Raw genomic sequence first — 56,841 nt, forward strand, 5'->3', positions numbered from 1 at the left:
GACATACGTTGAGCAGACCGAGCACACATCCTCCCCCCCCCCCCCCCCGCCCCCCCCCCCCCCCCCCCCCCACCCCCCCCCCCCCCCCCCCCCCCCCCCCCCCGCCTCCGTACGCCGTTCGGGGCCGGTCAGCGGATGGGGCGGTGCACGTTCTCCCTGGCCGACGGGCCGGGGGTGGCGTCGGCGATCCAGGCGCCGTCGCCGCTGGGGTCGATGATGCCCTCCTCCAGCCAGGTGTACGTGCCGGACAGCACGCCCTTGACGACCGTGCGGTCGAGGTCGTCGGTGTTCGTCCAGAGCCGGCCGAACAGCTCCTCCACGCGGATGCGGGACTGGCGGCAGAAGGCGTCCGCCAGCTGGTACGCCTCGCGGCCGTGGTCGCCGGTGGAGCGCAGCAGCTCCGCGCGTACGCAGGCGGCGCTCATCGCGAACAGCTCCGCGCCGATGTCGACGATCCGGCCGAGGAAGCCCTGCTTGGTCTCCATGCGGCCCTGCCACCGGGACATGGCGTAGAAGGTGGACCGGGCCAGCTTCCGGGAGGTGCGTTCGACGTAGCGGAGGTGGGCGGACAGGTCGGTGTGACCGGCGGGGTGGAAGTCCCCGTACGCGCGCGGCAGCTGGCCCGGTCCGGCGACGAGCTTCGGCAGCCAGCGGGCGTAGAAGACGCCGGCCTGGGCGCCCGCCCTCGCCTTGTCGCCGAAGGTCTTGTCGGGGTCGATGATGTCGCCGGCGACCGCGAGGTGGGCGTCGACGGCCTCACGGGCGATCAGCAGGTGCATGATCTCGGTGGAGCCCTCGAAGATGCGGTTGATCCGCAGGTCGCGCAGGAGCTGTTCGGCGGGGACGGCGCGCTCGCCGCGGGCGGCGAGGGACTCGGCGGTCTCGTATCCGCGGCCGCCGCGGATCTGGACGAGTTCGTCGGCGATGAGCCAGGCCATCTCGGAGCCGTAGAGCTTGGCGAGGGCGGCTTCGATGCGGATGTCGTTGCGGTCCTCGTCGGCCATCTGACTGGAGAGGTCGACGACGGCTTCGAGGGCGAAGGTGGTGGCGGCGATGAAGGAGATCTTCGCGCCGACGGCCTCGTGGTGGGCGACGGGCTTGCCCCACTGTTCGCGGACGGAGGTCCATTCGCGGGCGATCTTCAGGCACCACTTGCCGGCGCCGACGCACATGGCGGGCAGGGACAGGCGTCCGGTGTTGAGCGTGGTGAGCGCGATCTTCAGGCCGGCGCCCTCGGGGCCGATGCGGTTGGCGGCGGGGACGCGTACCCGGTGGAAGCGGGTGACGCCGTTCTCCAGGCCGCGCAGGCCCATGAAGGAGTTGCGGTTCTCGACGGTGACGCCGTCCGAGCCGGCCTCGACGATGAACGCGGTGATGCCGCCCTTGTGGCCCTCGGACTTCGGTACGCGGGCCATGACGACCATCAGGTCGGCGACGACGCCGTTGGTGGTCCACAGCTTGACGCCGTCGATGACGTACGCGTCACCGTCCGGGACGGCGGTGGTGGCGAGGCGCGCGGGGTCGGACCCGACGTCGGGCTCGGTGAGGAGGAAGGCGGAGATGTCGGTGCGGGCGAGGCGCGGGAGGTAGGTCTCCTTCTGCTCGGGGGTGCCGAACTGCTTGAGCGGCTGCGGCAGGCCGATCGACTGGTGGGCGGAGAGCAGGGCGCCGACGGCCGGGCTGACGGAGCCGACCAGGGCGAGGGCCTTGTTGTAGTACACCTGGGTGAGGCCGAGGCCGCCGTACTTGGTGTCGATCTTCATCCCGAGCGCGCCGAGCTCCTTGAGGCCGTCGATGACGGCGTCGGGGATGCGCGCCTCGCGCTCGATCAGGGCGCCGTCGATCTTCGTCTCGCAGAAGTCCCGCAGTTTGGCCAGAAACTCCTCGCCCCGCTGGGCCTGTTCGGTGGCGGGCATCGGATGCGGGTGGATGAGGTCGAGCCGGAAGCGGCCGAGGAACAGTTCCTTGGCGAAACTGGGTTTGCGCCAGTCCTGTTCACGGGCGGCCTCGGCGACCTGACGGGCTTCGCGCTCGGAGACCTTGGGCTGGTGGTGGGGGCCGGACATGGTGGGCTCACCTCGCCGCGTTCGGGGGCGGCCGGCCGGTGGTCCCGCCGACCGGTGTCACTCGACCGTATTACCCGATGACGGCGAGTACGAAAAGGCGGCCGGGCCCCCGCACAGCGCGTTCCCGAAATTGGCCTCTGACCTGCGGTGTTGCCCTGACCTGCGGATCTGCCGGACGGATCTTCCCGCATCTTCACTCGTTCGACCGCATCCAACCGCGTACGCCGCCCCTCGTGTTCCCGTGGGAACAGACCTGGGAACAGGCCGCCGAAGCTGGCCGGGAACCAGCGCCCCGAGGGTGGGCGACAGAAAGGGCCCGGCGGCCGGCCACCGGGCCCTCGTACATCCCGTCATCTGCCTGCGGAGCAAGGAACGGGACGCTCCCGCCCAGACCTCTCCAGGTCGCCGGCGAGCACGGACACTTCTCGGACCTTGGCCGATTCGCGCGACAGACACCAGGTCGTGTCTCCCGCAACAGTCGCCGAATGTCAATCCTTCAACTTTTCACCCGTTCGAGCTAACCGCCACCGGTCTTGACCAGCGCCGCCGGCCGTCGGGGCAGTGGCCCCGGCCGGTCAGGCGGCGTGTACCCGGTCCACCAGGTGCCGGAGCCGGTCGTCCAGGAGCGCGGTCGCGTCGCCGCCGCTGATGCCGTCCAGCGCGCCCATGGCCGTCACGATGACGTCGCCGAGTTCCTGCTCCACGTCCTCCCACGTGTGCGCCGCGCCCGGCTCGTGGCCGCGCGGGTTCGCCCCGAGCGCGCCGAGGACCGTGATCGCGACCCGGCCCATGTCCTGGCTGATCTCCAGGACGCGCAGCAACCGGGCATCACCGGCCGGCGCCTCGGCGGCGTCCGCCTCCTCGCGGGCCCCGAACCGGGAGGCGAGCACCTTGCCGCCGTCCGCGCTGATGGTGTCCAGGGCGACCATCGCCGTAACGATGACGTCGGACAGCTCCTTCCGCACGTCCGCCCACGTGTGAGACGCCCCCTTCCGGGGGTTGGCGCCGAGTGCGCCATGTACCGCCTCCGCGACCTCCCCCAGCTCCTCGGAAATCTTGATCACGCGCAGCAGCCGGGCGTCATCCACCGTGGACGGGGCGGCCTCCGCGTCCAACCACACCCGCAGCCGCTCCACGTGGTGCCATGTCTCGCCGTTCAACTCGTCCTCCGCTCCCGCCCGCTACCCGGACGAACCGGCGTGGCCTCAACCCGGCCCCACCAGCGCATCTCTGTGCTGTTCAACTCTCTCCGCCGGCACGGGAGCGCGCGGGGGCTTGAACCTGTTCGGCGGATACGGACTCGCTGATCCGCTCCCTGCATCGCTCGGCGCCGTGAGAGTGCTCCGGTGTTCCCACCGTGTTCCCAAGGGTGCACAGGAACGGGGCGACATCCCCACCATCCCAGCAGGTCGGCGCCCGAATGAACAGAGACGGCCGGAGCCCCCGCACAGTGGGCTCCGGCCGCCGGTCTGGGCCGTACGAGTGGTGCGCCGTTACAGGGCGAGGCCCGTGAGGACCAGCACGCGCTCGTAGGTGTAGTCGTCCATCGCGTACCGGACGCCCTCGCGGCCGACGCCGGACTGCTTGGCGCCGCCGTACGGCATCTGGTCGGCGCGGTAGGACGGGACGTCGCCGATGATCACGCCGCCGACCTCGAGGGCACGGTGGGCGCGGAAGGCGGTCCGGAGGTCGTGGGTGAACACGCCCGCCTGGAGGCCGAACCTGGAGTCGTTGACCTTGGCGAAGGCTTCCTTCTCGCCGTCGACCTTGTGCAGGGTGAGGACCGGGCCGAAGACCTCCTCGCAGGCGAGGGTGGTGTCGGCGGGGAGGTCCTCCAGGACGGTGGGCGCGTAGGTGGCGCCGTCGCGCTTGCCGCCGGTGAGCAGCTTCGCGCCGGCCGCGACGGCCTCGTCGACCCATGCCTCGACGCGCTTGGCGGCGTCCTCGCTGACCAGGGGGCCGACGTCGGTGGTGTCGTCGGACGGGTCGCCGGTGCCCTGTGCCGCGACGGCGGCGGTCACCTTGGCGACCAGGCGGTCGTAGACGGAGGCGTCGGCGATGACCCGCTGCACCGAGATGCAGGACTGGCCGCCCTGGTAGTTGGAGAAGGTGGCGATGCGGGTCGCGGCCCAGTCCAGGTCCTCCTCGGAGGACCAGTCGCCGAGGACGACGGCGGCGGCGTTGCCGCCCAGCTCCAGGGTGCAGTGCTTGTGCGGTACGGACTCCTGGATGGCGTAGCCGACCTTGTCGGAGCCGGTGAAGGAGATGACCGGCAGGCGCTCGTCCTTGACCAGGGCCGGCATGCGGTCGTTGGTGACCGGCAGGATCGACCAGGAGCCGGCCGGCAGGTCGGTCTCGGCGAGCAGCTCGCCCAGGATGAGACCGGACAGCGGCGTGGCCGGGGCGGGCTTGAGGATGATCGGGGCGCCGACGGCGATGGCCGGGGCGACCTTGTGGGCGCACAGGTTCAGCGGGAAGTTGAACGGCGCGATGCCGAGGACGACGCCCTTGGGGAAGCGGCGGGTCAGGCCCAGTCGGCCGGTGCCGCCGGCGTCGGTGTCGAGGCGCTGGGCGTCACCGCCGTTGAAGCGGCGGGCCTCCTCGGCGGCGAAGCGGAAGACGGAGACGGCACGGCCGACCTCGCCGCGGGCCCACTTGATGGGCTTGCCGTTCTCGGCGGAGATCAGCTGGGCGATCTCCTCGGTGCGCTCGGCGAGCCGCTTCGACACGTGGTCGAGGGCGGCGGCGCGGACGTGGGCCGGGGTGGCCGCGAACTCGTCGGTCACCGCGTGGGCGGCGGCCACGGCCTCTTCGACCTGGGCCTCGGTGGGCACGCTCACCCGGCCGACGGTGCGGCCGTCCCAGGGGGAGGTGACGTCGAAGGTGGTCTCGCCGGTGGCCTGGCGGCCGGCCAGCCAGAAGGCGGTGGCAGTCATGAGTGGATCCGGCCCTTTCGAAGCTGTGCGGGGTGGGGGGTTCCTCTGCTCACACGTTAGGGCCGGGGAAGCGCGCGGTCGCTTGTCCGGGATGGAGTGGTGCCGGGTGTCAGTTTCGCCGTTCCGTACTGACGATGAGGCACACCCCGGCCACGACGACGGCACCGCCGAGGGCGATCGGCCAGGTCACGGCTTCGCCGAGGATCAGGGCACCGAGGGCGACGGCGACGACGGGGTTGACGTAGGCGTATGTGGCGACGAGGGAGAGCGGGGCGGTCTGCAGGAGCCAGGCGTAGGCGGTGAAGGCGAGCAGGGAGCCGAAGAGGACGAGGTAGCCGAAGGCGGTCCAGGACCGGGTGGAGAAGTCGGTGACGTCCAGGCCGTGGTGTTCGCCGCGGAGCAGCCCGGCCAGGAGGCAGCCGAGGCCGCCGGCGATCATCTCGTACGCGCTGGCCGTGAAGGGGTTGGCGGGCATGGGAATGCGGGACGCGGAGAAGGACCCGGACGACCACAGGAGCGAGGCTACGATGACGGTGACGACGCCGCCGATCCGCACCTCGCCGCTGAGGCCGGGGAGGGTGAGGACGGCGAGCCCGGCGAGGCCGAGGAGGACGCCGGTGTACGCGGCGGCGCCGGGGCGCTCGCCGAACGCCGTCCGCAGCAGGACGACCCAGGCGGGGACGACCGCGACGAGCAGGGCGGCGAGGCCGGAGGGGACGGAGGTCTCGGCGAGGACGACGAGTCCGTTGCCCCCGAGGAGCAGGAACAGTCCCACCAGGGCGGCGGAGGCGAGTTGCCGGCGGCCGACCCTGAGCACGCCGATGCCCTTCCGCCAGGCCAGCAGGGCGGCGAGGAGCACCCCGGCGAGGACGAACCTGCCACCGGCGGAGAGGAAGGGCGGCATGGTCTCGACGACGACGCGGATGCCGAGGTAGGTGGATCCCCACACCACGTACACGATGGCCAGCGCGGCCCAGACCGGGCCGGGGATGCGGCGTGCGGGCCTCCCGGTGAGACCGGTGAGGGGGGTGGTGGTGGGGGCCGGATCGGTGGCGCGTCTTGTCATGTACCGGAGACTATGGAGCCGCCGGGCGGTACGGCAAGATTCCTGCCCGGCATCGGGCAGGACCAGGGTGGTTGTCAGCGGTTTTGCGACATGGTGGTGGGGCCGGAGGTGTGGGGGTCCCCGGCCGGGCCCGCGTCGGCCCGCCCCGCCGGGCGGCAGCGGTCCGCGCCGGGCGCGGAGAGGCGGGTGTGGCCTGGGCCGGGGCCGGAGCACGCCCGGAGACGGGCGGGGCCCGCCGCCGGGCCGGGGCCGGCGCGTCAGGGTGTGGGGGCGCCGCCGGTGGCCTTGAGGGCGAGCCACAGCTCCATCCGGACGTCCGGGTCGTCCAGCGAGCGGCCCAGGATCTCCTCGACGCGGCGCATCCGGTACCGCAGCGTGTGCCGGTGGACGCCCAGGTCGGCCGCCGCCGCGTCCCACTGGCCGTGGCGGGACAGCCAGGCGCGCAGGGAGGCGACCAGGTCGCCGCGGCCGGTCGCGTCGTGTTCGTACAGGGCCCGGAGCATGCCGTCGGCGAAGGCGCGCACGGCGTCGTCCGCGAGGAGGGGCAGCACGGAGCCGGCCGCCAGGTCCTCGTGCTCGACCAGGGCGCGGCCACGCCGGCGGGCCACCGACAGGGCCTGCTCGGCCTGCTTGTACGCGGCGGCCACCGCTATCGGGCCGGTCGGGGCCGAGAGCCCGATCACGACCCCGGCCTCCTCCGCCTCCTTCTCGGCGTACGCCCCGCAGGCGCCGGCCACCGCGCCCCCGTCCCCGGCCAGCACCACCAGCCGCTCGTCGCCCTCCGGCACCGTGAGTACGGCCTCGGCGGTGCGGGCGGCCGCCGCTTCCAGCGACTCGGCGAGCGCGGACAGCGGCGCCTCGGCGGCCGGGTCGCGCTCGGCCGTGGCCGGCTCCGCGATCAGCAGCCGGAACGGGGCGTCGAGCAGGCCCCCGTACAGGTCGCCCGCCACCGTCCGGGCGTGGTCGGGCTGCCCGGCCAGCATCATGCGCAGCACCGCCACACCGAGCCGCTGCTCGGCCGCCTGGAGGGAGCGGGACCGCTCGGTGGTGAGCGTCAGCAGGGCGATGGCCGAGTGGACGGCGTAACGTTCCGCCGTCCCGAGGGGCGCGCCCGTGCCGACCGCCAGGGCGCCGCGCACCCGACGCCCGCTGCCCAGCGACTGGAGCTCGACCCGGTCGTCGGTGCCGCCGACCACGGCGCTCGCGGGCGCCGACCGCTCCCGCAGCCGCTGCACGTCGGGGGTGAGCCGCGCCGCGCGGCGGGCCGCCCACTCGGGCGCCGCGGCCAGCACGGCGCCGGACGCGTCGTACAGCGCGGCCCAGCCGTCGACGTGGCCGGCCAGCCGGGCGACCACCGCGGCCGGGCCCTCGGCGAGGGCCGCCCGCGTCATCTCCCGCTGGGCCTCGAACCCGGCCGTCACCGCCCGGTACTGGTCAGCCGCCAGGGCCGCCGACACCGCCTTGGAGATGGCGAGGAACGGGGTGCGGCGCGGTACCTCCAGCAGCGGCAGGCCCTCGTCCCGGGCGGCGTCCACGAGAGCCTGCGGGATCTCGTCGTAGTTGACGCCGACGGCGAAGCCCAGCCCGACGACACCGGCTCCGGACAGCCGCTTGACGTAGCGGCGCATGGCTTCCGGGTTCTCGGCGTCGAGCTTCATGGCGGTGACCATGAGCAGCTCGCCGCCCTCCATATAGGGGACGGGGTCGGCGAGCTCGCTGACGTGCGCCCAGCGCACGGGTGTGTCGAGACGGTCCTCCCCGGCGCGGACGGTGAGCTTCAGCGCCGAGTGCTGGACGAGCGAGGCGAGCGTGAGCGGCATGGCGAGACCGTCGGACTTTCGGGAGGTGAGGCACGGAGGGTTTTTCGCCGTCCCGTATGAACGACACCCTTCAATTCTGCCAGGGTGGCATGTCGCTTCAGGTCCGCAGGTCGACCAGGAGCGGGGGAACGTGCTCCCCGCGTACCCCCGTCAGGGACAGTACGGCATGCCCGGGGGGCACGGCGTGCGCCAGGTCGGAGGCGGACCAGCGCTGCCGCTCGACCTCCCGCACGGTGACCGCCTCGGCCGTCGCCGCCTTGCCGGTGACCAGGCGGCGGAGGAAGTGGAGCGCCTTGGTGAGCGGCTCGTCGGAGATGATCTGCCGGTTGGTCACGTCCCGTGTCTGCACCCATTCGGTGCCCCAGGTCTCGGCGAACCGCCCGCCGTCCCAGGGCGCGATCCCCGCGAACGCCATCCTGCACCCCACCGCGCCCAGGAGCGGGCCGCGCAGCGCCTCGGGCACGTCCTCCAGGGTCCGCAGCGCCAGGACGACGCCCGCGTGGGCCGAACGCAGCCGCTGGACGGCGCGCACGGAGTCGGCGGTGACCGTGTACGTGGCGTCGTCCAGCACCAGGCAGGCGAACAGGGACCGGTCCGCCCGGCCCAGCGCCGCCTCGGTGAACTGGGCCAGCAGCAGCCGGGCGACGATCCGGGACGCCTCGGCGTGCCCGCGCTCAGGCAGGTCGACGCGGACGCGCAGCGGGTGCTCGATGGCGCGCAGCGAGAAGCGGCGCCCTTCGGTGTCGGTGCGGAAGAACCGCGCGAACGCGGGCCGGTCGAGGAACGCGATCCGCTCCGCCAGCAGCACCCCGATGTCGTCGCCGCGCTCGGCCTGCCGCTCCCGCGCGTCCAGCTCGCGCAGCTGCGCCGGGTCGCCGGCCACCGCGGCGCGCAGCTCGGCCAGCGCCCCCGGCGCCCCGCCGAGCAGCTCGCGCAGCTCCGGTACGGCGGGGAAGTGGCCGTGCGCGGCGCGGTAGGGGCCGATGAGCTGGGCCAGCGCGGTGGCGGCGCGGCGGCTGTCGGGGACGAGGTCGCCGACGAGCGCCTCGGCGAGCATCCGGGCGGCCTCGTCGGGGTCGTCGGCGCCGCCGTAGAGGTCGAGGTCGTGGGTGGAGTCGGGGCGGCCGACGGAGACGACGAGGTCGAACGCCTGGTCGGGGGCGAGGGCGGTGCCGTGGGCGGTCACCGCGACGACGGCGGCGCGGTTGGCGAGCGCCTGGAGGCACAGGGACTCCACGACCGGGCGGATCAGCCGGACCGTCTTCCCGGAGCCGGCGGGCCCGACGGCGAGGAGCGAGGTGCCGAGCACGGCGGGCTCCAAGGCGACGCCGGTCGTCCGGCGGCCGTAGGGGTTGCGGGGGTGGTCGGCCGCGGTGCCGATCCGTACCTGGGCGGTGGCCAGGTCGTGCGCGGCGGTCCGCACTGGCAGGTCGCGCACGCCCGAGGGGTGCGCGCAGGCGGCGGGTCCGTGGGCGCGCACGGCGTCGGTGAACGCGGCGAGCCGGTCGGGGTGGGTCCGTACGCCCTGCCAGGCCCGCCGGATGCGGGCGTAGTCCACGTCGCGCAGCGCCCCGGACCTGGTGGCCTCGGCCAGCCGGGCCGCCGCGTCGGTGAGCCCGGCGTCGCGCAGGTCGGGCCAGTCGACGGGGTCGGCGTCCGGGGGCGGCGGCGGGGGCGGGGCGTCCTTCTTCCTGGCGTAGCGGCGCCAGATCTCGGGGATGTGCCCGACCCGGGCGAAGAACACCAGCAGGCCGCCGCCGACGACGGCGTAGTAGACGTAGCTGGCGGTGGCCCAGGTGCCGGGTTCCGAGCGCCACTCGTCGGGGGTGAGCACGAGCAGCGGCCACAGCCAGTAGTAGCCCAGGTACCCGTTCCACAGCAGGGACCACAGGAGCCACCCGCTGAGCAGGGCGATCATCGCGCCGGCGAACAGCCGCCGGGCGGGCACCACCTCCGGCTCCTCCGCCGGGCGAGGCCGGTGCCCGAACCGCCACACGCCGGGCTCGGCGGGCGGGCGGGGGGTGCGCAGCCACTGGACGGTGCCGCCGCCGGCGGGCGCCGGGGCGTGCCGGGGCGGAGGCGGCACGGGCGGTTTCGCCACGTGGCCGCGCCGTGCCTCGTACGTACCGTCGGTGTCCATGAAGCCCTGCCCCCTGACCAGCCAGGTCCCGCGCGTCTGTGCCCCGTCAATCTAGCCGCCCGGGCCGGGCGGTTCACCGACCTGTGGACAACTGCGGGGCGGCGGGTGTCCGGGGCGTGCGGGGCCGCTATGTCCGTCCCGGACAAGGACACGGCCCCGACCACTCCCGAACGGAGCATGCCCGCGGCCCCCCACCCCGCCTAGCCTGCGGAAGAAAGAGAAGCAGCGTCCGAAAGACCCCACCCCAGGAGCCCCGCATGACCGAAATCCCGCAGGAGCGCCGCGTCGTCACCGCCATCCCCGGCCCGAAGTCGCAGGAGCTTCAGGCCCGCCGCCTGTCCGCGGTCGCGGGCGGCGTGGGCTCCGTGCTGCCGGTCTTCACGACCCGTGCCGGTGGCGGCGTGATCGAGGACGTCGACGGCAACCGCCTGATCGACTTCGGTTCCGGCATCGCCGTGACCTCCGTGGGCGCCTCCGCCGAGGCCGTCGTGCGCCGGGCGAGCGCCCAGCTGGAGCAGTTCACGCACACCTGTTTCATGGTCACGCCGTACGAGGGGTACGTCGAGGTCTGCGAGGCGCTCGCCGAGCTCACCCCGGGCGACCACGCCAAGAAGTCCGCGCTGTTCAACAGCGGTGCCGAGGCCGTCGAGAACGCGGTCAAGATCGCCCGCTCGTACACCAAGCGCCAGGCCGTCGTGGTCTTCGACCACGGCTACCACGGCCGTACGAACCTCACGATGGCGCTGACCGCCAAGAACATGCCGTACAAGCACGGCTTCGGCCCGTTCGCGCCCGAGGTCTACCGCGTTCCGGTCGCGTACGGCTACCGCTGGCCGACCGGCGCCGAGAACTGCGGCCCCGAGGCCGCCGCGCAGGCGATCGACCAGATCACCAAGCAGATCGGCGCCGAGAACGTCGCCGCGATCATCATCGAGCCGGTGCTGGGCGAGGGTGGCTTCATCGAGCCGGCCAAGGGCTTCCTGCCGGCCATCGTGAAGTTCGCCAACGACAACGGCATCGTCTTCGTCGCCGACGAGATCCAGTCCGGCTTCTGCCGGACCGGCCAGTGGTTCGCCTGTGAGGACGAGGGCGTCGTCCCGGACCTGATCACCACCGCCAAGGGCATCGCGGGCGGTCTGCCGCTCGCCGCCGTGACCGGCCGCGCCGAGATCATGGACTCCGTGCACGGCGGTGGCCTGGGCGGCACCTACGGCGGCAACCCGGTGGCCTGCGCCGGTGCGCTCGGCGCCATCGAGACGATGAAGGAGCTCGACCTCAACGGCAAGGCCAAGCGCATCGAGGAGGTCATGAAGGGCCGCCTCGCCGCCATGCAGGAGAAGTACGAGATCATCGGCGACATCCGCGGCCGCGGCGCCATGATCGCGATCGAGCTGGTGAAGGACCCGGCGACCAAGGAGCCGCACCCGGAGGCCGCCGGCGCGCTCGCCAAGGCCTGCCACGCCGAGGGCCTGCTGGTCCTGACCTGTGGCACCTACGGCAACGTGCTGCGCTTCCTGCCGCCGCTGGTGATCGGCGAGGACCTGCTGAACGAGGGCCTCGACATCATCGAGAGCGCGTTCGCCGGCGTGTGACGCCCGGCGACCGGTTGTGAAGAAGCCGTGGGGGGCCGATGGCGGGATGGAGATCCGCCTGTCGGCCCCCCGTTCTCTGCCGTACGGTTTCTGCAGATGAGAGAAACACCCCGTCCGCAGGGAACCGCGGACGGCTCCGGGACGGAGCCTCCCCAGCCTCGTCCTGGTCGTGCCTTCGCGCACACCACTGGAGCCTTCGGCTCCGGTTTTCCTCACCGATCGGACAGTCGCCCGCCCCACACCCCCCGGGGCGCGCGGCACACCGGTCCAGCCGGCCGCCCCGGAACCACCCCCCCTGTTCCGGGGCGGCCGGCTCTTCTCCTGGCCCTGACCGTGATGCTGCCGGTCGTCTTCGGGCTGATCACCTGGCAGGTCGTGGCCCACGGCCCGCTCGCCCGGCTGGACGAACGCGCGAGCCGCGCGCTGGCCGGCCGGGGCCCCGAGCCGCTGACCGAGCTCCTCGCCGATCTGGGCAACACGCAGGTCGCCCTCCCCGTCCTGGCCGCCGCGGCGGCGTACGCGGTGTGGCGCGGCCGCCGGGTCCAGGCGCTGTACGCGGCGCTCGCCATGGCGCTGGTACCGGCGGTGGTCGTGCCCCTGAAACTGCTCGTGGACCGGGTCGGTCCGCTCACCGCGGAGTCCGGTTACTACCCGTCGGGGCACACCGCGACCGCGCTGGTCGCGTACGGCGGCGCGGCGCTGCTGGTCCACCGGCGCCTGGTGCCCGTCGCCGTGCTGCTGACGGTGGCGACGGGCACCGGGCTGGTGCTGCGGGGCTACCACTGGCCGCTGGACGTGGTGGCCAGCGTGTGTCTGTTCACCCTCCTCCGGGTCGTCCCCCGCCGGTTCAGCCCCATCCGTAGGCGTCGAAGTTCCGGGAGAACTCCCCGCCGTTGAACCGGTCCCAGTTGACCGACCAGGTCATCAGACCGCGCAGCCCGGGCCAGGCGCCGTGCGTCCGGTACGTGCCGCAGTTCACCGTCCGCGTCAGGCAGTCGAGCGCCTTGTTCACCTCGGCCGGCGCGGTGTGGCCGTTGCCCGCCTGCGAGGAGGCCGGCAGGCCGATGGCGACCTGCTCGGGGCGCAGCGGCGGGAAGAACCGCGCCGCGTCGCCCGCCACCGGGAAGCCGGTGAGGAGCATGTCCGTCATGGCGATGTGGAAGTCGGCGGTGCCCATGGAGTGGTACTGGTTGTCCAGGCCCATGATCGGACCGGAGTTGTAGTCCTGGACGTGCAGCAGGGTGAGGTCGTCGCGCAGGGCGTGGATGACGGGCAGGTAGGCGCCGGCGCGCGGATCCTGGCCGCCCCAGGGGCCGGAGCCGTAGAACTGGTACCCCAGCTGGACGAAGAAGGTCTCGGGGGCCATGGTGAGCACGAATCCGGGGCCGTACCTGGCCTTCAGCGTCTTCAGTGCCGAGATCAGGTTGACGACGACCGGGCTGGTCGGGTTGCGGAAGTCCGTGTCACCGGTGTTCAGGGACAGCGAGTGGCCCTCGAAGTCGATGTCGAGGCCGTCGAGGCCGTACTCGTCGATGATCCGGGAGACCGACGAGACGAAGGTGTCGCGGGCCGCGGTGGTGGAGAGCTGCACCTGGCCGTTCTGGCCGCCTATGGAGATCAGCACCTTCTTGCCCGCCGCCTGCTTGGCCCTGATGGCGGCCTTGAAGTCGGTGACCGACTCGACGTTCGGGCACTCGGTCGCCGGGCAGAGGCGGAAGCGGATGTCGCCGGAGGTGCCGGAGGTCGGTTCGCCGAAGGCGAGGTTGATGACGTCCCAGGAGTCGGGGACGTCGGCCATCCGCGTGTAACCGGAGCCGTTGGCGAAGCTCGCGTGGAGGTAGCCCACGAGGGCGTGGGCGGGCAGGCCGCCGTCCGGCTGCCCGCCGCCGGGAGGCGTGGTCACGGTCACGGGTGCCGACTTGGCGGACTCACCGGCGGTGTTCACGGCGGTGACCTGGAAGGTGTACGAGGTGGCCGGCGCGAGACCGGTGACGGTCGCCGAGGGGCCGGTCGCCGTCAGGAGCCGGGTCCCGCCCCGGTAGACGTGGTAGGAGGTCGCGCCGGTGACGGGCGACCAGGTGAGCGGCACGGTGGTCGAGGTGGCCTGCCCGGCGGTCAGCCCGGCGGGAGCGGCCGGCACCTGGACGGGGTCGCCGCCCGGGCCCAGCAGGGAGATGTCGTCGGCGTGGTAGGCGCCGGTGCCGTACCAGCCGTGGGTGTGGAGGGTGACGGTCCGGGTGGCGGCACCGGTGCGGAAGGTGGTGGTCAGGCGCTGCCAGTCGGGGGCGGACTGGGCCCAGGTGGAGACGTCGGTGGTGCCGGTGCCGGTCGCGCCGAGGTGGACGTAACCGCCGCGCACCCAGCCGCTCAGGGTGTACGTGGAGTCCGGCCGCACCGCGACGGTCTGGGCGCACCTGGCGTTGTCGCTGCCCGCCGGGGTGGCCTGGAGGGCCTTGGTGCCGCCGTGCACGGGCGCGGTGACGACCGTCCCGCTGCCCGCCGAGCAACTCCAGCCGTCCAGGCCCGCCTCGAAGCCGCCGTTGCGCGCGAGGTCGGCGTCGGCGGCGTGCGCGGCGGAGGTGACGCCGCCGAGGGTGAGCAGGGCCGCGACGGCGACGGCGAGGGGTCTGAGGGAGGTGCGGTCCACAACTGCCTCCGGGAGTGGGGGAATCGGGGTGGAGCGCCGCACAACCTGGTCCAGACCAATCAGGTTGTCAAGACCTCTGACACCCCGCGCCCGCCGCACCCGGCCCGGCGGTCAGGGCTCCTGACGTTCCGCCAGGCGGGCAGCCGCCCGGGCCGGGCCGGTCGACGAGCCGGCACAGGACGTCGAGCGCGGGGCGGCCGAGCCGGGCCGGGACGATGAGCACGTCCCCGTGCCAGCGGGCAGGAGCGCGACCCCGAGGGGGTTGCGCTCCCACTCCCACCGGCAGGCCCCGGGATCCGGCGCCACCGCTGCCAGCCACTCCACCGCCGCCTTGGCCCCCGCACCCGTCATCGCCCGCTGCCTCCGTGTCCGTGTGTCACCGCCCCGGCGGGGCAGTGCGTGCACACGGGGAAGCGGGGGTCCGCCGGGATCATGACGCGGCACACGGCACCGGCCTGGTGGTGAAGGGGGCCGGTGGGGGCGCGCACCCGGCGCGAAAGGACAGTGGTCAGCTGTCGAAGCCGAGCCCGAGCCGGTCCATGGCCTTCAGCCACAGGTTCCGCCGCCCCCCGTTGGCGTCGGCCCGGGCCAGCGACCACTTGGTCAGCCCGATGCCCGCCCAGGCGATCGGCTCCGGCGGGAACGGCAGCGGCTTGGTGCGCACCATCTCCAGCTCCGTGCGCTCGGTCCGCTCCCCCGACAGCAGGTCGAGCATCACGTCCGCGCCGAACCGCGTCGCCCCCACGCCGAGGCCGGTGAAGCCCGCCGCGTAGGCGACGCGCCCCCCGTGCGCGGTGCCGAAGAACGCCGAGAACCGGGAGCAGGTGTCGATGGCGCCGCCCCAGGCGTGGCTGAACCGCAGGCCCTCCAACTGCGGGAAGCAGCGGAAGAAGTGCTCGGCGAGCTTGAGGTACGTCTCCGGACGGTCGTCGCGTTCGGCGCTGACCCGTCCGCCGAACGGGTAGACCGCGTCGTAACCGCCCCACAGGACGCGATTGTCGGCGGAGAGCCGGAAGTAGTGGAACTGGTTCGCGCTGTCCCCGAGGCCCTGCCGGTTCTTCCAGCCGATGGAGGCCCGTTGCGCGTCCGTGAGCGGCTCGGTCATCAGGGCGTAGTCGTACACGGGAACCGTGTAGGCGCGTACGCGCCTGACCAGCGACGGGAAGACGTTGGTGCCGAGGGCGACCTGCCGGGCGAAGACCCGCCCGTAGGGCGTGCGTACGGCCATGCCGGCCCCCGCGCGGGCGAGTTCCAGGCCCCGGGTGTTCTCGTACACGCGGACGCCGAGGCCGGCGCAGGCCCGCTTGAGGCCCCAGGCCAGCTTGGCCGGGTGCAGCATGGCGACGCCGTGCCGGTCCCACAGGCCGCCCAGGAAGGTGGGCGAGTCGACCTGGGCGCGTACCGCGTTCCGGTCCAGCAGCTCCAGGCCGCCGGCGAGGCCGAGGCGGTCGGCCTCCTCGTACATCCCGGCCAGTTCGGCCATCTGATGGGGCTCGGTGGCCACGTCGATCTCGCCGGTGCGCTCGAAGTCGCAGTCGATGCCGTACGCGGAGACGGCCGCCTCGATGGCGTCGAGGTTGGCGAGCCCCAGCTCTTCGAGGGTGGCGAGCTCACCCGGCCAGCGGGCGAGGCCGTTGCCGAAGCCGTGGGTGAGGGAGGCGGCGCAGAAGCCCCCGTTGCGGCCGGAGGCGGCCCAGCCCGCCTCCCGGCCCTCGATGAGGACGACGTCCCGCGCGGGGTCCCGCTCCTTGGCGAGGAGCGCGGTCCACAGGCCGCTGTAGCCGCCGCCCACGACCAGCAGGTCGCAGTGCTCGGTGCCGGTGAGGGCGGGCAGCGGGGCGGGCCTGCCGGGGTCTTCCAGCCAGAAGGGGACGGGCCGGGCGTCCGAGAGCGATCGTGCGGCACTACGCATGGCAACGGGGGCCATGGCTTCCAACTCCCTCAGGAACTCATGAGACGTCTGTGCGCTTGCGCCGGCCGGCCGCGACCTGGCCGGCCACCACCACCAGCACCGCGACGACGAACATCGCCGTACCGATGACGTTGATCTGTACGGGCGTGCCGCGCTGCGCCGAACCCCACACGAACATGGGGAAGGTCACGGTCGAGCCCGCGTTGAAGTTGGTGATGATGAAGTCGTCGAACGACAGGGCGAAGGCGAGCAGCGCGCCGGCCGCTATGCCCGGTGCGGCGATGGGCAGGGTGACCCGCAGGAAGGTCTGCGCGGGACTCGCGTACAGGTCCCTGGCGGCCTCCTCCAGGCGGGGGTCCATGGACATCACGCGCGCCTTGACCGCCGTCACCACGAAGCTCAGGCAGAACATGATGTGGGCGATGAGGACCGTCCAGAAGCCGAGCTGGACGCCCATGTTGAGGAACAGGGTGAGCAGCGACGCTGCCATGACGACCTCGGGCATCGCCATCGGCAGGAAGATCAGCGAGTTGATCGCGCCGCGTGCCCGGAAGCGGTAGCGGACGAGCGCGAAGGCGATCATCGTGCCGAGCGCGGTGGCGCCGAGCGTCGCCCAGGCGGCGATCTGGAGGGACAGCGCGAGCGAGCCGCACAGGTCGGCGACGCCGCAGGGGTCCCGCCAGGCGTCGGTGGAGAACTCGCGCCAGGAGTAGTTGAAGCGTCCCGCCGGCTTGTTGAACGAGAACACCATCACGACGACGTTCGGCAAAATCAGGTACGCGAGGGTCAGCAGACCCGCGACGACGACGAGGTTCTTGCGGAGCCGGCGCATCAGACCAGGTCCTCCGTTCCGGCCCGGCGGATGTAGACCGTGACCATGAGCAGCACGACGGCCATCAGGATGAAGGACAGCGCGGCCGCCGTCGGGTAGTCCAGCACCCGCAGGAACTGCGACTGGATGACGTTGCCGACCATCTTGGTGTCGGTCGAGCCGAGCAGTTCGGCGTTGACGTAGTCGCCGCTCGCCGGGATGAACGTCAGCAGCGTCCCCGACACGACGCCCGGCATGGACAGCGGGAAGGTCACCTTGCGGAAGGTGGTGGCGGGCGAGGCGTACAGGTCCTTCGCCGCCTCGTGCAGCCGCCCGTCGATCCGCTCCAGCGAGGTGTAGAGCGGCAGGATCATGAAGGGCAGGAAGTTGTACGTGAGGCCGCAGACCACCGCCATCGGCGTGGCCAGGACGCGGTCGCCCTGGGTCCAGCCGAGCCAGTCGGTGACGTCCAGGACGTGCAGGGCGTCCATGGCTCCGACGAGGGCGCCGCCGTCCGCGAGGATCGTCTTCCAGGCCAGCGTCCGGATGAGGAAGCTGGTGAAGAACGGGGCGACGACCAGGACCAGGAGGAGGTTGCGCCAGCGGCCCGCCCGGAAGGCGATGAGGTACGCGAGCGGGTAGCCGAGCAGCAGGCACAGGAAGGTGGCGGTCCCCGCGTACACCAGGGAGCGCACGAACTGGGGCCAGTACTCGGTGAAGGCCTCCCAGTACGTCGCGAAGTGCCAGGTGACTCGGAAGCCCTGCTCCAGGGTGCCGGTCTGCACGGAGGTGGAGGCCTGGTAGACCATCGGCAGCGCGAAGAAGACGAGCAGCCACAGGATGCCGGGCAGCAGCAGCCAGTACGGGACGAGCCGCCTGCGCGCGGCGGGCCTGCGCACCAGCGGTGGCGCTTCGGGTGCTTCCGTGATGGTCACGCTCCCTCCTCCACCTTTTCCACGCCCGCGTCGATGTCCTGGGCGGCGTCCAGGCCGAAGGTGTGTGCCGGGTTCCAGTGGAGGACGACCTCGGCGCCGGGGGCGAGCCGGGAGTCGCGTTCGATGTTCTGCTCGTAGACCTGGAGGGCGGCGCCGGCGGGGCTGTCGACGACGTACTGGGTGGAGACCCCGATGAAGGAGGTGTCGACGATCCGGCCGGTGACCCTGTTGCGCCCGTCGGCGATCGCGCCCGCGTCGTCGGCGTGGGCGAGCGTGATCTTCTCGGGGCGGACGCCGACCAGCAGCTTGCCGCCGGTCGTGGTGGGCGCGGAACACCGTTCGGCGGGCAGCCTCAGTCTGCCGCCGCCGGCCGTGACGGCGATGTCGGAGCCGGCTCCGACGACCTCGGCCTCGATGAGGTTGGACGTGCCGAGGAAGTTGGCGACGAAGGTGGTGCTGGGGTTCTCGTAGAGGTCGGCGGGCGCGCCGAGCTGCTCGACCCGGCCGCCGTTCATCACCGCGACCGTGTCGGCCATGGTCATGGCCTCCTCCTGGTCGTGGGTGACGTGCACGAAGGTGATGCCGACCTCGGTCTGGATGCGCTTGAGCTCCAGCTGCATCTGGCGGCGCAGCTTGAGGTCGAGGGCGCCGAGCGGCTCGTCGAGGAGGAGCACCCGGGGGTGGTTGATGAGCGCGCGGGCGACGGCGACGCGCTGCTGCTGGCCGCCGGAGAGCTGGTGCGGTTTGTGGCCGGCCTTGTCGCCGAGCTGGACGAGGTCGAGCATGTCGCCGACCTGCTTCTTCACCGACTTGACGCCGCGCCGGCGCAGGCCGAAGGCGACGTTCTCGTAGATGTTCAGGTGCGGGAACAGGGCGTACGACTGGAAGACGGTGTTGACCGGCCGCTTGTACGGGGGCAGGTCGGTGACGTCCTTGTCGCCGAGGAAGACGGTTCCCGTGGTGGGCTCCTCCAGGCCGGCGATCATGCGCAGGGTGGTGGTCTTGCCGCATCCGGAGGCGCCGAGGAGGGCGAAGAACGAGCCCTGCGGGACGGTCAGGTCGAGCGGGTGGACGGCGGTGAAGGAGCCGTACGTCTTGCTGATCCCGGAGAGGCGGACGTCGCCGCCGGTGTTCGTGCTGTCAGTCATGGGTTCGCGGTCCCAGGGGTTCGGAGGGGTGGACGGCGGCGTGCTCAGGCACCGATGAGCTTGGCGAACTTCTCCTCGTACGCCGTCTCTTCCTCGCTGGTGAGGGAGCGGAAGGCGCGGGACTTCGCGGCCATCGCCCGGTCCGGGAGGATCAGGGTGTTGGACGCCAGCGCGGGATCGATCCTGCTGAGTTCGTCGCGTACGCCGTCCACCGGGCAGACGTAGTTGATGTACGCGGCGAGCCGGGCGGCGTTGGGGAGCTCGTAGTAGTAGTCGATGAGCTTCTCGGCGTTGGTCTTGTGCCGGGCCTTGGCGGGGACCAGGAGGTTGTCGCTGGACGTGATGTAGCCGGCACCCGGGATCGCGAACCGGATGTCGGGGTTGTCGGCCTGGAGCTGGATGACGTCACCGGCCCAGGCCAGGCAGGCGGCGATGTCGCCCTTCGCGAGGTCGCCGGTGTAGTCGTTGCCGGTGAAGCGGCGGATCTGCTGGGTGTCGACGCCCTTCTGGAGGCGGCCGATCGCCGCGTCGAAGTCGGCGTCGGTGAACTTCCCGGGGTCCTTGCCCATGTCGATGAGGGTCATGCCGACCGAGTCGCGCATCTCGGAGAGGAACGCGACCCGTCCCTTGAGCCTGGGGTCGTCCAGGAGCTGGGTGACCGAGTCGACCTTGCGGCCGCCGGTGGCCTTGTTGTTGTACGCGATGACCGTGGAGATGCCGGTCCAGGGGTACGAGTAGGAGCGGCCCGGGTCCCAGTCGGGACGGCGGAACTGGGAGGACAGGTTCGCGTACGCGTGGGGAAGGTTGGCCGGGTCGAGCTTCTGCGCCCAGCCGAGGCGGATGATGCGGGCGGCCAGCCAGTCGGTGACGCAGATCAGGTCGCGGCCGGTGTCCTGGCCGGCGGCGAGCTGCGGTTTGATCTTGCCGAAGAACTCGACGTTGTCGTTGATGTCCTCGGTGTACGTGACCGCGATCCCGGTGCGCCTGGTGAACGCCTCCAGGGAGGGGCGGGACTTCTCGTCGTCGCCGATGTCGATGTACTGGGTCCAGTTGGAGAAACTGAGCCGCTTCTCCGAGGCCGAGAAGTCGGTGGAGGCGGGGCCGTCGCCCTCCCGCTCGGCGGGCGGGATTCCACAGGCGCCCAGACCGGCGACACCGCCGATCGTGAGCGCGCCGACGCCCGTGGCCCGCAGCATGGAACGGCGGGTGAGGGCTCCCCGGCCGTTCGTCAGGCTGCGCCGCATCGCGGCGACCTGGGCCGCGGACGGGCTGTCGGGCTCGTACTGCTCCATGCGCTGTGCCTTTCGGGTGTGGGGCGGCGGCCGCTGGTCGGGCGGACCGCTCTGGGCTATCGGTCCCCGAAGATCGTGCGGTGCCAGTCCTTGCGGGCGACCGCCGTGTTGTCGTACATCACATGCTTGACCTGCGTGTACTCCTCGAAGGAGTAGGTTGACATGTCCTTTCCGAACCCGGAGGCCTTGTAGCCGCCGTGCGGCATCTCGCTGATGATCGGGATGTGGTCGTTGACCCAGACGCAGCCGGCCTTGATCTCGCGGGTGGCGCGGCCGGCGCGGTACACGTCACGGGTCCACGCGGAGGCGGCGAGGCCGTAGGGCGTGTCGTTGGCCAGGGCCAGGCCCTCCTCGTCGCTGTCGAAGGGCAGGACGACGAGGACGGGGCCGAAGATCTCGGCCTGGACGATCTCGCTGTCCTGGGCGGCGCCGGTGATCAGGGTGGGCCGGTAGTAGGCGCCCTCGCCGCGCGGTGCCGCGCCACCGGTGACGACGGTGGCGTACCCGCGGGCGCGGTCGACGAAGGCGGCGACGCGGTCGCGCTGGGCGTGGCTGATGAGCGGGCCGAGGTCGGTGTCCTCGTCGAACGGGTCGCCGGTGCGGACGGTCGCCATCAGGTCGGCGACCTGCTCCACGAACGCCTCGTACAGCGGGCGCTGGACGTACGCGCGCGTGGCGGCGGTGCAGTCCTGGCCGGTGTTGATCAGCGCGCCGGCGACCGCGCCGTGCACCGCGGCCTCCAGGTCGGCGTCGTCGAAGACGACGAAGGGTGCCTTGCCGCCGAGTTCGAGGTGGAGACGCTTGACGGTGGAGGTGGCGATCTCGGCGACCCGCCGGCCTACGGCGGTGGAGCCGGTGAACGAGGTCATGGCGACGTCCGGGTGCCCCACGAGGTGCTCCCCCACGTCCCTGCCGGCGCCGGTGACGATGTTCACGACGCCGTCGGGGATGCCCGCGTCGGTGGCGGCCCGCGCGAACATCAGCGAGGTGAGCGGGGTGAGTTCGGCGGGCTTGAGCACGATGGTGTTGCCCGCGGCGATGGCCGGGAGGACCTTCCAGGCGGCCATCTGCAAGGGGTAGTTCCAGGGGGCGATGGACCCGATGACGCCGATCGGTTCGCGGCGGACGTACGAGGTGTGGTCACCGCTGTACTCGCCGGCCGACTGGCCCTGGAGGTGGCGCGCGGCCCCGGCGAAGAAGGCCGTGTTGTCGACGGTGCCGGGCACGTCGAACTCGCGCGTCAGTCTGATGGGCTTGCCGCACTGGAGGGACTCGGCGTGGGCGAAGTCCTCCGCGAGCTCGGCCAGCCGGGCGGCGAACCGGTGCATCGCGTCCGAGCGTTCGCCCGGTGTCGCGCCCGCCCAGCCGGGCAGCGCGTCGCGGGCGGCGGCGACGGCGTCGTCGACGTCGGCGGTGGAGGCGAGGAGGTAGTCGAGGACCTTCTCCCCGGTCGCGGGGTCGACGACGGTGTGCGCCCGGCCCGACGTGCCGGGCCGCGGTCGCCCGCCGATGTACTGCGCCCCGGCCGCGAAGCGGTCGAGTCCCTGGAAGGAGTTGCCCATGACGCTCTCCGTTGTCCCGGCTCGAATTGAGTGCCGATCCTGACAGAGGGGGTGCGGAGCAACAAGGGATTCCGTTGTTGCCTTTTGATTACGCGACGGAATCGGTCGACCATGTGTCGGGTGGCCGCCGTAATCTCCGTACGGTGTGTCCGTGGTGGCTGCCAGACTGGCGTGCATGGAACGGATCCACGAGCTGATCGAGCAGGTCAGCACGGGTAAGCGCGTCAGATTCCTGCACTTCTGGGGGCACACGCCGAAGCGGGACGGGACGCCGGGCGCGCACTGCCTGAGCCAGTGGTGGCCGTCGCCGTTCACCGTCGACGGCGTGGAGTACGCGACGGCGGAGCACTGGATGATGGCGTCCAAGGCCCGGCTCTTCGGCGACGCGGACGCCGAGCGGAAGGCCGTCGAGGCGCCGAACCCCGCGCTCGCGAAGAACGCGGGCCGGCTGGTGCGCGGCTTCGACGAGACGATTTGGAAGCGGGAGCGGTTCGCGATCGTCGTGAAGGGCAGCGAGCACAAGTTCGCCTCGGACCCCGGCCTGCGGGCGTTCCTGCTGTCGACGGGCGACCGGGTTCTGGTGGAGGCGAGCCCCGTGGACCGCGTCTGGGGCATCGGCCTGGCCGCCGATGACCCGAAGGCCGGGTCCCCCGCCCATTGGCGGGGATTGAACCTGCTGGGCTTCGCCCTGATGGACGCCCGCGCGGCGCTGGCGGCCACGGCCGCGCCCTGACGCCCGGGGGCCGGTCAGCGGTGGTGCGTGACCACCAGGGACGTGTCGAAGAGGTCGCCGCCGCGCTCGTCCCGCTGGCCGGACCGGTCGGCGGCGGTCGTGATCGTCCAGATCATGGCCGCCAGGAACGCGCCGCTGACCACGATGCCCACCGCGCCGAGGATGATCCCGGCGAGCGCCACGCCGTGGTTGTCGGCCTCGCCCCGCTGGGCCTTCTTGCGGCCCAGGATGCCGAAGACCAGCGCCAGGACGCCCAGGACGACGCCCAGGCCCCAGAGGCAGAAGAGGACCACGGAGGTGATGCCGAGGACCAGCGCGGTGACACCGAGGCCGTTGGACGGGGCCTGCTGCCAGCCGGGCCCTCCATAGGTGCCGTAGCCGGGGTAGCCGGGGTGCCCGTACGCCCCGGTGGGCTGCGTGGCGGGGTAGCCGTAGGCCCCGGCGGGCGGGGTGGCGGCGGGGTAGCCGTAGGCCACGGCGGGCTCCGGGGGGGCGGGGTAGCCGTACGGGGTCGGTGCGGGCCGGGCGGGGCCGCCCGGGGCTATCGGGGGCGGCGGCAGCTCACCGCCGGGCCCGGCGCCCGGTACCGACGTCACCGTGGGCTGGTCGTGCACCCCCGGCGGGCGCGACGGCGGCTGGTGGGCCGGCGGTTCGACACGGTCCTGGGGCGGCCTGCTCCCGGGCGGAGCCCACGGGTCGTTCGCGTCGCTCGTCTCTGGCACGGGCCCTCCCCCATCGTGTCCGGTCATGCTAACGGCCGCCCTACGATGATTCCTGACCAGCCCGGCGAGCGACCCGTACACGGAGGCCCCCCGATGACCGACCTGCACCCCTTCATCGCGGGGCTGCCCAAGGCCGAACTGCACGTCCACCACGTCGGATCCGCCTCGCCCCGGATCGTCGCCGAGCTGGCCGCCCGCCACCCCGACTCCCGGGTGCCCACCGACCCCGAGGCGCTGGTCGACTACTTCACCTTCACCGACTTCGCCCACTTCATCGAGGTGTACCTGTCGGTGGTGGACCTCATCCGCACGCCCGAGGACGTCCGGCTGCTGACGTACGAGGTGGCCCGCGACATGGCCCGGCAGAACATCCGGTACGCGGAGCTCACCATCACGCCCTTCAGCTCCACCCGGCGCGGCATCGACGAGAAGGCGTTCATGGCCGCCATCGAGGACGCCCGCCTCGCCGCCGAGACCGAGCTCGGCGTCATCCTGCGCTGGTGCTTCGACATCCCCGGCGAGGCCGGCCTGGAGGCGGCCGAGGAGACCGCGCGGCTCGCGGTGGACCTGCGGCCCGAGGGTTTGGTGTCGTTCGGGCTGGGCGGTCCGGAGATCGGCGTACCCCGCCCGCAGTTCAAGCCGTACTTCGACCGCGCCATCGCCGCCGGCCTGCACTCCGTCCCGCACGCCGGCGAGACGACCGGCCCGCAGACCGTGTGGGACGCGCTGACCGAGCTGCGCGCCGAGCGCATCGGCCACGGCACCAGCTCCACCCGCGACCCCCGGCTGCTGGCGCACCTCGCCGAGCACCGCGTCGCCCTGGAGGTCTGCCCGACGTCCAACATCGCCACCCGCGCCGTCGCGCACCTCGACGAGCACCCCCTCAAGGAGATGGTCGCCGCCGGCGTGCTGGTCACGATCAACTCCGACGACCCGCCGATGTTCGGCACCGACCTCAACAACGAGTACGCGGTAGCCGCCCGCCTCCTCGGCCTGGACGAGCGGGGCGTCGCCGCACTGGCCAGGAACGCGGTGGAGGCGTCGTTCCTCGATCCGGCCGGCAAGGCCAGGATCGCCGCCGAGATCGACAGCTACACCACCGAGTGGCTCCGCCGCTGATGCCCCCGTCGCCGATCTCCCGGCCCGTCACCGCCGTCGGTCACCGGGGCGACCCGTACCGCGTCCGCGAGAACACGCTCGCCTCGCTCCGCTCGGCCTTCGAGCGCGGCGCCGACGCGGTGGAGATCGACGTACGGCTCACCCGGGACGGCGTCCCGGTGCTGCTGCACGACGACTCGCTGAAGCGCCTGTGGGGTGCCGGTCTGCCGCTGGAGCGGGTCACGCTGGACCGGCTGCGCGCGCTGACCGGCCCGGCGGGCGTGCCGACCCTGGGCGAGGCGCTGGACGCGGTCGGCGACCGGCGGGTGATGATCGACCTGCCGGGCGCGACCGAGCGGTCGGTGCGCGCCGTCGTCGGCACCGTCCGCGAGCGCGGCGCGAACGACCGTGTGTACTACTGCTCCAGCGCCGCCGCCATGCTGCTGGTCCGGGCCGCCGATCCGGGCGCCGAGATCGCCCTGACCTGGACCACGCTCGCCCCGCCTCGCCCGGTGCTGCTCGACGCGGTGGCACCGCGCTGGCTCAACTACCGTTTCGGGCTGGTCGATCGGGCGCTGACGGACCGCGCCCACCGGGACGGGCTGCTGATCTCCGCCTGGACGGCCGACACCCGCAGGACCATGCGTAGGCTGATCGCCGACGGGGTGGACTCGATCACCACCAACCGCGTGGACGCGCTGAGCGCCGTACTGAAGGGAAACCGCACGTGACCCCGGACAGCACAGGCAGAATCCGCACCGACATCGCGCACAACGCCCGCGTCTGGAACTACTGGCTCGGCGGCAAGGACAACTACCCGGTCGACCGCGAGGTCGGCGACCAGGTCGTCGCGATGTTCCCGAGCATCGGCGAAGTCGCCCGCGCCGACCGGGCGTTCCTCGGCCGGGCCGTGACGTACCTGGCGGGTGAGGCGGGCGTACGGCAGTTCCTGGACATCGGCACCGGCCTGCCGACCGTCGACAACACGCACGAGGTCGCGCAGCGCATCGCGCCCGACGCCCGGGTCGTGTACGTCGACAACGACCCGATCGTGCTCACGCACGCCCGCGCCCTGCTCACCGGCTCGGCGCAGGGCGTGACCGAGTACATCGACGCGGACGCCCACCGCCCGGACCGGATCCTGGAGGCCGTCCGGCCGATCCTGGACCTCGACCGGCCGGTCGCCGTGATGATGCTCGGCATCCTCAACTTCGTGCTGGACACGGACGAGGCCCGTTCGATCGTGCGGACGCTGATGGCGGCGGTGCCGTCCGGCAGCCACCTGGTGCTGACCCACCCGACGCTGGAGCTGGGCGGCGAGGGCAACGCCGAGGCGATGGAGTTCTGGAACAAGAACGCCACGCCGCCCATCACCGCGCGCAGCCGGGCCGAGTTCGCCTCGTTCGTGGACGGCCTGGAGGTGCTGGAGCCGGGCATCGTGTCGTGCGCGACGTGGCGGTCCGCGGCGACGACGGAGGTGGCGCAGTTCGGCGTGGTCGCCCGCAAGCCGTGACCCGCGCGGCGGGCCGGCGGGCCCCGGCCCGCCGGTGGGCGGGGCGGACCGGGTGGCGCACCGGTGGTGCGTGGGCCGGGTGACGGACCGGCGGGCGGCGGGCGGCGGTGCGGACGCTGCGCCCGCAGCTCGTGGACCTGGGTCTGGCGCTGCGTACGAGGCCGGCGACGGCCGGGTGCTGTGGCTGCGGTCCGGCGGCCGCTGGGGCAACAACACGATGATCGCGGCGACCGAGGACCTGTCCCGGACCCCGGTGTACTCGGTGAACTCCACCGACGCGAAGGGCACGGGGACGAACCCGGTGCCCGAGCGGATCACACGGGCAGCGTTCGCACGCTGAGCACGGGCGCGGTGAGTGCCTCCAGTCGCTTGATCATGCGGTGTACGACGAGCAGCGGGATCACCCCGAAGACCCCGAAGGACATGTCGATCAGCGTCCAGTGGAAGGGGATGTCCCGGATGGGGCCGCAGATCAGGGCGAGCGGGATGATGCCGGCGCAGGCGATCATGCCGAACTCGATCACCCAGACGTTGCGCACGGGGTCGCGGTAGGGCCCGTAGAAGGCGACGGCGATGACGAGGTGCGCGAACGCGAGCCAGTCGGTCCCGTAGAGGAGGAAGGGGTACTGCCGGTCGGCGGTGTCGACGCCGGCGCGGACGCGGACGATCCACTCCTGGAGGGCGGGGAAGGCGTCCGCGACGGGGGAGGCCCAGCCGTTCAGGGCGTCTTCGAGGAGGTGCAGTTCGGTGACGAGCGGGAAGGCCGTCGCCCCGCTCAGCACCAGGCAGACGATGAAGAACACCAACCACACGCGTATGCGCCGCAGTAGGGCGCCGGTCTCGCTCATGTCCGCAGCGTACGCCGGGGTTTACACCGTTTTTACCGGGGGTCCCGGTACGGTCCGCCCGCCCTCCGCACCGGGCCGGCCCGCCGACTGTGCGAAGATCCGAACGTGCAACCGATCAGCGTGGAAGACCCTTCCTGGATAGGGCCGTACCGGCTCCTCGGCCGCCTGGGCGAGGGAGGAATGGGCCGCGTCTACCTCGCCCGCAGCGAGGGCGGCCGGACCGTCGCCGTGAAGCTGATCCTCGGTCAGCTCGCGCAGGACCAGGAGTTCCGGCGGCGCTTCACCCAGGAGGTCTCCGCGGCGCGGCGGGTCGGCGGCCGGTGGACGGCGCCGGTGCTGGACGCCGACACCGGGGCCACCGTGCCCTGGGTGGCGACCGGATACATCCCCGGACCGTCCCTGTCGGAGGTCGTCGGCGACGGCCACGGGCCGCTGCCCGAGACCTCGGTGCGCGCGCTGGCGAGCGGGCTGTCGCAGGCTCTGGAGTCCATCCACTCCGTGGGGCTGGTCCACCGGGACCTGAAGCCGTCCAACGTGCTGGTGACCGTGGACGGTCCGCGGGTGATCGACTTCGGGATCGCCCGGGCCCTGGACGCGCAGGGCGCCACGGGTGACGTCCGGACCCGCACCGGCGCGGTCGTCGGTTCGCCCGGTTTCATGTCGCCCGAGCAGGTGCGCGGCGAGAGCATCACCCCCGCGTCGGACGTGTTCTGCCTGGGCGCGGTCCTGGCGTACGCGGCGACGGGACGTACACCCTTCGGCGGCGCCGACAGCGGCGTGCACAGCCTGTTGTACCGGATCGTGCAGGAGGAACCGGACCTCACGGGGGTGCCGCAGAGGCTGGCCGGGCTGGTCCGCGCCTGCCTGGTCAAGGACCCGGCCGGCCGGCCCTCGGTCGCGGAGCTGATCGAGGCCACCCGGGACGCGGAACCCGCCGGTGCCTGGCTGCCGGGCGCGCTGCTCGCCCAGCTCGGGCAGCGGGCGGCCCGGCTGCTGGACGCCGAGGTGCCGTCGTCGGCGCGCGCCCCGGCGCCGCGGCAGCCGCACCCCGGGCCGCCGTACGCGCCGACGGCCTTCCAGACGCCCCCGCCGGCGTTCGGGACCCCGCCCCCGGCGTTCGGGACTCCGCCGCCGTCGCCCCAGCCCTACGCGTACGCGATGCCGCACTCCGTACCGACGGGCCTTCCGGACACCTCCGCCGGCCGGCCGGGCAACGGCGGGCGGGTGGCGCTGATCGTGCTGGGCATCGTGGTCGGGCTGCCGGTGGTGAGCGTCTTCCTGCTCTTCCTGATCGGTCTGCTCACCGAGGAGGAGGAGACGCCCGCGCTCCACGAGATCGAGGGCGCCGTGCCGGAGGCGTACCTCGGCGCCTGGGAGGGCGTGATGAAGGCGGGCGCGGAGGGTGAGTTCCAGGGGCGCTTCGACATCGTCCAGGGTGAGAAGGACCAGGTGGTCGCCACGGTGACGTACACCCTCCCGTACGCGCTGTGCCAGGACCGCGTCCCCCTGGTGTCCGCCGACGGCTCGAAGATCGTCCTGGGTGGGGGCACCCGGGCGAAGAGCGTACCGGCGGGGGCGAGGAACTGCGCGCCGCCGTCGACGCGGCAGACCCTCAAGGCGCAGCCGGACGGCTCGCTGCTGTGGGAGTCGACGGGCGCCTCCACGACGCTGCGGCCGGCCGAGACCAGCAAGGCGGCCGTCCACCCGAAGTTCCTGGGCACCTGGGACCTGCCGACCGAGCCCGCCGCCAACAGCCTCCGGCTGACGGTCGAGCAGGGGGCGGTCGGTGAGGACGTCGTCACGGCGATCGGCGCGGGCTCGTTCAAGGAGTGCAGATGGAAGGGGGCGCTCACGGGCGCCCACAGCGACCGGCTCGTCCTGGGTCCGCTCACGGCCGGCAGGAACACGTGCCCGGTGCGGAGCTCGATGGTGATCACCCCCGCCGGTGAGGGAAAGCTCTACGTGGACCGAGCGGACCGCCCGAAGGGCACCGGCCGGGAGGAGCTGACCCGCTTCACCCCCTGACGACGGGGTTCACTGCGGCACCGCGAACCGCCTGCCGGGCACCCCGGCAGGCGGTTCGCGGTGCCGGTAGCCCGGCGCCGGCCGGGTACGCGGCGGTGGCGGCGGCCTGCATTCACGGGTCCGGGGTGTCGTCCTCGTCGGCCTGGACCCCTTCGAGCGGTTCGCCGCCGCCCGTGCCCTCGCCGGGGCGGTAGCCCTCGGCGGCGCTCGCCGTGCCGGGGACGGTGCGGTGGCCTGCCTGGCGCTCGGCGCCCGAGTGGGCTCCGGGCTCTTCCTCCGCGCGCTCGCGGGCACGTTCCGGTGGTGTCTGGGGCGTCTTGTCGTTCATGGGCCTGCGGGTACCCGTGGCGCGGTGCCTCATACGCCCGGGACACGCCCGGAAAGGCGGGCGGGCGGGCCGGGATCGCCCGGCCCGCCCGCCCGTGGCGCGGGGGTCAGCCCAGCGAGGTCATCACGTGCTTGACGCGCGTGTAGTCCTCGAAGCCGTACGCCGAGAGGTCCTTGCCGTAACCGGACTTCTTGAAGCCGCCGTGGGGCATCTCCGCGACCAGCGGGATGTGGGTGTTGATCCAGACGCAGCCGAAGTCGAGCGCCTTGGACATGCGCATCGCGCGGGCGTGGTCCTTGGTCCAGACGGAGGAGGCCAGGGCGTACTCGACGCCGTTGGCGTACTCCAGGGCCTGCTCCTCGTCGCGGAACGACTGGACGGTGATGACGGGGCCGAAGACCTCGTTCTGGATGATCTCGTCGTCCTGCTTGAGGCCGGAGACGACGGTCGGGGCGTAGAAGTAGCCCTTGTCGCCGACCCGGTGGCCGCCCGCCTCGACCTTGGCGTGGGCGGGCAGGCGGTCGATGAAGCCGCTGACCTGGCTCAGCTGGTTGGCGTTGTTGAGGGGGCCGTACAGCACGTCCTCGTCGTCCGGCTGACCGGTCTTCGTCTCGGAGGCGGCCTTGGCGAGGGCGGCCACGAACTCGTCGTGGATGGACTCGTGCACCAGGACGCGGGTCGCGGCCGTACAGTCCTGCCCGGCGTTGAAGAAGCCCGCCACCGAGATGTCCTCGACCGCCTTGGCGATGTCGGTGTCCTCGAAGACGACGACCGGCGCCTTGCCGCCCAGTTCGAGGTGGACGCGCTTGACGTCCTTGGCGGCGGATTCGGCGACCTGCATGCCGGCGCGTACCGAGCCGGTGATGGAGGCCATCGCCGGGGTGGGGTGCTCGACCATGGCGCGACCGGTCTCGCGGTCGCCGCAGATGACGTTGAAGACGCCCTTGGGGACGATCGAGCCGATGATCTCGGCGATCAGCACGGTGGAGGCCGGGGTGGTGTCCGACGGCTTGAGCACGACCGTGTTGCCCGCGGCGAGCGCGGGGGCGAACTTCCACACGGCCATCATCATCGGGTAGTTCCACGGCGCGACCTGGGCGCAGACGCCCACCGGCTCGCGGCGGACGATCGAGGTCAGGCCCTCCATGTACTCGCCGGCGGACTTGCCCTCCAGCATCCGGGCGGCGCCCGCGAAGAACCGGATCTGGTCCACCATCGGCGGGACCTCTTCGGTGCGGGTCAGCTCGAGCGGCTTGCCGGTGTTCTCGGACTCGGCGGCGATGAGGTCCTCGGCGCGCTCCTCGAAGGCGTCGGCGATCTTCAGCAGCACCCTCTGGCGCTCGGCGGGCGTGGTGTCACGCCATCCCGGGAAGGCGGCCGCGGCGGCCTCCATGGCGGCGTCGACGTCGGCCTGGCCGGAGAGCGGAGAAGTGGCGTACACCTCGCCGGTGGCCGGGTTGACCACGTCGATGGTCCGTCCGTCGGCGGCGTCCCGGAACTCCCCGTTGATGTAGTTGCGCAGACGACGCAGCTCGGTGGTCACTTGCCACCCCTCCTGTCGGTGTCGTGGTGCTCGGTGACTCAGGTGTCCACGTGGTGGACAGGCCCACCCTAGTCGCTGAGGCGACGATTCCGACAGGGCCGACGTCCCACAACTTCGGATTCAGTGGGATTCGATCTCCGCAACAACGGATATCCTCGGTCTGGGGTTGCGCGACTGACGAGACTCGGTGCACAGTGAAGGCGTGGCCAGTCGAAGCGCAGACCCCAGGGCCGGGAACGGATCGTCACCGACGATCGACGCCGTATCCCTGGCGATCATCGAACAGCTCCAGGAGGACGGCCGCCGTCCGTACGCCGCCATCGGCAAGGCCGTGGGCCTGTCCGAAGCGGCCGTGCGACAGCGCGTCCAGAAGCTCCTCGATCAGGGCGTCATGCAGATCGTCGCCGTCACCGACCCCCTCACCGTCGGCTTCCGCCGTCAGGCGATGGTCGGCATCAACGTCGAGGGTGACGTGGAGCAGGTGGCGGACGCGGTGACGGCCATGGCCGAATGCGAGTACGTGGTGATGACCGCGGGCTCCTTCGACCTGATGGTGGAGATCGTCTGCGAGGACGACGACCACCTCCTGGATGTGATCAACAAGCGCATCCGCACCCTCCCCGGCGTGCGCTCCACCGAGAGCTTCGTCTACCTCAAGCTCAAGAAGCAGACCTATATGTGGGGAACCCGATAGCCGTGAGCAAGGACCTCTCCAAGACCGCCTACGACCACCTGTGGATGCACTTCACCCGCATGTCGTCGTACGAGAACAGCCCCGTCCCGACCATCGTCCGCGGCGAGGGCACCTACATCTACGACGACAAGGGCAAGCGCTACCTCGACGGCCTCGCCGGCCTGTTCGTGGTCCAGGCCGGCCACGGCCGCACGGAGCTCGCCGAGACCGCCTACAAGCAGGCCCAGGAACTCGCCTTCTTCCCGGTGTGGTCCTACGCCCACCCGAAGGCCGTCGAGCTGGCCGAGCGCATCGCGCACCACGCCCCCGGCGACCTGAACAAGGTCTTCTTCACCACCGGCGGCGGCGAGGCGGTCGAGACCGCCTGGAAGCTGGCCAAGCAGTACTTCAAGCTGGTGGGCAAGCCCACCAAGCACAAGGTCATCTCCCGCGCGGTCGCCTACCACGGCACTCCGCAGGGCGCCCTGTCCATCACCGGCCTGCCGGGCCTGAAGGCCCCCTTCGAGCCGCTGGTCCCCGGCGCGCACAAGGTGGTCAACACCAACATCTACCGCGCGCCGATCTTCGGCGACGACCCGGAGGCCTACGGCCGCTGGTGCGCCGACCAGATCGAGCAGCAGATCCTGATGGAGGGCCCCGACACCGTCGCCGCGGTCTTCCTGGAGCCGGTGCAGAACGCCGGTGGCTGCTTCCCGCCGCCGCCCGGATACTTCCAGCGCGTGCGCGAGATCTGCGACCAGTACGACGTACTGCTCGTCTCGGACGAGGTCATCTGCGCCTTCGGCCGCCTCGGCACGATGTTCGCGTGCGACAAGTTCGACTACGTGCCGGACATGATCACCTGCGCCAAGGGCATGACGTCGGGCTACTCCCCGATCGGCGCGTGCATCATCTCCGACCGCCTGGCGGAGCCGTTCTACAAGGGTGACAACACCTTCCTGCACGGCTACACCTTCGGTGGCCACCCGGTCTCCGCCGCGGTGGGCCTCGCCAACCTCGACATCTTCGAGCGCGAGAACCTCAACCAGCACGTCCTGGACAACGAGGGCGCCTTCCGCTCCACGCTGGAGAAGCTGCACGACCTGCCGATCGTCGGCGACGTCCGCGGCAACGGCTACTTCTACGGCATCGAGCTCGTCAAGGACAAGGTCACCAAGGAGTCGTTCAACGACGAGGAGACCGAGCGCGTCCTGTACGGGTACCTCAGCAAGGCGCTGTTCGACAACGGCCTGTACTGCCGTGCCGACGACCGCGGCGACCCGGTCGTGCAGCTGGCGCCGCCGCTGATCTCCGACCAGTCCACGTTCGACGAGATCGAGCAGATCCTCCGGGCCACCCTCACCGAGGCCTGGACGAAGCTGTGACCCTCGGCGTGATCGTCCGATCGTAGGCTGAACGCGGCCCGGGTCCTGCCCCATCCGAGTGAGATGGGCGGGCCCGGGCCGTGTGCTGTCCGGACAGCCGCCTCGCCAATACCTACGGTTCCTGTGACCGATCCGCCCTACCATCGTTCCGCCGTACGGGGGAACAACGTACGGGGAAACGACACATCAGAACCGATACCGAGGTGTACGCCATGGTGGCCCCGCCGGACAACGACGTGCTCTGGGCACGCGCCCTGCACCACTCCCACAACGGCTCCCCCGCGCTCCAAGGCGTCTCCCTCGGCGTGCGCGAGGGCGAGATCCTCGCGGTCAGCGGACCGCGGGGCAGCGGCAAAACGACACTGCTGCGCTGCCTGTCCGGCCGGCTCGTCCCTCGCGACGGCGAGGTCTGGTTCAACAGCGCCCCCGTGCACACCATGACCCCGCTCCAGCGCGAACGGCTGCGCCGCGACCGGTTCGGCTGGATCGGCCCCGAGCCCGGCCTCGTACCCGAGCTGACCGCCTGGGAGAACACCGCCCTGCCGCTGATGCTGCGCGGCACCTCCCGCCGCGCCGCCAAGTCCGCCGCCCTGGACTGGCTGGAGCGCCTCGACGCCGGCGACTGCGCGCGCCTGCGCCCGCACGCCCTCCTCCAGGCCCAGCGCCAGCGCGTCGCCATCGCCCGGGCCCTGGTGACCATGCCGTCGCTGCTCTTCGCCGACGAACCGACCGCGCCCCTCCACCGCGCCGACGGCGCCCAGGTGCTGCGCACCCTGACGGCCGCAGCCCGCTCGCACCGGATCACCGTCCTGCTCGCCACGCACGACCCGGAGGTCGCGGCGCTCGCCGACCGCACGGCCCACCTGCTCGACGGGCGGCGGGTCAACTCGGTGCGCCTCGACGGAGCGGAGGGCCGCGACGCGTGCTCGCTCTCCGTCTAGCCCGCGGCGCTCACCCCCTGGTGCTCCTGCGCCGGCTGCTCGTCGCGGCCGCGTCGGCCGGGGTCGGCTTCCTGCTGCTGTGCACCCTCGGGTACGCGGTCGGGCACCCCGGCGAGTCGCAGGCGGCCCTGACCCGCCTGGCCTGGTGCGTGCTGCCGCTCGCCGCCACCGTGCACTTCGCGGTCGCCGTCGCCCGTACCGACCCGGCCACCCGGCCGCGCCCCGGGCTGTCGGCGATCGGCCTGGGCCCCGCCCGGCTCGCCGCGGTCGCCGCCGCGTCCACCGCCCTGTCCTGCACCCTCGGCTCGATGGTCGCCCTGCTCGTCTTCCTCCACCTGCGCGGTGACCTCACCGGCCTGCCGTTCGACGGGGCGTCCGCCGAGCTGCTGGGCGCGGGCCGGCCGCTGCCGCTGGCGGCCGCGCTGACGCTGCTCGGCATCGTGCCGGTCGTCGCGTCCACGTCCGCCGCGCTGACGCTGCGGCCGCGCCGCAAGGCGGTCCTGGACGACGACCCCGACACCGCCGAGCCCGCCCCGGCGGCCCCGCCGAGCGGGCTGCCCTGGGGCGTGGCGCTGGTCGCGCTGGGCGTGGCGGTCGAGATGTACGCCTCCCGGGGCCGGGGCGGCGGCGCCGCTGCCCTGTCCCTGCCGGGCGGCCTCGGCGGCGGCCCGGTGGGCGTGCTGGCGGGCTGGGCGCTCACCGCGGTGGGCCTCGCCGTCGCGGGGCCCGGGCTCACGCACCTGACCGGGCGGCTGCTCCAGGCGTTCCGCCCCGGCGTGACCCGCCTGCTCGCGGGCCGCGCGCTGATGGACGAGGCGCGGCGCATCGGCCGCCCGCTGGGCGTGGCGTGCGCGGTGGCCTCGGCGACGATCGGGGCGACGACGCTGTACGGCCCGGGCGGCGCCCAGCCGTTCGGCCCGCTGACCGGGTTGGGCGCGGCGCTGGTCATGACGTGCACCACGGCGACGCTGCTGACCGCCGCGCTGGAGTCCCGGCAGACCCGCGTCTCCACGAAGGACGCGCTGCTGCGGCTGGGCGCCTCGGCGTCCACGCTCCGGCTGGCCGTGGGCATGCGGGCCCTGGCGCTACTGGCCGTGTTCGCGCCCCTGACCTGGGCGGTCGCGGAGCTGGCGGCGCTGCCGCTGCGTCGGTAGGACCCGGAGGCCACGACCCGGCCGCGCCCCGGAGAACCGTTACGCCCGGGCGCGCTCACCGGGCGGCCCGGTCCGCCGACGGGTCCGGACCCGGTGGCCGCACCGGGCCCGCGGCGGCCCCCAGGGGGGTGGCTATCGTGGCGGGCATGGCGCACACACCCCGGCACGGCCACGACCGAGAGATCGAGACGCTCCAGGAGTTCGACGAGGTGGCCGCGCGCGGCAGCCTCGTCGGGTACCGGCTCCAGGCCGTCGACCTGACGGAGCGCACGGACGCGCTGCTCGCCCTCCCCGCGACGGGTGCCGTGTTCCTCGGCTGCCGTATGGAGCCGGAGGCGGCGGCGAAGGCGCGGGCCGAGGGGGCGCTCGTCTTCCCGCCCGTACCGGACCTGCCGTTCGACCCGTACCGCGGACTGCTGTACTCCCCCGACGAGCTGTTCGCCGGCCTCGCCGAGCGGGGGTACGCGCGCACGCCGGACGCGCTCGCGTACGCCTGGTTCCAGCGGACGAAGGCGGACGGCGACATCTTCGCCTCCATGCTGCGGGCCGTGCACGACGACGCCGTCTCCGACGCGCTGGACGAACACCTCGCCGGGGCGCGCGTGGTCGGGGTGATGGGCGGCCACGCGATGGCCCGCGGCACGGACGCGTACACCGGCGCCGCCCGCCTCGGCCGCGGTCTCGCCCGCGCCGGGCTGACCGTCGCGACGGGCGGTGGGCCCGGCGCCATGGAGGCGGCCAACCTGGGCGCGTACGTCGCGCCGTTCGACGACGCCGTGCTGGAGGAGGCGCTGCTGCTGCTCGGCAAGGAGCCGTCGTTCGTCCCCTCCGTCGGCGACTGGGCGCGGGCGGCCTTCGACGTGCGGTCCCGCTGGCCCGGAGGCGGCGACTCGGTGGGCATCCCGACCTGGTTCTACGGCCACGAGCCACCGAACGCGTTCGCGTCCCACATCGCCAAGTACTTCGCCAACGCCACCCGCGAGGACGGCCTGCTGGCCCGCTGCAACGCGGGAGTCGTCTTCCTCCCGGGCGCGGCGGGCACCGTCCAGGAGATCTTCGACAACGCGACCCCCAACTACTACGAGTCGCGCGGCGAGCCGACCCCCATGGTCCTGGTCGACCGGCACCACTGGACCGAGCACCTGCCGGCCTGGCCGCTGCTGCGGTCCCTCGCGGCGGGCCGCTCCATGGAGAGCCGCATCGCCCTGGTCGACAGCGTGGCCGAGGCCCCGGAGGCGCTGCGGCGGCTGAGCGAGCGGTGACCCCGCACCCGGGCCGTCCCGTGTGAAGCCGAATGGCCCATCGGGCGGGCGCTGTTGCGGGGGGCGCCCGATGCTGGGGCCTGAGCGGCCCGGCAGGGCCGGTCGCCAGCGACTTCCAGGAGGTACGCCGACATGCGCGCAGCGCCCGTCCACCGCCCTCGCTCCCTCCGCGCCCGGCTCAGACCGACCGCCGCCCTGGTCGCGGCCGGGGCCTGTGCCGCCGGCCTGATCTCCGGACCGGCTCAGGCCGAGGCGCCGCGTCCGGACGGCCGCGACCGCGAGCTGCGCGCGGCACTGGAGGAGCTGGTGGGGCCCCCGGACGGACCGCCGGGGGCCATCGTTCTGCTCCGGCGGGGCCGGGACGTGAAGGTCTACCGGGCCGGTGTGGCCGACGCGGACTCCGGACGGCCGCCGCACCCCGGTGACCACATGCGCGTGGCCAGCATCGCCAAGGCGTACAGCGGGGCCGTCGCGCTGCGGCTGGTGGACCGTGGGAAGCTGCGGCTCGACGACACGATCGGCAAGCGGCTGCCGCGGCTGCCGAAGGCATGGCACAAGGTGACGCTCCGCCACCTGCTCCAGCACACCAGCGGCCTGCCGGACTTCACCGAGGACCCGGATTTCCAGCAGGCGGTGGCGGCGGACCCGCGCCGCGAAGTCGACCCGCACACGCTGCTGGACTTCGTCGCCGACAAGCCCCTCCTCTTCAAGCCGGGCTCCCGCTACCGGTACGACAACTCGGACAACACGGTGGTGGCCATGATGGCGGAGGCCGCGACGGGCCGTCCGTACGAGGAGTTGCTGCGTGAGCTGGTCCTCCGGCCGCTCGGCGTGCGCAACACCGGCCTGCCACGGGGGTACCTGCTTCCCCGCCCGTACATCCACGGCTACGAGTTCGAGCCGGACGGCCCACTGGAGGACGTCAGCACCGCCTTCAGCGCGTCGCTCTTCTGGGCCTCCGGCGGTGTCGTCTCCACCCCGAACGACCTGAACGTCTTCATGCGTGCCTACGCGGGCGGCCGGCTCCTGTCGAAGGAGACCCGCAAGGAGCAGACCAAGTGGATCGCCGGCTCCTCCGTGAACCCCGGCCCCGGCCGCAACGAGGCCGGTCTCGCGCTGTTCCGGTACACCACCCGCTGCGGTGTCGTCCACGGCCACACCGGCACCATCCCGGGCTACACCCAGCTCGCCGCCGCCACGCCCGACGGCAAACGCTCCCTGACGTTCACCCTCAACACCCAGGTCAGCCGACAGCGGACGCCGGAGCTCCTGGCCCGGATGCGCAAGGTCCAGGAGGACTTCGTCTGCGCTGCTCCGCCCCTGACACCACCGGCCGCCGGCCTCCCGGTGTGAGTGTGCGCGTGACCCACCGGGTCACGGCCGTCCGGCGCCCCTCCGCTTCCGTTCCTCACGGTCAGGCAACGTCCGGGGCCGTTCTCCCGTCTGGCAGTCGTACACAGCTGACCGACGAACGGAGCCGGACGTGCTCATAGGACTGTTGACGGCCGTCGCGGCCTCGATCTGCTACGGCACGGGCTCGGTCCTGCAAGCGGTCGGCTCCCGGAAGTCCGCCCGCCGTGAGGCCGCGGCCGGTTTGACGACCCAGCACGGCGGGCCCTCCCTGTCCTCGACCGCCAAGGCGGCGATGACGTGGGAGTTCGTCGTCGGTACGATCCTCGACCTCGTCGGCTTCGGGCTGGGCGCGCTGGCCGCGCGGATGCTGCCGCTCTTCCTGTCGCAGACGGTGATCAGCGCGAACCTGGTGATCACCGCCGTGCTGAGCGTGCGGATGCTCGGCATCCGGCTGACGCGGGCGGAGTGGACCTCGATCGGCGTCGTCTGCACGGCGCTGGTGCTGCTGGCCACGGCCGCCGGACCGGAGGGCGGCCGGCACACGCCGGTCGCCACGCACTGGTGGCTGCTGGCCGTGTCGCTGCTGCTCATCTTGGGCGGGACGGTCGTCGTGCGGCTGCTGGGCGCGCGGGCCGCGATCCTCGCGGGCCTGCTGTCCGGGCTGGGTTTCGGGGCCCTCGGGGTCGGTGTGCGGGTGCTGAACGGTGTCGACCCCTTCGACGCCGGCGCGCTGCTGGCGGACCCGGCGCTGTACGCCGTCCTCGTCGCCGGCGTGGGAGGGATGTACCTGCACACGGTCGCGCTCCAGATCGGCTCGGTGAACGGGGCGACGGCCGCGCTGGTGGTCGGCGAGACGGTGCTGCCGGGCATGATCGGCGTGCTGTGGCTGGGGGACGCGTCCCGGCCCGGGTTCGGGTGGCTCGCGATCGCGGGGTTCGTGCTGGCGGTGGCGGGCGCCGTCGCGGTCGCGTGGTTCGGGGCGCCGGAGTCCGGGCCGTCGCCCGCCGTGGAGGAGGAGCCCCGGGAACTCACCCGCGTCGGCACGGCGGCTCCCTCGTAGACTCCCGGCGGGGGAGATGAGAGATGGGGCTACGGCTCAGGACCGGTGCCACGATCACCGCGACCGCCGCGCTCGTGACGGGTGCGCAGGTGCCGCGCCTGCTGGAGGACCGGGACAGGGAGCGGCTCCTGTTCGCGGACCGGTCGTACGTGGAGGACGGCGAGGCCCGGTTCGGGCTGGAGGCCGACCCGCCGAACCCGCCGGACGAGCCGCGCCGCACGTCCTCGCGGGGGGCCGCGCCACCTATGTGCGGCCGTACGGTGAGCACCGCAGGATCTGGGCGGCCACCAGCGCCGGTGGCGACATCCTGGCGCTCAAGCGGTTCGAGGACCCGCTGTCGGCGGAGCTCCGGGCCGGCATGTTGCGGGCGGGCGTCGTGGGTACGGCGGTCGCGACGCTGACCGGTCAGCCGAGGACCACCACCTCGTCCGCCGCGAAGGTCGCCCCGACCACCGCCCCCTCCTCGGGCGCGTCCCGCAGCGCGCACGCGGCCTCCAGGGCGGGGCCGGACTCCGGGCGCAGCCGTACCGCCACGTGATGGCCCCGGAACGTCCGCGCCTCGACCGTGCACCGCAGCCCGTCGGCCGGGGCGCCGAGCCGGACGCCCGCGGGTCGCACGAGCACCCGGACCGCCCCCTGCGCGGACCCGGCCGGCACCGGGACCTTGCCCCACACGGTGTCGGCCGCCCCGCCGGTCACCGTCGCCGGCACCACGTTGTCGAAGCCCAGGAAGCGGGCGACGAACTCGGAGGCCGGGCGCCGCCAGACCTCCAGCGGCGTACCGCTCTGGGCGATGCGCCCGTCGCGCATGACGACGACCCGGTCGGCGAGGGCGAACGCCTCGCCCTGGTCGTGCGTGACGGCGAGCACGGTGGTGCCGAGCCGCCCGAACAGCTGCCGCAGCTCGACCACGAGCCGCTCGCGCAGCCCCCGGTCGAGCTGGCCGAGCGGTTCGTCGAGCATCAGCAGCCGGGGCCGGGGCGCCAGCGCCCGCGCGAGCGCGACGCGCTGCTGCTCGCCGCCGGACAGCGCGGCGACCGCCCGCCGTCCGGCGCCGGGCAGACCGACCAGGTCCAGCAGCTCCGCCACCCGGGCGGCCCGCTCGCCCCGCGACACGCCGCGCATACGCAGCCCGAAGGCGACGTTGCCGGCGACGTCGCGCTGCGGGAACAGCTGGTGGTCCTGGAACATCAGGCCGACGCCCCGCCGGTGCACGGGCACGCCGGTCTGGTCGGCGCCGTCCAGCAGCACCCGGCCCGCGTCCACCGGCTGGAGTCCGGCCACCACCCGCAGCAGGGTCGACTTGCCGCTGCCGCTCGGCCCGAGCACGCACACGATCTCGTGGTCGGCGACGTCCAGCGACACCGCGTCGACGGCGGCGCGCGCCCCGAAGCGTACGGTCACGTCCCGCAGAACGAGCATGGTCAGAACTCCCCGGCGCGGTCGGCACGGACACGTTCGAGCAGCAGCAGGGCCACCGCGCACACCACCATCAGGATCGTCGACAGGGCCATGGCCTGGCCGTAGTTGAGGTCGCCGGGCCGGCCCAGGAGGCGGGCGACGGCGACCGGGAGGGTGGGGTTGTCGGGGCGGGCGATGAACACGGTCGCCCCGAACTCGCCCAGCGACACGGCGAACGCGAACCCCGCCGCCACCGCAAGGGCCCGCCCCACCAGTGGCAGGTCCACCTCGCGCCACACCCGCCACGGCGAGGCGCCGAGCACCGCCGCCGCCTCCCGCAGCCGCACGTCCACGGCGCGCAGGACGGGCAGCATCGTCCGTACGACGAAGGGCACGCCGACCAGGGCCTGGGCGAGCGGCACCAGGATCCACGAGGAGCGCAGGTCCAGCGGCGGTTCGTCCAGCGCGATCAGGAACCCGAAGCCCACGGTCACCGCGGACACGCCGAGCGGCAGCATCAGCAGCGCGTCGAAGCCGCGGACGAGCCGCCCCGCGCGCCGGGTCAGCGCGGCGGCGGCGAGCCCGCCGACCAGCAGGGCGATCCCGGTCGCGACGACCGCGTACTCCAGGGAGTTGCCGACCGCCTCCAGGGGCGGCACCAGGAACGTCCCGCCGTCCGCGTCGACGGTCTGGAGCGCCCGGTAGTAGCCGAGTCCCCCGTCGAAGGAGCGCTCGGCGAGCACTCCGAGCGGCAGCAGGAGCAGCAGCACCACGGTGAGCAGCACTCCGCCGAGCAGCGTCCACTGTCCGGCGCCGCGCGGCCGCCGGGCGGTGGCGCCGGCGTCCACCAGCTTCAGCGCGGCCTCCCGGCTCCGTACCGTCCGGGCGTGGAGGACGAGGATCGCGCCGACGGCGGCGAACTGCACCAGCGTGAGCACGGCCGCCGTCGGCAGGTCGAGCAGCTGCGCGGTCTGCCGGTACACCTCCGCCTCCAGCGTGCGGTACGCCGGTCCACCGAGGATCTGCACGATGCCGAAGGAGGTGTACGTGAAGAGGAACACCATCAGTGCGGCGGCGGCCACGGCGGGTGCGAGCGCCGGCAGGGTCACCCGCCGCCAGGCGCCGAGCCGTGAGGCGCCGAGGACCCGGGCGGCCTCCTCCTGGCGCGGGTCGAGCTGGGCCCACAGGCCGCCGACCGTCCGGACGACGACGGCGTAGTTGAAGAAGACGTGCGCGAGGAGGATCGCCCACACGGTGGTGTCCAGCCGCACGCCCCACAGCTCGTCGAGGAGCCCGCCCCGGCCGAGGAGCGCGAGGAACGCGGTGCCGACGACGACCGTCGGCAGGACGAACGGCACGGTGACGACCGCCCGCAGCAGCGCCTTGCCGGGGAAGTCGAAGCGGGCGAAGACGTACGCGCCGGGCAGGGCGATCAGCAGGGTGAGCGCGGTGGAGGCGAGCGCCTGCCAGGTGGTGAACCACAGGACGTCGAGGATGTCGGCGCGGCCCAGCACGTCGCCGAGCCGCCCGAGCCGCCAGACGCCGTCGTCCGTCCTCAGCCCGCGCCCGACGATCGCCGCGACGGGGTAGGCGAAGAAGACGGCGAAGAACGCCACGGGCAGGACCATCAGTCCGGCCCGCAGCGTGCCTCTCCTGAGGGTGGTCACCGCAGGACGATCGCGGCCCACGACCTGATCCACCCGTCGCGCTTCTGGGCGATCTTCTCGGGTGCGACGGTGTGCGGGCTGTCCACCTTGGCGCCGTGCTTGGTGAACAGCTCGGGGAGCTTCGCGTCCTCCGCCACGGGGTTGACGAACATCTGGAGCGGCATGTCCTCCTGGAACTTCTTGCCGACCAGGAAGTCGATGAGGGCCTTGCCGCCGTCCGCGTTCCTGGCGCCGGTCAGCAGCCCGGCGAACTCCGTCTGCTGGAAGCACGTCCCGGTGGAGACGCCGGTGGGTGCCTCGGCGGGCTGCGGCTCGGAGTACAGCACCTCTACGGGCGGGCTGGAGGCGTACGAGACGACGAGCGGCCGGTCGCCCTTGGCCTTCTTGCCGCCGGCCGAGCCGGAGAACTCCTGGTTGTAGGCGAGCTCCCAGCTGTCGACCACCTTGACGCCGTTGGCCTTCAGCTTCTTCCAGTAGTCCTGCCAGCCGTCGTCGCCGTACCGGGCGGCCGTGCCGAGCAGGAAGCCGAGGCCGGGAGAGGACCGCTCGGGGTTCTCGACGACGAGGAGGTCCTTGTACGCGGGCCTGGCGAGGTCGTCGAAGGTCCGCGGCGGCGCGAGCTTCTTGTCCGCGAAGTACTTCTTGTCGTAGTTGACGCAGATCTCGCCGGTGTCGATCGGCGTGACGCGGTGCTTGTCCTTGTCGAGCTGTACGGCGTCGGGGACCCGGTCCAGGCCCTTTGCCTCGTACGGGTCGAAGAGCCCGTTGTCGAGGGCCCGCGACAGGAGGGTGTTGTCGACGCCGAAGAAGACGTCCCCCTGCGGGGCGCCCTTGGTGAGGATGGCCTTGTTGACGGCCTCGCCCGCGTCGCCGCTCTTGAGGACCTTCACGGTGTAGCCGGTCTGCCGGGTGAACTCCTTCAGGACGGCCGGGGAGGCGTTGAAGGAGTCGTGGCTGACGAGCGTCACGGTCTTCGACTTGGCGCCGCCGTCGGAGGCGTCCTTGCCGGAGTCTCCGCCGCAGCCGGCGAGCGTCGTGACGCCCAGCGCGGCGGCGAGGGCGCCGACCGCGATCTTCTTGGTGGTGCTCACTGAGATTCCTCCTGGGTTTGACCAGGAAGAGACGCGGCCCTGCCCACCGGAACCGTCCGGCGGGCAGGGCGCTACAGCTTGAGTAACGACCGAACTTCCTACCCAGAATGACCTGGGCGAGGTTCAGAGGGTCTGCGACCTGACGGTGTCGCACTCTCAGCGCTGTGGCGCTCCCCTGTCGGAATATGCAGATGTGTTCGAGCTCAGACTACAAGGTCAGCGTTCCGCCGCCGCGAGCTGTCCACAGGCACCGTCGATCTCCTGCCCGCGGGTGTCACGCACCGTGACCGGGACGCCGTGCGAGGCGATCGCCGCGACGAAGGCCTTCTCGTCCTCGGGCCGGGAAGCGGTCCACTTCGACCCCGGCGTGGGGTTGAGCGGGATGAGGTTGACGTGGACGCGCTTGCCCTTGAGGAGGCGGCCGAGGAGGTCGCCGCGCCACGCCTGGTCGTTGATGTCGCGGATGAGGGCGTACTCGATGGACACGCGGCGGCCGGACTTCTCCGCGTACTCCCAGGCGGCGTCCAGTACCTCCCGGACCTTCCAGCGGGTGTTCACCGGGACGAGGGTGTCGCGCAGCTCGTCGTCGGGGGCGTGCAGCGACACCGCGAGACGGCATTTGAAGCCCTCGTCGGCGAACCGCAGCATCGCCGGGACGAGGCCGACCGTCGAGACGGTGATACCGCGCTGCGAGAGGCCCAGCCCGTCCGGCTCGGGGTCGGTGAGCCGGCGGATGGCGCCGACGACGCGGTTGTAGTTGGCGAGCGGCTCGCCCATGCCCATGAAGACGATGTTGGAGAGGCGGGCCGGTCCTCCCGGAACCTCGCCGTCCCGCAGCGCCCGCATACCGTCGACGATCTGGTGCACGATCTCGGCGGTGGACAGGTTGCGGTCGAGCCCGGCCTGGCCGGTGGCGCAGAACGGGCAGTTCATGCCGCAGCCGGCCTGGGAGGAGATGCACATGGTCACGCGGTCGGGGTACCGCATCAGGACGGACTCGACGAGGGTGCCGTCGTGCAGTCGCCACAGCGTCTTGCGGGTGGTGTCCTCATCGCACGAGATGTGGCGGACGACCGACATCAGGTCGGGCAGCAGCTCCGCGGCGAGCTTCTCGCGGGAGGCGGCGGGGATGTCGGTCCACTGGGCCGGGTCGTGCGCGTAGCGCGCGAAGTAGTGCTGGGACAGCTGCTTGGCGCGGAACGGCTTCTCGCCGATCGCGGCGACGGCCTCCTTGCGCTCGGCGGGCGACAGGTCGGCGAGGTGCCGCGGTGGCTTCTTGACTCCGCGCGGGGCGACGAAGGTGAGCTCTCCCGGTGCGGGGCGTGGCATGACCTGGTACTCCTCAGTGAAGACGAGGCCGCGGTACGTGAGCCGGGAGACCTCACCGGATGATCCCCGCGCGGGCCGCGGGGCCGAAAGGGCCCGCCGCGGTGCGACGAGCCCTTCCAGGGTAACCGGATCGCGCTTCAGCCTGTTCCGACGAAGATCACCAGCAGCAGCCACACCACCGGAGCGGTCGGCAGGAGCGAGTCGAGCCGGTCCATGATGCCGCCGTGACCGGGCAGCAGCGTGCCCATGTCCTTGATACCGAGGTCCCGCTTGATCATCGACTCGCCGAGGTCGCCCAGCGTGGCGCTGACCGCGACGGCGAGGCCCAGCAGCAGGCCCTGCCACCAGGCGCCGCCCTCGATGGCGAACTCCATGCACAGCGCGCCGGCCGCCATCGCGAACGCCACCGCGCCCAGCAGGCCCTCACGGGTCTTGCCGGGGCTGATGCGCGGCGCGAGTTTGTGCCTGCCGAACCGCCAGCCGACGGCGTACGCGCCGGTGTCGCTGACCACCGTCAGGAGCAGGAACGTCAGCACCCGCCAGGCGCCGTCGTCGGCGGTGAGCATGAGCGCCACGAACGTCGCCAGGAACGGCACGTAGAACGCGGCGAACACGCCGGCCGTGACGTCCTTCAGGTAGCCCTCGGGCGGCTCGGTCATCCGCCACACGAGCACCGCGAGCGCGGTGAGCGCCATGGCGACCCAGGCGCCCTCGGGTCCGCGCACGTACCCCGCCACGACCATGGCGGCACCGCCGACGGCGAGGGGCACGAGCGGGGCCTTGATGGACTTGCGCTCCTGAAGGCGGGAGGTCAGCTCCCACAGCCCGACCACGACGGCGACCGCTATCACGCCGACGAACACGGCCTTGACGACGAAGAGCGACGCGACGATCACCGCTCCGAGACCGACACCCACCCCTATGGCGGCCCGCAGGTCCCGGCCGGCCCGCTTCTTCTGCTTCCGGTGCGGACCGGGCTGCTCCGCGGGCTGCGGCGCTCCCGACGGCGAGCTGGGCATGGGCTCCTGCGGATCCTGCGGCTGTGACGCGTACGGCGGCCGGTGGTCGTACGGCGCCTGCTGCGGCTGCGGCATCTCGTGACGGACCGGGGGACCGCTCAGCGGAGCGGTCCCCCGGTCGCGGTCGTCCTGGTCTCCGCCGGCGTCTCCACCGGCGGGAACGTCGGGCACGATGGGCATGGGCCGAGTCTGCTGTGCCTCATGCCCGTCGTAGGCGGGACCCGCCGGGGCTGCCGGAGCGAACCCCGGGTGGTACCCCTGGTCGGGCGGACCCCATTGACCGCCTCTCGGCGGGGCCCCCCAGGAAGAGTCGTTCATCAGACCTCGAGCAGCTCGGCTTCCTTGTGCTTGAGCAGCTCGTCCACCTGCGCGACGTACTTCGCGGTGGTGTCGTCGAGCTCCTTCTCCGCCCGGCGGCCCTCGTCCTCGCCGACCTCGCCGTCCTTGACGAACTTGTCGATCGTCTCCTTGGACTTGCGGCGGACCGAGCGGATCGAGATCTTGGCGTCCTCGGCCTTGCTCTTGGCGACCTTGATGTACTCGCGGCGGCGCTCCTCGGTCAGCTCGGGGAACACCACCCGGATGATGTTGCCGTCGTTGCTCGGGTTGACGCCGAGGTCCGAGTCGCGGATGGCCTGCTCGATGTTGCGCAGCGCGCTCTTGTCGAACGGGGTCACCACGGCCATGCGGGGCTCCGGCACGGAGAACGACGCCAACTGGTTGATCGGCGTGATGGCCCCGTAGTAGTCGGCCACGATCTTGTTGAACATGGCCGGGTGCGCGCGCCCGGTACGGATCGCGGCGAAGTCCTCCTTCGCGACCAGGACGGCCTTCTCCATCTTCTCCTCTGCCTCGAGGAGGGTCTCTTCGATCACCACTTGCTCCTGCGTGTCTATGAGTAGGCCCGGCGTACAAAGGGCTGCGGAACCTGCGTCGCGTCTGTTCCCTGCACGGTGTCCGACCGGCAGGGCTTTGTCCATCCCCTCGCGGGGGCACCCCGGGGAAGCCCCGGGACCCGGATCAGGTCCTGGTGCCCTCGTCGCTCACGAGAGTGCCGATCTTCTCACCCTTCACCGCACGCGCGATATTGCCCGCCGCGAGCAGCTCGAAGACGAGGATCGGCAGGTTGTTGTCACGGCAGAGGGTGATGGCGGTGGCGTCGGCGACCTTGAGGTCGCGGGAGAGCACCTCGCCGTACTCCAGCGCGTCGAACTTCACCGCGTCCGGGTTGGCCTTCGGGTCGGAGTCGTAGACCCCGTCCACCCCGTTCTTGCCCATGAGGAGGGCTTCGGCGTCGATCTCCAGGGCGCGCTGGGCGGCGGTGGTGTCGGTGGAGAAGTAGGGCATGCCCATGCCCGCGCCGAAGATCACGACACGGCCCTTCTCCAGGTGCCGCACCGCGCGCAGCGGGATGTACGGCTCGGCGACCTGCCCCATGGTGATGGCGGTCTGGACCCGGGAGTCGATGCCCTCCTTCTCCAGGAAGTCCTGGAGGGCGAGGCAGTTCATGACCGTACCGAGCATGCCCATGTAGTCGGACCGGGCCCGGTCCATGCCGCGTACCTGAAGCTCGGCCCCGCGGAAGAAATTGCCGCCGCCGATCACGATCGCGATCTCCGCGCCGTCGCGGACGACCGCGGCGATCTCGCGTGCGATGGCGTGTACGACGTCGGGATCGACGCCGAGGCCACCACCGCCGGCGAACGCCTCGCCGGACAGCTTCAGCATGAAGCGGCCGGCCTTTTTACCGGTGTTGTCGTCGCCCTGTGCGGCGCCCTGGTTCATGGAGATCTCCTCGTGCACATACGAAGAAGGCCATTGCCGGTGGGTCTGCTGTCCCTACGGCAATGGCCTCCTCGTCAGATCTGTGGCCGCCGGCGCTGACGCGACCGACCGTCCACTGGGAAAACCCTAGCGGGATCCCGTGTCGAGCGCGTACCGGCTCAGATGCCGACCTTGATGCGGCTGAAGCGCTTCAGGGTGACACCGGCCTCGTCCAGGACCTTCTGGACGGACTTCTTGTTGTCGAGCGCGTACGGCTGACCCAGGAGGGTGGCGTCCTTGAAGAAGCCGTTGAGGCGACCCTCGACGATCTTCGGGAGCGCGGCCTCGGGCTTGCCCTCGGCGCGGGTGGTCTCCTCGGCGACGCGACGCTCGGCCTCGACGACCTCGGCCGGGACGTCGTCCTTGGAGAGGTACTTCGGGGCGAAGGCGGCGATGTGCTGCGCGATGCCCTTGGCGACCTCGGCGTTCTCCTTGTCGAGCTCGACGAGGACACCGATCTGCGGGGGCAGGTCGGGCATGGTGCGGTGCATGTAGGCCGCGACGTAACCGCCGGAGAACTGCGCGAAGCGGTCCAGGACGATCTTCTCGCCGAGGTTGGCGTTGGCCTCGTCGACGTACGCCTGGACGGTCTTGCCGGCCTCGATCTCGGACGCGAGCAGCGCCTCGATGTCGGCGGGGGACGTCTTGGCGACGTGCTCGGCGAGGGCCTGGGCGACGCTCTGGAACTTCTCACCCTTGGCGACGAAGTCCGTCTCGCACTTCAGCTCGACGATGACACCGGAGGTGTTGTCGTCGGCGATCACGGAGACGACGGCGCCGTTCTCGGCGGAGCGGCCCTCGCGCTTGGCGACGCCCTTCTGCCCCTTGATGCGCAGCGCCTCGACGGCCTTGTCGACGTTGCCCTCGGACTCGTCGAGCGCCTTCTTGCAGTCCATCATGCCGGCGCCGGTGAGCTCGCGGAGCTTCTTGACGTCAGCGGCGGTGTAGTTCGCCATGATCTGTGAGTCTCTTTCGAAGTCTGGAAGATCTACGAAGATCTACGGGTGGACGGCGGGGGCGATGTGCGCCCCCGCCGTCGATCCGAACCTGAAGGTCAGGCCTGCTCGGCGTCCGCGGCCGGGGCCTCGGCAACCGGGGCGGCCTCGGCGGCCGGAGCAGCCTCGGTGGCCGGGGCGGCCTCCGCGGCGTCCTCGGCCGGAGCCTCCGCAGCGGCCTCGGCCGGCTTCTCGGCGGCCTCGTCGGAGTCCGCCTTCTTCTCGCCCTCGAGCAGGTCGCGCTCCCACTCGGCCAGCGGCTCACCGGCGGCCTTCTCGCCCGGCTTCTGGTCGCCGGTCGCGGCGCCGGAGCGGGCGATGAGGCCCTCGGCGACGGCGTCGGCGATCACGCGGGTGAGCAGGGTGACGGAGCGGATCGCGTCGTCGTTGCCCGGGATCTTGTAGTCGACCTCGTCGGGGTCGCAGTTGGTGTCGAGGATCGCGACGACCGGGATGTGGAGCTTGCGCGCCTCACCGACGGCGATGTGCTCCTTCTTGGTGTCGACGATCCAGACCGCGCTCGGCACCTTCTGCATCTCGCGGATGCCGCCGAGGGTCTTCTCCAGCTTGGCCTTCTCGCGCGAGAGGACCAGGAGCTCCTTCTTGGTCAGACCCGAGGCCGCGACGTCCTCGAAGTCGATCGCCTCCAGCTCCTTCAGACGCTGAAGGCGCTTGTAGACGGTCGAGAAGTTGGTGAGCATGCCGCCCAGCCAGCGCTGGTTGACGTAGGGCATGCCGACGCGGGTCGCCTGCTCGGCGATCGCCTCCTGCGCCTGCTTCTTGGTACCGACGAACATGATGGAGCCGCCGTGCGCGACGGTCTCCTTGACGAACTCGTAGGCGCGGTCGATGTACGACAGCGACTGGAGCAGGTCGATGATGTAGATGCCGTTGCGCTCGGTGAAGATGAAGCGCTTCATCTTCGGGTTCCAGCGACGGGTCTGGTGACCGAAGTGGACGCCGCTCTCCAGCAGCTCCCGCATCGTGACGACGGCCATGGCCGTATCTCCTTGGTTCTCGGTTGTGTCCTGACGCCCCGACGCGCCGTGCCACGAGTGGACCGAAGGGCGCTGCCACGACCTGTGAGAGTGGTGGCGGGGCGTGCGAAGTCGACCCGGTGGCCCGGGTCGCCAGAAGAAGTGTACGGGACCTCGGCGGCGCCGGGTGACGGCGCTGTCCACAACCGGCCCGTGATCCACAGACCGGGTCCATGATCAGCGCGGTCGCGTCCCGCTGCGCCACATTCTGCGCATGTACTCCACCGCGTTCGCCCTGGTCCTGTCCGTGCTGGCCGCCACCGTCCCGCCCGCCGCCGGGCCGGTGGGCCCACCCGCCGCGTGGCCCGTGGGCACGACGACGGGCCCGCCCGCCGTCTGGCCCATGGGTCCGCCGCGGCCGGCGGTCGTGCGGGGCTGGGAGCCGCCCGCCTCGGCGTACGGTCCCGGCCACCGCGGCGTGGACCTGGCCGCGCCGCCGGGCACCGAGGTCCGCGCGGCGGCGGGCGGACGGGTCTCGTTCGCGGGCCCGGTGGGGGGCCGGGGCGTCCTGTCCGTCACACTGCCGTCCACGGGCACGCCGCCGCTGCGCACCACCTACGAGCCGGTCCGGCCCCTGGTGCGCCCGGGCGCCGAGGTCGCGGCGGGGCAGGTGGTCGCCGTCGTGGCCACCGGGGGGCGCCCGCACTGCGCGGCCGGGTGCCTGCACTGGGGCCTGCGCCGGGGGGACACGTACCTCAACCCCTTGTCGCTGCTGCCCCCGCGGCTTCTTCGCCGCCCGCCCTCGCGCCTGCTGCCGCTGACGGGCGCCTGAAGCGACGCGGCACGGCTCACACGCCGCGTACGCCCCGGAGGGCCATCGAGACGGCCGTCTCGGCGATGGCCGACGGGTCCTCCGCCACGCCCAGCTCGATGCGGCGCACCGCCGCGTCGACCACGCCCTGGAGCAGCATCGCGGCCAGTCGCGGCTGCTCCTGGCCGAGCTCCGCCAGCGCCTCGACGATCATGGCGACCAGCCCGCCGTGCGCCGCGCGGATCTTCTCCCGCGCCCCGTCGTCCAGCTCGCCGGCCGAGATCGCGACGACCGCCCGGTGGCGCCGGTCGCCCACGAGGCCGAGCTGGGTGCGGACGTACGCCTCGACCTTGCCCTCGGGGGTGGCCGCCCGCTCCATGGCCGCCTCGACCTCGGCCGCCCACACGGGGAAGTCGACCGCGCACAGTTCCTCGACGACGGCGGCGCGGGAGCGGAAGTACTCGTACACGGAGGACCGGGCCAGGCCGGTGCGCTCGGCGAGGGCGGGAAAGGTCAGAGCCTCCGTCCCGCCTTCGGACAGCAGGGAACGCGCGGCGTCCAGCAGGGCGCCGCGTTGCATGGTCCGGTGCTCGGCCACCGAGGCCGCTCGAATCCTGGGCACGGCTCCACTTTACGACCGCCCCCCTCGGCGTCAGCGCCCTACATCGGCCAGCTTGGCTCTGAGCTGGAGGACCGACTTCGTGTGGATCTGGCTGACACGGCTCTCGGTGACCCCCAGCACGTTGCCGATCTCGGCCAGGGTCAGGCCCTCGTAGTAGTACAGCGTGACGACGGTCTTCTCCCGCTCGGGCAGGGTGTTGATGGCCCGGGCCAGCAGCCGTCGCAGCTCACGGCCCTCGGCCACCTCGACGGGATCGTCGGCGGCGGTGTCCTCCAGGGTGTCCATGAGGCTCAGCCGGTCGCCGCCCTCGCCGCCGACGTGCAGCAGCTCCTCCAGGGCGACCACGTTCGCCAGTGACAACTGGCTGAAAACAGCGTGCAGTTCCTCCAGGGCGATGCCCATCTCCGCGGCGACCTCGACCTCCGAGGGAGTGCGCCGCAGCTGCGCCTCCAGGGTGGCGTACGCGCGCTCCACGGCCCGCGCCTTCTGCCGCACCGAGCGGGGGATCCAGTCCAGGGCGCGGAGCTCGTCGATCATCGCGCCGCGGATCCGGGTGATGGCGTACGTCTCGAACTTGATCGACCGCCCGATGTCGAACTTCTCGATCGCGTCGATGAGCCCGAAGACCCCGGACGACACGAAGTCCGCCTGCTCCACGTTGGACGGCAGGCCGACGCTCACCCGGCCCGCGACGTACTTCACCAGCGGCGAGTAGTGGAGGATCAGCTGTTCCCGCAGCCGCTCGTCGCCCGTGTCCTTGTACGACTGCCACAGCTCGTCGAGTGACGAGGGTGCGGACGGGCGCACGGTGCCCCGGGCAGCGGGGGGCACCGCAGCGCGGTCGGACCCGGAGGTGTGCTGGGGCATGCGTCGCCTTGAGCCGTTCTGCTGGGTGTGAGGGGGGGGGACGGGGGGCGGTATGCGGAGGGGGTAATTCTTGTGAGCGTAGCGTGACTGTGAAGTCGCAGTGAGCGAAGGTCCCTGGATGACGACCCCACGAGGGCGGCCCCTCGGCCGCATCTTCGAATGAGGCCACGGGGCCGACCGCGGGCACGACGGCCCTCCGGATGTCGCCGGGAGAGCTGCGGAGGTCATCGGCATCACCTTTTCACCCGAATGCTGCGGGTCAAGCACCGCCTCGCCGGGCGTTCGGGCGACGTACGGCCCGGGGTGCCAACTGCCAGCCGTCGCCGTGGCGTTCGACGAATCCCAGGGCGTGGAGTTCGTACAGCCTGCCGAGCGCCTCGTCAACGGTGGTGCCCGCGTCACGCGCGATGTCGCTCGCGGGGGCGGTCCCGCGCGCGGGCAGGGCTTCGAGCACCCGCGCGCCGGCCGGGTCGAGGAGGTCCCTGGGCAGGACCGGACCGCGGCGGGGCGGGGCCAGGTCGCCGATGTCGCCCACCAGCTCCGCGACCTCCGCGGCGTCGGTGACCAGCTCCGCCTCGCCGCGCAGCAGTTCGTGCACGCCCGCGGAGAGGCCGCTGGTGGCCGGGCCGGGGACACCCATGGTGAACCGGCCGAGGCGCTGCGCGGCACGGGCGGTCACCAGGGACCCGCTGCGGTACTCGGCCTCGACGACGACCGTGCCACGGGTGAGGGCGGCGATCACGCGGTTGCGGAGGATGAACCGGCTCGGGGTGGGATGGGAGCCGGGCGGCAGTTCGCCCACCACCAGGCCCTGTTCGGCGATGCGCCCGATCAGCTCGGCGTGGCCGCGCGGGTAGGCCCGGTCGACCCCGCAGGCCAGGACGGCCACGGTCGCCCCGCCGGCGGCCAGCGCGCCCCGGTGCGCGGCGCCGTCGACGCCGAAGGCCGCTCCGGAGACGACGACCCAGCCGCGCTCGGCGAGCCCCGTGGCCAGGGTCGCCGCCATGTGCGCCCCGTAGGGCGTGCAGGCCCGCGCCCCCACGACCGCGACGGAACGCAGCGCCCAGCGGCGCAGGTCCGGCCGCCCGCGCACCCAGAGCCCCACGGGCCGGGCGTCGCCGAGGTCGTCCAGCTGGCTCGGCCACTCGGAGTCGCCCGGCACCACGAAGCGGCCGCCGCACGCCTCGACCGCCGCCAGATCGCCGTCCGGGTCGGCGCGCGCCGCCCGGGTGCGGTAGCCGTGGACGCGCTGCTCCCCCGCGCCGGTGAGCGCGTCGTCGTCGTACGGCACGGACGTCAGCCGTCGCAGCAGCCCCACGGCCCCCAGTTCGCGCAGCCACCGCCCTCCGTGTCCATCACCCGGTTCGACGACCCGCGTCAACGCCGCTCGCGCCCGTCGCTCTTCCTCGCTCACCCCACCGGACATGCCGCTCCCCGTTCCGTCCCGTCCGTCCGTCGTCCGCGCGGCTCGTCGCGCGCACCGGTCGCCCCCCTGGTGCCGCGCCCGGGGTCGCCCCCGCAGGACCCGGACCGGCCGTGCCCGGTCACAGCGGGTTCCCGGCCGGCAGCGGCACGCCCCGGGCGATGCCGGTGCGCAACTCCAGCGCCAGGTGGACGTCGTCGGGGCCGGGGCGGTCGCGTCCCGCGAGGTCGGCGACGGTCCAGGCGACCCGCAGTACCCGGTCCAGCCCGCGCGCGGTGAGCAGGCCCCGCTCGATGTCCCGCTCGGCGGTGGCGAGGGCGCCGGGGGCGACCTGCCAGCGGGTGCGCAGCTCGTGGCCGGGCACTTCGCAGTTGACGTTCCAGGGCGTGTCGTCCAGGCGGGCGGCGGCCCGCGCCCGGGCCTCCCGCACCCGCGCGGCGACCGCGCCGGTGGTTTCGCCCCGACCGCCCTCGGCGAGCAGGTCCGCGCGGGTGACCGGTTCCACCTCGACGCGCAGGTCGACCCGGTCGAGCAGCGGTCCCGACAGCCGGGCCTGATAGCGGCGGATCACCGACGCGGGGCATTCGCAGCCCGCCCCGTGGAGGGTGTGCCGCCCGCACGGGCAGGGGTTGGCCGCCAGCACCATCAGGAACCGTGCCGGCAGGCGCACCACGCCCGCGCTGCGTGCCACCACCACGTGGCCGGACTCCAGAGGCTGCCGCAGCGCGTCCAGCGCCCTTCCGGAGAATTCCGGCGCCTCGTCAAGGAACAGCACCCCCCGGTGGGACAGCGAGACGGCACCCGGTCTCGGCAGCCCGTTGCCGCCCCCGACGAGGGACTGCATGGTCGCGGAGTGGTGGGGCGCGCAGTACGGCGGCCGGCGCACCAGCGGTTCGCCCGGCGGCAGAAGGCCCGCCACGGAGTGCACCGCGGTGACCTCCAGGGCCTCCTGGCGGGTCAGCGGTGGCAGGACGCCCGGCAGTCGCTCGGCCAGCATGGTCTTGCCCGCACCCGGCGGGCCGGACAACAGCAAATGGTGCCCGCCGGCCGCCGCGACCTCCAGGGCGAGGCGCGCCACCCGCTGGCCGGCGACGTCCGCGAGGTCCGGCCCGTCGGCCGGGTCGGGCGCGAGCCCGGTGCCGAGGCCGGCGCCCGGGACCAGGAGACCCGCGAGCATCGCGTCGGGGCGCCCCGGCTCGTCCGGCTCCTCCTCCGGGACCGGCTCGTCGGCGAGCACGGCGATCAGCTGCCGCAGCGTCCGGACGCCGAGCACGGAGACGCCCGGCACCAGCGCGGCCTCCCCCGCCGTCTGCTCCGGGACGACGACCTGCTGGTAGCCGGCCTCCGCGGCGGCGAGGACCGCCGGCAGGATGCCCCGCACCGGCCTGACCCGCCCGTCCAGCCCCAGTTCGCCGATGAGGACCAGGTCGGCGATGGTCCTGGGGTCGACGCGCTCGGCCGCTCCCAGCGTGGCCGCCGCGACGGCGAGGTCGAAGCCCGATCCGCTCTTCGGCACGGAGGCCGGACTGAGGCCGACCGTCAGTTTCTTCTGCGGCCACTCGGCACCCGAATTGACGATCGCCGCCCGCACCCGGTCGCGGCTCTCCGTCAGGCTCTTGTCCGGCAGCCCAACCAGCGTGAACGCCGCCACCCCCGGCTCCAGGTCGGCCTGGACCTCGACGACCACGCCCTCGACGCCCACCAGGGCCACCGAACACGTGCGCGCGAACCCCATCAGGCCACCCCCCGCGCGTGCTCGACGACGGGCGCGCCGCGCCGGGGCAGCAGCACCCCGACCAGGTCGATGCGCAGGCCGCCCGGCGGTGGTCCGCCGTGCCGCTCCAGCCAGCAGGCGGCCAGCCGCCGCAGTCGCTCGGCCTTGGCGGGCGTCACCGCCGCCATGGGGTGTTCGAAGCCGCCTTCCCTGCGGGTCTTCACCTCGCAGACGACCACCGTGTCGCCGTCACGGGCGACGATGTCGATCTCTCCCAGCCGCCCGCACCGCCAGTTCCGGGCCAGCGTCGTCATCCCGGCGTCACCGAGCCGGCGCACCGCCAGCTCCTCGCCGTACCGCCCCAGGGCCCCCGTCGCGTTCATTCGGCACCACCTCCGGCACCGACTGTGACGCGTCGGCACCGGACTTGTGGATCTTGGTGGACAACCCTCCCGCTGTGGACAACTCCGTCACCCACACCGGTGAAGCGGCACGCCACCCGCGCGGCCCGACATCGAAGGGAACCGCCCCGAACCACACCGGTCCGGACCCCGATCAACACCACACCGGTCCGGACCCCGATCAACGCAGAGTCGACCGGCCCGGACCCGACCGGCCGGCCCGGACCCGACCGGCTCAGCTGCCGGGCAGCTCCAAGTCGCTCTTGTTGAGCTCCTCGATGTTCACGTCCTTGAAGGTCAGCACGCGCACCTGCTTGACGAACCGCGCCGGCCGGTACATGTCCCACACCCAGGCGTCCGCCATGGAGACCTCGAAGAACACCTCGCCCTGCACCGAGTGGACCTGCATCTCGTAATCGTTGGTGAGGTAGAAGCGGCGCTCGGTCTCGATGACGAACTTGAACAGTCCGACGACATCGCGGTACTCCCGGTAGAGCTTCAGCTCCATCTCGGTCTCGTACTTCTCGAGGTCCTCGGCGCTCATGGCATGTTCCCCTTCAGCCGTGCGTCCCCCCATTGTGCGCCAGTCTCCCGGGCCCCCGGTCGATCAGACGATCTCCGGGGCCAGGACCACCGGCGTACGCGGGGGTCCCTCGTCGAGCAGCGTGCGGAGCAGCTCGGCGAGTCGTGTCGGGTACACCGTCTCACGGGCCGCCGACAGTTCGGCGGAGGTCCACCACCTCAGCCCCGCGACACTGCGGGTTTCCAGCTCCGTCAGCGCGCCCAGGGCCACCTCGGTCCGTTCGGTGCGGGCCAGGTAGTACCACTCGTCCTGGTGCCAGCGCCGCCCCGCGAAGGGGAAGGAGCAGACGCGCTGCCACACCACCGGCCCGAGCTCCACGTCCGTGAGGCCGGTCTCCTCGGCGAGCTCCCGCAGCGCTGCCCGCTCCCGGGTCTCGTCGCCCTCGACCCCGCCGCCGGGCGTGAACCACCAGGTGTCGGAGGGGTCGTCCGGCTCGTGGCCGTGCAGCAGCAGGATGCGGTCCTGCGGGTCCAGCAGGACCACCCGGGCCACCCGGCGCAGCGGGGTCTCCTCAGGCATCGGCACCGGCCCTCGTCCCGGGGCGCATCCGCGTCCTGGTCAGCCCGCTGGCGATCGGGCCGTACGCCGCCCCGCACAGGATCAGCACGGCTCCGGCCACCACCGACCCGGCCACCAGCTTCACCGGCCCGGGCCGCGACACGCCGCCCGGCAGGGCCGCGAAGCTCCGCGGCCGTTCCACCATCGCGCCCGGCGGCCACGCCACGGCGTCCAGCCGGGCGCTGACCGCGCTGCGCGGCACGGAGCCGTGCCCGGGGTCCTGGAGGTGAACGCGGGAGTCCTGCGAGCTCCCGCGCTCGTCACCGAGCAGGAACAGCTGCCCTTCGGGCACCGAGGCCGAGAACTGGGCGAGGGACGCCGGCCCGGCGGAGCGCAGATACGGTTCTTCGACCGGCTTGCCGTTGATGGTGAGCCGGCCGCCGCCGTCGCAGCAGGCGACCGTGTCGCCGCCGACGCCGACGACCCGCTTGACCATCGGCAGGTCGCCCCAGGCCGGGTCCTCGAAGACCACGACGTCGCCGCGCCGCACATCGGCCCCGTCTATCCGCTGGGCCAGCACGCGGTCCCCGGCGTCGACGGTGGGGGACATCGACTCGGTCGGCACGGTGTAGGGCTGGTACTGGACCGCCCCCCAGGCGAACCCGCCCAGGAAGAGCACACAGCCGACGGCCACGGCCAGTCCCGACAGCGCGCTGCCGAGACGGCCGCGGCCGCCGTCCGTAGTGACGTTCTTGCCCATCCCGGCGCTCCCCACTTCGTCAGCTCGACGATCTGGGACGGCACCCTACCCGCGCTCCCCTACTCGGCGGTATGCCCACCGATCGGACCGGACCGCACACCCGCCCGGGCGCCCTACCCGGACCGGACCGCACGCCCGCCCGGCCGGGCGCCCCGCGCCGACCGGACGCGCTGCGCGGTCAGCCGTCCCGCCGCTTCCGCCGCCACAGGACGACCGGCAGTGCCGTGGCGAGGCCCAGCGCCCCGGGGCCGGCCATCCGCGCGACGGCGCTCGACGCCGCCGCCGCGGTGAGCC

51 protein-coding genes and 1 pseudogene (1 of these 52 running past the window's edge) are annotated in these 56,841 nt (G+C 72.6%); 16 read left to right on the forward strand and 36 right to left on the reverse strand.

The annotated features are described in order from the left end of the window. Positions 1-128: 128 nt before the first annotated feature. From AC07DW_RS22955 to AC07DW_RS22980, 6 genes are all read right to left on the reverse strand, one after another. On the reverse strand, positions 129-2,066 hold the full coding sequence (locus AC07DW_RS22955; protein WP_478859543.1) for an acyl-CoA dehydrogenase family protein: 1,938 nt from the start codon (positions 2,064-2,066) through the stop codon (positions 129-131). A 575-nt stretch (positions 2,067-2,641) separates the two neighbouring features. Then, positions 2,642-3,226 carry a hypothetical protein gene (locus AC07DW_RS22960; protein WP_478859544.1) on the reverse strand — a complete coding sequence of 195 codons (585 nt, stop codon included), beginning with the start codon at positions 3,224-3,226 and terminating at the stop codon, positions 2,642-2,644. 333 nt (positions 3,227-3,559) lie between these two features. Then, positions 3,560-5,002, reverse strand: a complete 1,443-nt coding sequence (locus AC07DW_RS22965) for an aldehyde dehydrogenase family protein (RefSeq protein WP_478859545.1) — start codon at positions 5,000-5,002, stop codon at positions 3,560-3,562. 109 nt (positions 5,003-5,111) lie between these two features. Then, the gene (locus AC07DW_RS22970) at positions 5,112-6,068 is read right to left on the reverse strand and encodes an EamA family transporter (protein ID WP_478859546.1); all 957 of its coding nucleotides are present in this window, start codon (positions 6,066-6,068) and stop codon (positions 5,112-5,114) included. Positions 6,069-6,325: 257 nt separating this feature from the next. Continuing rightward, the gene (locus tag AC07DW_RS22975; RefSeq protein WP_478859547.1) at positions 6,326-7,888 is read right to left on the reverse strand and encodes a PucR family transcriptional regulator; all 1,563 of its coding nucleotides are present in this window, start codon (positions 7,886-7,888) and stop codon (positions 6,326-6,328) included. A 97-nt stretch (positions 7,889-7,985) separates the two neighbouring features. Continuing rightward, a complete protein-coding gene (locus AC07DW_RS22980) occupies positions 7,986-10,028 on the reverse strand; it encodes a type IV secretory system conjugative DNA transfer family protein (protein WP_478859548.1) in 2,043 nt (680 codons plus the stop codon). A gap of 257 nt (positions 10,029-10,285) precedes the next feature. On the opposite strand from AC07DW_RS22980, the gene gabT reads away from it, so the two are divergent. Together gabT and AC07DW_RS22990 are read left to right on the forward strand one after the other, a co-directional pair. After that, a complete protein-coding gene (gabT, locus tag AC07DW_RS22985; RefSeq protein WP_478859549.1) occupies positions 10,286-11,620 on the forward strand; it encodes a 4-aminobutyrate--2-oxoglutarate transaminase in 1,335 nt (444 codons plus the stop codon). 96 nt (positions 11,621-11,716) lie between these two features. Then, positions 11,717-12,517: a phosphatase PAP2 family protein gene (locus AC07DW_RS22990; RefSeq protein WP_478859550.1), complete on the forward strand. Its 801-nt coding sequence runs from the start codon at positions 11,717-11,719 to the stop codon at positions 12,515-12,517. Here the strand turns inward: AC07DW_RS22990 and AC07DW_RS22995 are convergent. The 8 genes and pseudogenes from AC07DW_RS22995 to AC07DW_RS23030 form a co-directional block, all read right to left on the reverse strand. Next, positions 12,468-14,267, reverse strand: a complete 1,800-nt coding sequence (locus AC07DW_RS22995; protein ID WP_478859551.1) for a chitinase — start codon at positions 14,265-14,267, stop codon at positions 12,468-12,470. The genes AC07DW_RS22990 and AC07DW_RS22995 overlap by 50 nt on opposite strands. A gap of 82 nt (positions 14,268-14,349) precedes the next feature. Then, positions 14,350-14,618, reverse strand: a pseudogene (locus tag AC07DW_RS23000) (hypothetical protein); the annotation flags it as partial. Positions 14,619-14,775: 157 nt separating this feature from the next. Then, positions 14,776-16,194 carry an NAD(P)/FAD-dependent oxidoreductase gene (locus tag AC07DW_RS23005; RefSeq protein ID WP_478859552.1) on the reverse strand — a complete coding sequence of 473 codons (1,419 nt, stop codon included), beginning with the start codon at positions 16,192-16,194 and terminating at the stop codon, positions 14,776-14,778. Positions 16,195-16,216: 22 nt separating this feature from the next. Further along, positions 16,217-17,011: an ABC transporter permease gene (locus AC07DW_RS23010; protein ID WP_478859553.1), complete on the reverse strand. Its 795-nt coding sequence runs from the start codon at positions 17,009-17,011 to the stop codon at positions 16,217-16,219. Further along, complete coding sequence (locus tag AC07DW_RS23015) at positions 17,011-17,925, reverse strand: ABC transporter permease (protein ID WP_478859554.1); 915 nt, start codon at positions 17,923-17,925, stop codon at positions 17,011-17,013. The genes AC07DW_RS23010 and AC07DW_RS23015 overlap by 1 nt, the downstream gene beginning before the upstream one ends. After that, positions 17,922-19,073 (reverse strand): ABC transporter ATP-binding protein, encoded by a 1,152-nt coding sequence (locus tag AC07DW_RS23020; protein ID WP_478859555.1) that lies wholly within the window; start codon positions 19,071-19,073, stop codon positions 17,922-17,924. Before AC07DW_RS23020 ends, AC07DW_RS23015 begins: the two co-directional genes overlap by 4 nt. 44 nt (positions 19,074-19,117) lie before the next feature. Further along, the gene (locus AC07DW_RS23025; protein WP_478859556.1) at positions 19,118-20,365 is read right to left on the reverse strand and encodes a polyamine ABC transporter substrate-binding protein; all 1,248 of its coding nucleotides are present in this window, start codon (positions 20,363-20,365) and stop codon (positions 19,118-19,120) included. A 56-nt stretch (positions 20,366-20,421) separates the two neighbouring features. Then, a complete protein-coding gene (locus tag AC07DW_RS23030; RefSeq protein ID WP_478859557.1) occupies positions 20,422-21,927 on the reverse strand; it encodes a gamma-aminobutyraldehyde dehydrogenase in 1,506 nt (501 codons plus the stop codon). 175 nt (positions 21,928-22,102) lie between these two features. Between AC07DW_RS23030 and AC07DW_RS23035 the strand changes: the two genes are divergently transcribed. After that, complete coding sequence (locus AC07DW_RS23035) at positions 22,103-22,660, forward strand: NADAR family protein (protein ID WP_478859558.1); 558 nt, start codon at positions 22,103-22,105, stop codon at positions 22,658-22,660. 14 nt (positions 22,661-22,674) lie between these two features. On the opposite strand, the gene AC07DW_RS23040 is transcribed toward AC07DW_RS23035, so the two are convergent. Next, positions 22,675-23,382, reverse strand: a complete 708-nt coding sequence (locus AC07DW_RS23040; protein WP_478859559.1) for a DUF4190 domain-containing protein — start codon at positions 23,380-23,382, stop codon at positions 22,675-22,677. 93 nt (positions 23,383-23,475) lie between these two features. Between AC07DW_RS23040 and AC07DW_RS23045 the strand changes: the two genes are divergently transcribed. The 4 genes from AC07DW_RS23045 to AC07DW_RS23060 all read left to right on the forward strand — a co-directional run bounded on the left by AC07DW_RS23045 (position 23,476) and on the right by AC07DW_RS23060 (position 26,333). Next, the gene (locus AC07DW_RS23045; protein ID WP_478859560.1) at positions 23,476-24,501 is read left to right on the forward strand and encodes an adenosine deaminase; all 1,026 of its coding nucleotides are present in this window, start codon (positions 23,476-23,478) and stop codon (positions 24,499-24,501) included. Continuing rightward, on the forward strand, positions 24,501-25,211 hold the full coding sequence (locus tag AC07DW_RS23050) for a glycerophosphodiester phosphodiesterase (RefSeq protein ID WP_478859561.1): 711 nt from the start codon (positions 24,501-24,503) through the stop codon (positions 25,209-25,211). Before AC07DW_RS23045 ends, AC07DW_RS23050 begins: the two co-directional genes overlap by 1 nt. Next, the gene (locus tag AC07DW_RS23055) at positions 25,208-25,993 is read left to right on the forward strand and encodes an SAM-dependent methyltransferase (RefSeq protein WP_478859562.1); all 786 of its coding nucleotides are present in this window, start codon (positions 25,208-25,210) and stop codon (positions 25,991-25,993) included. Before AC07DW_RS23050 ends, AC07DW_RS23055 begins: the two co-directional genes overlap by 4 nt. A 175-nt stretch (positions 25,994-26,168) precedes the next feature. After that, positions 26,169-26,333 carry a hypothetical protein gene (locus AC07DW_RS23060; RefSeq protein ID WP_478859563.1) on the forward strand — a complete coding sequence of 55 codons (165 nt, stop codon included), beginning with the start codon at positions 26,169-26,171 and terminating at the stop codon, positions 26,331-26,333. Here AC07DW_RS23060 and AC07DW_RS23065 read toward each other — a convergent pair. Beyond that, positions 26,308-26,841 carry a hypothetical protein gene (locus AC07DW_RS23065; protein ID WP_478859564.1) on the reverse strand — a complete coding sequence of 178 codons (534 nt, stop codon included), beginning with the start codon at positions 26,839-26,841 and terminating at the stop codon, positions 26,308-26,310. The genes AC07DW_RS23060 and AC07DW_RS23065 overlap by 26 nt on opposite strands. Positions 26,842-26,946: 105 nt before the next feature. On the opposite strand from AC07DW_RS23065, the gene AC07DW_RS23070 reads away from it, so the two are divergent. Continuing rightward, the gene (locus AC07DW_RS23070; RefSeq protein WP_478859565.1) at positions 26,947-28,866 is read left to right on the forward strand and encodes a serine/threonine-protein kinase; all 1,920 of its coding nucleotides are present in this window, start codon (positions 26,947-26,949) and stop codon (positions 28,864-28,866) included. A gap of 112 nt (positions 28,867-28,978) precedes the next feature. Here AC07DW_RS23070 and AC07DW_RS23075 read toward each other — a convergent pair whose 3' ends face one another. Continuing rightward, on the reverse strand, positions 28,979-29,194 hold the full coding sequence (locus tag AC07DW_RS23075; protein ID WP_478859566.1) for a hypothetical protein: 216 nt from the start codon (positions 29,192-29,194) through the stop codon (positions 28,979-28,981). A gap of 106 nt (positions 29,195-29,300) precedes the next feature. Continuing rightward, positions 29,301-30,737 (reverse strand): gamma-aminobutyraldehyde dehydrogenase, encoded by a 1,437-nt coding sequence (locus AC07DW_RS23080; protein ID WP_478859567.1) that lies wholly within the window; start codon positions 30,735-30,737, stop codon positions 29,301-29,303. Positions 30,738-30,924: 187 nt separating this feature from the next. Here AC07DW_RS23080 and AC07DW_RS23085 point away from each other — a divergent pair, with 187 nt between their 5' ends. The 7 genes from AC07DW_RS23085 to AC07DW_RS23115 all read left to right on the forward strand — a co-directional run bounded on the left by AC07DW_RS23085 (position 30,925) and on the right by AC07DW_RS23115 (position 38,565). Further along, positions 30,925-31,431, forward strand: a complete 507-nt coding sequence (locus AC07DW_RS23085) for an Lrp/AsnC family transcriptional regulator (RefSeq protein ID WP_126885454.1) — start codon at positions 30,925-30,927, stop codon at positions 31,429-31,431. Next, the gene (locus tag AC07DW_RS23090; RefSeq protein WP_478859568.1) at positions 31,416-32,795 is read left to right on the forward strand and encodes an aspartate aminotransferase family protein; all 1,380 of its coding nucleotides are present in this window, start codon (positions 31,416-31,418) and stop codon (positions 32,793-32,795) included. The genes AC07DW_RS23085 and AC07DW_RS23090 overlap by 16 nt, the downstream gene beginning before the upstream one ends. Before the next feature lie 212 nt (positions 32,796-33,007). Then, entirely contained in the window at positions 33,008-33,736 is a 729-nt protein-coding gene (locus AC07DW_RS23095) for an ABC transporter ATP-binding protein (RefSeq protein WP_478859569.1), read from the forward strand. Then, the gene (locus AC07DW_RS23100) at positions 33,718-34,890 is read left to right on the forward strand and encodes a hypothetical protein (protein WP_478859570.1); all 1,173 of its coding nucleotides are present in this window, start codon (positions 33,718-33,720) and stop codon (positions 34,888-34,890) included. Before AC07DW_RS23095 ends, AC07DW_RS23100 begins: the two co-directional genes overlap by 19 nt. 146 nt (positions 34,891-35,036) lie before the next feature. After that, complete coding sequence (locus tag AC07DW_RS23105) at positions 35,037-36,152, forward strand: LOG family protein (protein WP_478859571.1); 1,116 nt, start codon at positions 35,037-35,039, stop codon at positions 36,150-36,152. A 132-nt stretch (positions 36,153-36,284) separates the two neighbouring features. Beyond that, positions 36,285-37,505: a serine hydrolase domain-containing protein gene (locus AC07DW_RS23110; RefSeq protein ID WP_478859572.1), complete on the forward strand. Its 1,221-nt coding sequence runs from the start codon at positions 36,285-36,287 to the stop codon at positions 37,503-37,505. Between the two features lie 130 nt (positions 37,506-37,635). Next, positions 37,636-38,565, forward strand: a complete 930-nt coding sequence (locus AC07DW_RS23115) for a DMT family protein (RefSeq protein WP_478859573.1) — start codon at positions 37,636-37,638, stop codon at positions 38,563-38,565. Positions 38,566-38,970: 405 nt separating this feature from the next. Here the strand turns inward: AC07DW_RS23115 and AC07DW_RS23120 are convergent, their stop codons facing one another. The 9 genes from AC07DW_RS23120 to rpsB form a co-directional block, all read right to left on the reverse strand. Further along, complete coding sequence (locus AC07DW_RS23120) at positions 38,971-39,987, reverse strand: ABC transporter ATP-binding protein (protein WP_478859574.1); 1,017 nt, start codon at positions 39,985-39,987, stop codon at positions 38,971-38,973. Between the two features lie 2 nt (positions 39,988-39,989). Further along, positions 39,990-41,594 (reverse strand): ABC transporter permease, encoded by a 1,605-nt coding sequence (locus AC07DW_RS23125; RefSeq protein ID WP_478859617.1) that lies wholly within the window; start codon positions 41,592-41,594, stop codon positions 39,990-39,992. Positions 41,595-41,629: 35 nt separating this feature from the next. Continuing rightward, positions 41,630-42,724 (reverse strand): thiamine ABC transporter substrate-binding protein, encoded by a 1,095-nt coding sequence (locus tag AC07DW_RS23130; protein ID WP_478859575.1) that lies wholly within the window; start codon positions 42,722-42,724, stop codon positions 41,630-41,632. A gap of 216 nt (positions 42,725-42,940) precedes the next feature. Next, the gene (gene rlmN, locus AC07DW_RS23135; RefSeq protein ID WP_478859576.1) at positions 42,941-44,053 is read right to left on the reverse strand and encodes a dual-specificity RNA methyltransferase RlmN; all 1,113 of its coding nucleotides are present in this window, start codon (positions 44,051-44,053) and stop codon (positions 42,941-42,943) included. A 137-nt stretch (positions 44,054-44,190) separates the two neighbouring features. Further along, complete coding sequence (locus AC07DW_RS23140; protein WP_478859577.1) at positions 44,191-45,390, reverse strand: phosphatidate cytidylyltransferase; 1,200 nt, start codon at positions 45,388-45,390, stop codon at positions 44,191-44,193. Next, positions 45,390-45,947: a ribosome recycling factor gene (gene frr, locus AC07DW_RS23145; RefSeq protein ID WP_478859578.1), complete on the reverse strand. Its 558-nt coding sequence runs from the start codon at positions 45,945-45,947 to the stop codon at positions 45,390-45,392. The genes AC07DW_RS23140 and frr overlap by 1 nt, the downstream gene beginning before the upstream one ends. A gap of 145 nt (positions 45,948-46,092) precedes the next feature. After that, positions 46,093-46,857, reverse strand: coding sequence for a UMP kinase (pyrH, locus tag AC07DW_RS23150; RefSeq protein ID WP_478859579.1), 765 nt, complete (start codon positions 46,855-46,857; stop codon positions 46,093-46,095). A 158-nt stretch (positions 46,858-47,015) separates the two neighbouring features. Beyond that, positions 47,016-47,852: a translation elongation factor Ts gene (gene tsf / locus AC07DW_RS23155; protein WP_478859580.1), complete on the reverse strand. Its 837-nt coding sequence runs from the start codon at positions 47,850-47,852 to the stop codon at positions 47,016-47,018. 98 nt (positions 47,853-47,950) lie between these two features. Next, positions 47,951-48,889 carry a 30S ribosomal protein S2 gene (rpsB, locus tag AC07DW_RS23160; RefSeq protein ID WP_478859581.1) on the reverse strand — a complete coding sequence of 313 codons (939 nt, stop codon included), beginning with the start codon at positions 48,887-48,889 and terminating at the stop codon, positions 47,951-47,953. Between the two features lie 253 nt (positions 48,890-49,142). On the opposite strand from rpsB, the gene AC07DW_RS23165 reads away from it, so the two are divergent. Further along, positions 49,143-49,700 carry a peptidoglycan DD-metalloendopeptidase family protein gene (locus AC07DW_RS23165; protein ID WP_478859582.1) on the forward strand — a complete coding sequence of 186 codons (558 nt, stop codon included), beginning with the start codon at positions 49,143-49,145 and terminating at the stop codon, positions 49,698-49,700. 16 nt (positions 49,701-49,716) lie between these two features. Here the strand turns inward: AC07DW_RS23165 and AC07DW_RS23170 are convergent, their stop codons facing one another. From AC07DW_RS23170 to lepB (AC07DW_RS23210), 9 genes are all read right to left on the reverse strand, one after another. Further along, complete coding sequence (locus AC07DW_RS23170) at positions 49,717-50,277, reverse strand: TetR/AcrR family transcriptional regulator (protein ID WP_478859618.1); 561 nt, start codon at positions 50,275-50,277, stop codon at positions 49,717-49,719. A 54-nt stretch (positions 50,278-50,331) separates the two neighbouring features. Next, a complete protein-coding gene (gene whiG, locus AC07DW_RS23175) occupies positions 50,332-51,168 on the reverse strand; it encodes an RNA polymerase sigma factor WhiG (protein WP_478859583.1) in 837 nt (278 codons plus the stop codon). 259 nt (positions 51,169-51,427) lie between these two features. Then, on the reverse strand, positions 51,428-52,594 hold the full coding sequence (gene dprA / locus AC07DW_RS23180; RefSeq protein ID WP_478859584.1) for a DNA-processing protein DprA: 1,167 nt from the start codon (positions 52,592-52,594) through the stop codon (positions 51,428-51,430). Positions 52,595-52,712: 118 nt separating this feature from the next. Continuing rightward, on the reverse strand, positions 52,713-54,326 hold the full coding sequence (locus tag AC07DW_RS23185) for a YifB family Mg chelatase-like AAA ATPase (RefSeq protein ID WP_478859585.1): 1,614 nt from the start codon (positions 54,324-54,326) through the stop codon (positions 52,713-52,715). After that, complete coding sequence (locus tag AC07DW_RS23190) at positions 54,326-54,688, reverse strand: YraN family protein (RefSeq protein ID WP_189551684.1); 363 nt, start codon at positions 54,686-54,688, stop codon at positions 54,326-54,328. Before AC07DW_RS23190 ends, AC07DW_RS23185 begins: the two co-directional genes overlap by 1 nt. 253 nt (positions 54,689-54,941) lie before the next feature. Then, positions 54,942-55,250: a DUF2469 domain-containing protein gene (locus AC07DW_RS23195; protein ID WP_056791138.1), complete on the reverse strand. Its 309-nt coding sequence runs from the start codon at positions 55,248-55,250 to the stop codon at positions 54,942-54,944. Positions 55,251-55,313: 63 nt separating this feature from the next. Next, positions 55,314-55,808 carry an NUDIX hydrolase gene (locus AC07DW_RS23200; protein ID WP_478859586.1) on the reverse strand — a complete coding sequence of 165 codons (495 nt, stop codon included), beginning with the start codon at positions 55,806-55,808 and terminating at the stop codon, positions 55,314-55,316. Beyond that, complete coding sequence (lepB, locus tag AC07DW_RS23205; RefSeq protein WP_478859587.1) at positions 55,801-56,547, reverse strand: signal peptidase I; 747 nt, start codon at positions 56,545-56,547, stop codon at positions 55,801-55,803. The genes AC07DW_RS23200 and lepB (AC07DW_RS23205) overlap by 8 nt, the downstream gene beginning before the upstream one ends. Positions 56,548-56,725: 178 nt before the next feature. Further along, on the reverse strand, positions 56,726-56,841 hold the 3' end of the coding sequence (gene lepB, locus AC07DW_RS23210; RefSeq protein ID WP_478859588.1) for a signal peptidase I. The gene runs 850 nt beyond the window's last position; only the last 116 of its 966 coding nucleotides appear in the window; its start codon lies beyond the right edge, outside the window — the gene reads right to left on this strand; it ends in the stop codon at positions 56,726-56,728.

It is taken from the genome of Streptomyces sp. NPDC045701, assembly GCF_056432045.1.

Coding starts and splice junctions, on each gene's coding strand:
- AC07DW_RS22955 (WP_478859543.1), bottom strand. CDS start 2,066: ATGTCCGGCCCCCACCACCAGCCCAAGGTCTCCGAGCGCGAAGCCCGT.
- AC07DW_RS22965 (WP_478859545.1), bottom strand. CDS start 5,002: ATGACTGCCACCGCCTTCTGGCTGGCCGGCCGCCAGGCCACCGGCGAG.
- AC07DW_RS22970 (WP_478859546.1), bottom strand. CDS start 6,068: ATGACAAGACGCGCCACCGATCCGGCCCCCACCACCACCCCCCTCACC.
- AC07DW_RS22975 (WP_478859547.1), bottom strand. CDS start 7,888: ATGCCGCTCACGCTCGCCTCGCTCGTCCAGCACTCGGCGCTGAAGCTC.
- AC07DW_RS22980 (WP_478859548.1), bottom strand. CDS start 10,028: ATGGACACCGACGGTACGTACGAGGCACGGCGCGGCCACGTGGCGAAA.
- gabT (WP_478859549.1), top strand. CDS start 10,286: ATGACCGAAATCCCGCAGGAGCGCCGCGTCGTCACCGCCATCCCCGGC.
- AC07DW_RS22990 (WP_478859550.1), top strand. CDS start 11,717: ATGAGAGAAACACCCCGTCCGCAGGGAACCGCGGACGGCTCCGGGACG.
- AC07DW_RS23005 (WP_478859552.1), bottom strand. CDS start 16,194: ATGGCCCCCGTTGCCATGCGTAGTGCCGCACGATCGCTCTCGGACGCC.
- AC07DW_RS23010 (WP_478859553.1), bottom strand. CDS start 17,011: ATGCGCCGGCTCCGCAAGAACCTCGTCGTCGTCGCGGGTCTGCTGACC.
- AC07DW_RS23020 (WP_478859555.1), bottom strand. CDS start 19,073: ATGACTGACAGCACGAACACCGGCGGCGACGTCCGCCTCTCCGGGATC.
- AC07DW_RS23025 (WP_478859556.1), bottom strand. CDS start 20,365: ATGGAGCAGTACGAGCCCGACAGCCCGTCCGCGGCCCAGGTCGCCGCG.
- AC07DW_RS23030 (WP_478859557.1), bottom strand. CDS start 21,927: ATGGGCAACTCCTTCCAGGGACTCGACCGCTTCGCGGCCGGGGCGCAG.
- AC07DW_RS23035 (WP_478859558.1), top strand. CDS start 22,103: ATGGAACGGATCCACGAGCTGATCGAGCAGGTCAGCACGGGTAAGCGC.
- AC07DW_RS23045 (WP_478859560.1), top strand. CDS start 23,476: ATGACCGACCTGCACCCCTTCATCGCGGGGCTGCCCAAGGCCGAACTG.
- AC07DW_RS23050 (WP_478859561.1), top strand. CDS start 24,501: ATGCCCCCGTCGCCGATCTCCCGGCCCGTCACCGCCGTCGGTCACCGG.
- AC07DW_RS23065 (WP_478859564.1), bottom strand. CDS start 26,841: ATGAGCGAGACCGGCGCCCTACTGCGGCGCATACGCGTGTGGTTGGTG.
- AC07DW_RS23075 (WP_478859566.1), bottom strand. CDS start 29,194: ATGAACGACAAGACGCCCCAGACACCACCGGAACGTGCCCGCGAGCGC.
- AC07DW_RS23095 (WP_478859569.1), top strand. CDS start 33,008: ATGGTGGCCCCGCCGGACAACGACGTGCTCTGGGCACGCGCCCTGCAC.
- AC07DW_RS23105 (WP_478859571.1), top strand. CDS start 35,037: ATGGCGCACACACCCCGGCACGGCCACGACCGAGAGATCGAGACGCTC.
- AC07DW_RS23110 (WP_478859572.1), top strand. CDS start 36,285: ATGCGCGCAGCGCCCGTCCACCGCCCTCGCTCCCTCCGCGCCCGGCTC.
- AC07DW_RS23120 (WP_478859574.1), bottom strand. CDS start 39,987: ATGCTCGTTCTGCGGGACGTGACCGTACGCTTCGGGGCGCGCGCCGCC.
- AC07DW_RS23125 (WP_478859617.1), bottom strand. CDS start 41,594: ATGGTCCTGCCCGTGGCGTTCTTCGCCGTCTTCTTCGCCTACCCCGTC.
- rlmN (WP_478859576.1), bottom strand. CDS start 44,053: ATGCCACGCCCCGCACCGGGAGAGCTCACCTTCGTCGCCCCGCGCGGA.
- AC07DW_RS23140 (WP_478859577.1), bottom strand. CDS start 45,390: ATGAACGACTCTTCCTGGGGGGCCCCGCCGAGAGGCGGTCAATGGGGT.
- pyrH (WP_478859579.1), bottom strand. CDS start 46,857: ATGAACCAGGGCGCCGCACAGGGCGACGACAACACCGGTAAAAAGGCC.
- tsf (WP_478859580.1), bottom strand. CDS start 47,852: ATGGCGAACTACACCGCCGCTGACGTCAAGAAGCTCCGCGAGCTCACC.
- rpsB (WP_478859581.1), bottom strand. CDS start 48,889: ATGGCCGTCGTCACGATGCGGGAGCTGCTGGAGAGCGGCGTCCACTTC.
- AC07DW_RS23165 (WP_478859582.1), top strand. CDS start 49,143: ATGTACTCCACCGCGTTCGCCCTGGTCCTGTCCGTGCTGGCCGCCACC.
- whiG (WP_478859583.1), bottom strand. CDS start 51,168: ATGCCCCAGCACACCTCCGGGTCCGACCGCGCTGCGGTGCCCCCCGCT.
- dprA (WP_478859584.1), bottom strand. CDS start 52,594: ATGTCCGGTGGGGTGAGCGAGGAAGAGCGACGGGCGCGAGCGGCGTTG.
- AC07DW_RS23185 (WP_478859585.1), bottom strand. CDS start 54,326: ATGGGGTTCGCGCGCACGTGTTCGGTGGCCCTGGTGGGCGTCGAGGGC.
- AC07DW_RS23190 (WP_189551684.1), bottom strand. CDS start 54,688: ATGAACGCGACGGGGGCCCTGGGGCGGTACGGCGAGGAGCTGGCGGTG.
- AC07DW_RS23195 (WP_056791138.1), bottom strand. CDS start 55,250: ATGAGCGCCGAGGACCTCGAGAAGTACGAGACCGAGATGGAGCTGAAG.
- AC07DW_RS23200 (WP_478859586.1), bottom strand. CDS start 55,808: ATGCCTGAGGAGACCCCGCTGCGCCGGGTGGCCCGGGTGGTCCTGCTG.
- lepB (WP_478859587.1), bottom strand. CDS start 56,547: ATGGGCAAGAACGTCACTACGGACGGCGGCCGCGGCCGTCTCGGCAGC.